64 protein-coding genes and 1 tRNA gene (1 of these 65 cut by a window edge) are annotated in these 55,863 nt (G+C 41.7%); 30 read left to right on the top strand and 35 right to left on the bottom strand.

From position 1 onward, the window contains the following. Positions 1 to 39 precede the first annotated feature (39 nt). Entirely contained in the window at positions 40 to 363 is a 324-nt protein-coding gene (locus NIES1031_RS26345; protein ID WP_407919493.1) for a hypothetical protein, read from the bottom strand. Positions 364 to 408: 45 nt separating this feature from the next. Then, positions 409 to 636: a hypothetical protein gene (locus NIES1031_RS10010; protein WP_073549260.1), complete on the bottom strand. Its 228-nt coding sequence runs from the start codon at positions 634 to 636 to the stop codon at positions 409 to 411. A gap of 104 nt (positions 637 to 740) precedes the next feature. On the opposite strand from NIES1031_RS10010, the gene NIES1031_RS10005 reads away from it, so the two are divergent. Genes NIES1031_RS10005 through NIES1031_RS09995 form a run of 3 tightly spaced genes read left to right on the top strand, consistent with a single transcriptional unit; the run spans position 741 to position 2,262 of the window. Further along, positions 741 to 1,415 (top strand): MotA/TolQ/ExbB proton channel family protein, encoded by a 675-nt coding sequence (locus NIES1031_RS10005; RefSeq protein ID WP_073549259.1) that lies wholly within the window; start codon positions 741 to 743, stop codon positions 1,413 to 1,415. Positions 1,416 to 1,442: 27 nt separating this feature from the next. Continuing rightward, entirely contained in the window at positions 1,443 to 1,859 is a 417-nt protein-coding gene (locus tag NIES1031_RS10000; protein WP_084544302.1) for an ExbD/TolR family protein, read from the top strand. A 4-nt stretch (positions 1,860 to 1,863) separates the two neighbouring features. Continuing rightward, entirely contained in the window at positions 1,864 to 2,262 is a 399-nt protein-coding gene (locus NIES1031_RS09995; RefSeq protein ID WP_073549257.1) for an ExbD/TolR family protein, read from the top strand. On the opposite strand, the gene NIES1031_RS09990 is transcribed toward NIES1031_RS09995, so the two are convergent. The 12 genes from NIES1031_RS09990 to NIES1031_RS09940 form a co-directional block, all read right to left on the bottom strand. Then, on the bottom strand, positions 2,252 to 3,007 hold the full coding sequence (locus NIES1031_RS09990) for a hypothetical protein (RefSeq protein ID WP_143167743.1): 756 nt from the start codon (positions 3,005 to 3,007) through the stop codon (positions 2,252 to 2,254). The two genes, NIES1031_RS09995 and NIES1031_RS09990, sit on opposite strands and share 11 nt — an antisense overlap. A 123-nt stretch (positions 3,008 to 3,130) precedes the next feature. After that, complete coding sequence (gene pstB / locus NIES1031_RS09985; RefSeq protein ID WP_073549255.1) at positions 3,131 to 3,910, bottom strand: phosphate ABC transporter ATP-binding protein PstB; 780 nt, start codon at positions 3,908 to 3,910, stop codon at positions 3,131 to 3,133. Then, positions 3,904 to 4,824 carry a phosphate ABC transporter permease PstA gene (gene pstA, locus NIES1031_RS09980; RefSeq protein ID WP_073549254.1) on the bottom strand — a complete coding sequence of 307 codons (921 nt, stop codon included), beginning with the start codon at positions 4,822 to 4,824 and terminating at the stop codon, positions 3,904 to 3,906. Before pstA ends, pstB begins: the two co-directional genes overlap by 7 nt. 2 nt (positions 4,825 to 4,826) lie before the next feature. Then, complete coding sequence (gene pstC, locus NIES1031_RS09975) at positions 4,827 to 5,753, bottom strand: phosphate ABC transporter permease subunit PstC (RefSeq protein ID WP_143167741.1); 927 nt, start codon at positions 5,751 to 5,753, stop codon at positions 4,827 to 4,829. Positions 5,754 to 5,899: 146 nt separating this feature from the next. Continuing rightward, positions 5,900 to 6,940, bottom strand: coding sequence for a phosphate ABC transporter substrate-binding protein PstS family protein (locus tag NIES1031_RS09970; protein WP_143167754.1), 1,041 nt, complete (start codon positions 6,938 to 6,940; stop codon positions 5,900 to 5,902). Between the two features lie 278 nt (positions 6,941 to 7,218). Next, entirely contained in the window at positions 7,219 to 7,530 is a 312-nt protein-coding gene (locus NIES1031_RS24850; protein ID WP_218596735.1) for a GNAT family N-acetyltransferase, read from the bottom strand. Between the two features lie 65 nt (positions 7,531 to 7,595). Then, positions 7,596 to 7,871 (bottom strand): hypothetical protein, encoded by a 276-nt coding sequence (locus NIES1031_RS24845; RefSeq protein WP_218596734.1) that lies wholly within the window; start codon positions 7,869 to 7,871, stop codon positions 7,596 to 7,598. A gap of 193 nt (positions 7,872 to 8,064) precedes the next feature. Beyond that, complete coding sequence (locus tag NIES1031_RS09960) at positions 8,065 to 8,544, bottom strand: hypothetical protein (protein WP_073549252.1); 480 nt, start codon at positions 8,542 to 8,544, stop codon at positions 8,065 to 8,067. 110 nt (positions 8,545 to 8,654) lie between these two features. After that, positions 8,655 to 10,103 (bottom strand): glutamate--tRNA ligase, encoded by a 1,449-nt coding sequence (gltX, locus tag NIES1031_RS09955; protein ID WP_073549251.1) that lies wholly within the window; start codon positions 10,101 to 10,103, stop codon positions 8,655 to 8,657. A gap of 108 nt (positions 10,104 to 10,211) precedes the next feature. Further along, positions 10,212 to 10,285, bottom strand: a tRNA-Asp gene (locus NIES1031_RS09950). Between the two features lie 50 nt (positions 10,286 to 10,335). After that, positions 10,336 to 11,475, bottom strand: coding sequence for an esterase-like activity of phytase family protein (locus tag NIES1031_RS09945; RefSeq protein WP_236738786.1), 1,140 nt, complete (start codon positions 11,473 to 11,475; stop codon positions 10,336 to 10,338). A gap of 81 nt (positions 11,476 to 11,556) precedes the next feature. Beyond that, positions 11,557 to 13,023, bottom strand: coding sequence for a TM0106 family RecB-like putative nuclease (locus NIES1031_RS09940; RefSeq protein ID WP_084544301.1), 1,467 nt, complete (start codon positions 13,021 to 13,023; stop codon positions 11,557 to 11,559). 126 nt (positions 13,024 to 13,149) lie between these two features. Between NIES1031_RS09940 and NIES1031_RS09935 the strand changes: the two genes are divergently transcribed. The 8 genes from NIES1031_RS09935 to NIES1031_RS09905 all read left to right on the top strand — a co-directional run bounded on the left by NIES1031_RS09935 (position 13,150) and on the right by NIES1031_RS09905 (position 19,076). Beyond that, positions 13,150 to 14,340 (top strand): aminotransferase class V-fold PLP-dependent enzyme, encoded by a 1,191-nt coding sequence (locus NIES1031_RS09935; protein WP_178378097.1) that lies wholly within the window; start codon positions 13,150 to 13,152, stop codon positions 14,338 to 14,340. A gap of 113 nt (positions 14,341 to 14,453) precedes the next feature. Then, on the top strand, positions 14,454 to 15,527 hold the full coding sequence (locus tag NIES1031_RS09930) for a glycosyl transferase (protein WP_073549248.1): 1,074 nt from the start codon (positions 14,454 to 14,456) through the stop codon (positions 15,525 to 15,527). 10 nt (positions 15,528 to 15,537) lie between these two features. Further along, the gene (locus tag NIES1031_RS09925) at positions 15,538 to 15,951 is read left to right on the top strand and encodes a secondary thiamine-phosphate synthase enzyme YjbQ (protein ID WP_073549247.1); all 414 of its coding nucleotides are present in this window, start codon (positions 15,538 to 15,540) and stop codon (positions 15,949 to 15,951) included. A 272-nt stretch (positions 15,952 to 16,223) separates the two neighbouring features. Beyond that, positions 16,224 to 16,556 (top strand): hypothetical protein, encoded by a 333-nt coding sequence (locus NIES1031_RS09920; RefSeq protein ID WP_073549246.1) that lies wholly within the window; start codon positions 16,224 to 16,226, stop codon positions 16,554 to 16,556. 192 nt (positions 16,557 to 16,748) lie between these two features. Beyond that, positions 16,749 to 17,168: a hypothetical protein gene (locus tag NIES1031_RS24840; RefSeq protein ID WP_218596732.1), complete on the top strand. Its 420-nt coding sequence runs from the start codon at positions 16,749 to 16,751 to the stop codon at positions 17,166 to 17,168. Then, positions 17,137 to 17,475, top strand: coding sequence for a hypothetical protein (locus NIES1031_RS24835; protein ID WP_218596731.1), 339 nt, complete (start codon positions 17,137 to 17,139; stop codon positions 17,473 to 17,475). The genes NIES1031_RS24840 and NIES1031_RS24835 overlap by 32 nt, the downstream gene beginning before the upstream one ends. A 17-nt stretch (positions 17,476 to 17,492) precedes the next feature. Next, on the top strand, positions 17,493 to 18,302 hold the full coding sequence (locus NIES1031_RS09910; protein ID WP_073549397.1) for a Nif3-like dinuclear metal center hexameric protein: 810 nt from the start codon (positions 17,493 to 17,495) through the stop codon (positions 18,300 to 18,302). A gap of 465 nt (positions 18,303 to 18,767) precedes the next feature. Then, complete coding sequence (locus NIES1031_RS09905; protein ID WP_015188739.1) at positions 18,768 to 19,076, top strand: DUF6679 family protein; 309 nt, start codon at positions 18,768 to 18,770, stop codon at positions 19,074 to 19,076. Between the two features lie 56 nt (positions 19,077 to 19,132). Here NIES1031_RS09905 and NIES1031_RS09900 read toward each other — a convergent pair whose 3' ends face one another. Both NIES1031_RS09900 and NIES1031_RS25985 read right to left on the bottom strand, forming a co-directional pair. Next, the gene (locus NIES1031_RS09900; protein WP_073549245.1) at positions 19,133 to 20,788 is read right to left on the bottom strand and encodes an MBL fold metallo-hydrolase; all 1,656 of its coding nucleotides are present in this window, start codon (positions 20,786 to 20,788) and stop codon (positions 19,133 to 19,135) included. Positions 20,789 to 20,884: 96 nt separating this feature from the next. Next, positions 20,885 to 21,007 (bottom strand): hypothetical protein, encoded by a 123-nt coding sequence (locus NIES1031_RS25985; protein WP_015188741.1) that lies wholly within the window; start codon positions 21,005 to 21,007, stop codon positions 20,885 to 20,887. A 68-nt stretch (positions 21,008 to 21,075) separates the two neighbouring features. Here NIES1031_RS25985 and NIES1031_RS09895 point away from each other — a divergent pair, with 68 nt between their 5' ends. The 4 genes from NIES1031_RS09895 (at position 21,076) to NIES1031_RS09880 (ending at position 24,595) form a co-directional block, all read left to right on the top strand. Further along, entirely contained in the window at positions 21,076 to 21,684 is a 609-nt protein-coding gene (locus NIES1031_RS09895) for a DNA-3-methyladenine glycosylase (RefSeq protein ID WP_073549244.1), read from the top strand. A gap of 78 nt (positions 21,685 to 21,762) precedes the next feature. Continuing rightward, positions 21,763 to 22,563 (top strand): COG4705 family protein, encoded by an 801-nt coding sequence (locus NIES1031_RS09890; protein ID WP_218596729.1) that lies wholly within the window; start codon positions 21,763 to 21,765, stop codon positions 22,561 to 22,563. Between the two features lie 104 nt (positions 22,564 to 22,667). Beyond that, positions 22,668 to 23,342, top strand: a complete 675-nt coding sequence (locus NIES1031_RS09885) for a response regulator transcription factor (protein WP_073549243.1) — start codon at positions 22,668 to 22,670, stop codon at positions 23,340 to 23,342. A gap of 11 nt (positions 23,343 to 23,353) precedes the next feature. Continuing rightward, positions 23,354 to 24,595: a sensor histidine kinase gene (locus NIES1031_RS09880; protein ID WP_073549242.1), complete on the top strand. Its 1,242-nt coding sequence runs from the start codon at positions 23,354 to 23,356 to the stop codon at positions 24,593 to 24,595. 8 nt (positions 24,596 to 24,603) lie between these two features. On the opposite strand, the gene NIES1031_RS09875 is transcribed toward NIES1031_RS09880, so the two are convergent. From NIES1031_RS09875 to NIES1031_RS09865, 3 genes are all read right to left on the bottom strand, one after another. After that, on the bottom strand, positions 24,604 to 25,053 hold the full coding sequence (locus NIES1031_RS09875) for a DUF2127 domain-containing protein (protein WP_073549241.1): 450 nt from the start codon (positions 25,051 to 25,053) through the stop codon (positions 24,604 to 24,606). Between the two features lie 20 nt (positions 25,054 to 25,073). Further along, positions 25,074 to 25,646, bottom strand: a complete 573-nt coding sequence (locus tag NIES1031_RS09870) for a DUF1345 domain-containing protein (RefSeq protein WP_218596728.1) — start codon at positions 25,644 to 25,646, stop codon at positions 25,074 to 25,076. Between the two features lie 564 nt (positions 25,647 to 26,210). Then, positions 26,211 to 26,795, bottom strand: coding sequence for a PepSY domain-containing protein (locus tag NIES1031_RS09865; protein WP_073549239.1), 585 nt, complete (start codon positions 26,793 to 26,795; stop codon positions 26,211 to 26,213). 167 nt (positions 26,796 to 26,962) lie between these two features. Between NIES1031_RS09865 and NIES1031_RS09860 the strand changes: the two genes are divergently transcribed. The 8 genes from NIES1031_RS09860 to NIES1031_RS09825 all read left to right on the top strand — a co-directional run bounded on the left by NIES1031_RS09860 (position 26,963) and on the right by NIES1031_RS09825 (position 33,288). Further along, positions 26,963 to 27,280: an ArsR/SmtB family transcription factor gene (locus NIES1031_RS09860; RefSeq protein WP_073549238.1), complete on the top strand. Its 318-nt coding sequence runs from the start codon at positions 26,963 to 26,965 to the stop codon at positions 27,278 to 27,280. Next, positions 27,265 to 27,804, top strand: coding sequence for an SRPBCC family protein (locus NIES1031_RS09855; protein WP_073549237.1), 540 nt, complete (start codon positions 27,265 to 27,267; stop codon positions 27,802 to 27,804). The genes NIES1031_RS09860 and NIES1031_RS09855 overlap by 16 nt, the downstream gene beginning before the upstream one ends. Before the next feature lie 94 nt (positions 27,805 to 27,898). Then, complete coding sequence (locus NIES1031_RS09850; RefSeq protein WP_073549236.1) at positions 27,899 to 28,495, top strand: ATP-dependent Clp protease proteolytic subunit; 597 nt, start codon at positions 27,899 to 27,901, stop codon at positions 28,493 to 28,495. Then, positions 28,492 to 29,517 carry an NAD-dependent epimerase/dehydratase family protein gene (locus tag NIES1031_RS09845; RefSeq protein ID WP_073549235.1) on the top strand — a complete coding sequence of 342 codons (1,026 nt, stop codon included), beginning with the start codon at positions 28,492 to 28,494 and terminating at the stop codon, positions 29,515 to 29,517. Before NIES1031_RS09850 ends, NIES1031_RS09845 begins: the two co-directional genes overlap by 4 nt. Before the next feature lie 83 nt (positions 29,518 to 29,600). Next, positions 29,601 to 31,055 carry a site-specific integrase gene (locus tag NIES1031_RS09840; protein ID WP_073549234.1) on the top strand — a complete coding sequence of 485 codons (1,455 nt, stop codon included), beginning with the start codon at positions 29,601 to 29,603 and terminating at the stop codon, positions 31,053 to 31,055. A gap of 127 nt (positions 31,056 to 31,182) precedes the next feature. After that, the gene (gene rsmA / locus NIES1031_RS09835; RefSeq protein WP_073549233.1) at positions 31,183 to 32,004 is read left to right on the top strand and encodes a 16S rRNA (adenine(1518)-N(6)/adenine(1519)-N(6))-dimethyltransferase RsmA; all 822 of its coding nucleotides are present in this window, start codon (positions 31,183 to 31,185) and stop codon (positions 32,002 to 32,004) included. A 9-nt stretch (positions 32,005 to 32,013) separates the two neighbouring features. After that, positions 32,014 to 32,967: a 4-(cytidine 5'-diphospho)-2-C-methyl-D-erythritol kinase gene (ispE, locus tag NIES1031_RS09830; protein WP_073549232.1), complete on the top strand. Its 954-nt coding sequence runs from the start codon at positions 32,014 to 32,016 to the stop codon at positions 32,965 to 32,967. Positions 32,968 to 32,973: 6 nt separating this feature from the next. Continuing rightward, positions 32,974 to 33,288 carry a DUF3082 domain-containing protein gene (locus NIES1031_RS09825; RefSeq protein WP_073549231.1) on the top strand — a complete coding sequence of 105 codons (315 nt, stop codon included), beginning with the start codon at positions 32,974 to 32,976 and terminating at the stop codon, positions 33,286 to 33,288. A 182-nt stretch (positions 33,289 to 33,470) separates the two neighbouring features. Here the strand turns inward: NIES1031_RS09825 and NIES1031_RS23735 are convergent, their stop codons facing one another. Beyond that, entirely contained in the window at positions 33,471 to 33,671 is a 201-nt protein-coding gene (locus NIES1031_RS23735; RefSeq protein WP_143167740.1) for a hypothetical protein, read from the bottom strand. A 201-nt stretch (positions 33,672 to 33,872) separates the two neighbouring features. Between NIES1031_RS23735 and NIES1031_RS09820 the strand changes: the two genes are divergently transcribed. Next, on the top strand, positions 33,873 to 34,073 hold the full coding sequence (locus NIES1031_RS09820; protein ID WP_015188751.1) for a DUF2811 domain-containing protein: 201 nt from the start codon (positions 33,873 to 33,875) through the stop codon (positions 34,071 to 34,073). Between the two features lie 141 nt (positions 34,074 to 34,214). Here the strand turns inward: NIES1031_RS09820 and NIES1031_RS09815 are convergent, their stop codons facing one another. Next, positions 34,215 to 34,928, bottom strand: a complete 714-nt coding sequence (locus tag NIES1031_RS09815) for a response regulator transcription factor (protein WP_073549230.1) — start codon at positions 34,926 to 34,928, stop codon at positions 34,215 to 34,217. 310 nt (positions 34,929 to 35,238) lie between these two features. Here NIES1031_RS09815 and NIES1031_RS09810 point away from each other — a divergent pair, with 310 nt between their 5' ends. Beyond that, positions 35,239 to 35,865: a CPP1-like family protein gene (locus tag NIES1031_RS09810; protein ID WP_073549229.1), complete on the top strand. Its 627-nt coding sequence runs from the start codon at positions 35,239 to 35,241 to the stop codon at positions 35,863 to 35,865. Between the two features lie 44 nt (positions 35,866 to 35,909). Here the strand turns inward: NIES1031_RS09810 and NIES1031_RS09805 are convergent, their stop codons facing one another. The 3 genes from NIES1031_RS09805 to NIES1031_RS09795 form a co-directional block, all read right to left on the bottom strand. Next, positions 35,910 to 36,608, bottom strand: coding sequence for an HAD family hydrolase (locus tag NIES1031_RS09805; protein WP_073549228.1), 699 nt, complete (start codon positions 36,606 to 36,608; stop codon positions 35,910 to 35,912). Between the two features lie 105 nt (positions 36,609 to 36,713). Next, positions 36,714 to 37,745, bottom strand: coding sequence for a 4-hydroxyphenylpyruvate dioxygenase (gene hppD / locus NIES1031_RS09800; protein WP_073549227.1), 1,032 nt, complete (start codon positions 37,743 to 37,745; stop codon positions 36,714 to 36,716). Between the two features lie 100 nt (positions 37,746 to 37,845). Continuing rightward, a complete protein-coding gene (locus NIES1031_RS09795) occupies positions 37,846 to 38,559 on the bottom strand; it encodes an SDR family oxidoreductase (protein ID WP_073549226.1) in 714 nt (237 codons plus the stop codon). 277 nt (positions 38,560 to 38,836) lie between these two features. On the opposite strand from NIES1031_RS09795, the gene ftsH2 reads away from it, so the two are divergent. The 3 genes from ftsH2 to NIES1031_RS09780 all read left to right on the top strand — a co-directional run bounded on the left by ftsH2 (position 38,837) and on the right by NIES1031_RS09780 (position 43,184). Next, positions 38,837 to 40,717, top strand: a complete 1,881-nt coding sequence (ftsH2, locus tag NIES1031_RS09790) for an ATP-dependent zinc metalloprotease FtsH2 (protein ID WP_073549225.1) — start codon at positions 38,837 to 38,839, stop codon at positions 40,715 to 40,717. 478 nt (positions 40,718 to 41,195) lie between these two features. Continuing rightward, complete coding sequence (gene sigC / locus NIES1031_RS09785) at positions 41,196 to 42,437, top strand: RNA polymerase sigma factor SigC (protein WP_015188758.1); 1,242 nt, start codon at positions 41,196 to 41,198, stop codon at positions 42,435 to 42,437. 291 nt (positions 42,438 to 42,728) lie between these two features. After that, entirely contained in the window at positions 42,729 to 43,184 is a 456-nt protein-coding gene (locus tag NIES1031_RS09780; RefSeq protein WP_015188759.1) for a Fur family transcriptional regulator, read from the top strand. A 51-nt stretch (positions 43,185 to 43,235) separates the two neighbouring features. On the opposite strand, the gene NIES1031_RS09775 is transcribed toward NIES1031_RS09780, so the two are convergent. The 6 genes from NIES1031_RS09775 to NIES1031_RS09750 all read right to left on the bottom strand — a co-directional run bounded on the left by NIES1031_RS09775 (position 43,236) and on the right by NIES1031_RS09750 (position 47,277). Continuing rightward, on the bottom strand, positions 43,236 to 43,709 hold the full coding sequence (locus tag NIES1031_RS09775) for an SH3 domain-containing protein (RefSeq protein WP_073549395.1): 474 nt from the start codon (positions 43,707 to 43,709) through the stop codon (positions 43,236 to 43,238). 51 nt (positions 43,710 to 43,760) lie between these two features. Next, positions 43,761 to 44,492, bottom strand: coding sequence for a TIGR04283 family arsenosugar biosynthesis glycosyltransferase (locus NIES1031_RS09770; protein WP_073549224.1), 732 nt, complete (start codon positions 44,490 to 44,492; stop codon positions 43,761 to 43,763). 46 nt (positions 44,493 to 44,538) lie between these two features. Further along, positions 44,539 to 44,853 (bottom strand): carbon dioxide-concentrating mechanism protein CcmK, encoded by a 315-nt coding sequence (locus tag NIES1031_RS09765; RefSeq protein WP_015188762.1) that lies wholly within the window; start codon positions 44,851 to 44,853, stop codon positions 44,539 to 44,541. A gap of 313 nt (positions 44,854 to 45,166) precedes the next feature. Beyond that, positions 45,167 to 45,547 (bottom strand): rhodanese-like domain-containing protein, encoded by a 381-nt coding sequence (locus tag NIES1031_RS09760; RefSeq protein WP_073549223.1) that lies wholly within the window; start codon positions 45,545 to 45,547, stop codon positions 45,167 to 45,169. A 379-nt stretch (positions 45,548 to 45,926) separates the two neighbouring features. Next, on the bottom strand, positions 45,927 to 46,349 hold the full coding sequence (locus NIES1031_RS09755) for a hypothetical protein (RefSeq protein ID WP_073549222.1): 423 nt from the start codon (positions 46,347 to 46,349) through the stop codon (positions 45,927 to 45,929). Positions 46,350 to 46,392: 43 nt separating this feature from the next. Further along, on the bottom strand, positions 46,393 to 47,277 hold the full coding sequence (locus NIES1031_RS09750; RefSeq protein ID WP_073549221.1) for a M48 family metalloprotease: 885 nt from the start codon (positions 47,275 to 47,277) through the stop codon (positions 46,393 to 46,395). A gap of 460 nt (positions 47,278 to 47,737) precedes the next feature. On the opposite strand from NIES1031_RS09750, the gene NIES1031_RS09745 reads away from it, so the two are divergent. Next, a complete protein-coding gene (locus NIES1031_RS09745; RefSeq protein WP_073549220.1) occupies positions 47,738 to 47,929 on the top strand; it encodes a hypothetical protein in 192 nt (63 codons plus the stop codon). 4 nt (positions 47,930 to 47,933) lie between these two features. Here NIES1031_RS09745 and NIES1031_RS09740 read toward each other — a convergent pair whose 3' ends face one another. From NIES1031_RS09740 to NIES1031_RS09725, 4 genes are all read right to left on the bottom strand, one after another. Then, positions 47,934 to 48,932 carry a ferredoxin family protein gene (locus NIES1031_RS09740; RefSeq protein WP_073549219.1) on the bottom strand — a complete coding sequence of 333 codons (999 nt, stop codon included), beginning with the start codon at positions 48,930 to 48,932 and terminating at the stop codon, positions 47,934 to 47,936. Positions 48,933 to 48,934: 2 nt separating this feature from the next. Beyond that, entirely contained in the window at positions 48,935 to 49,819 is an 885-nt protein-coding gene (locus NIES1031_RS09735) for an iron-siderophore ABC transporter substrate-binding protein (protein WP_236738785.1), read from the bottom strand. A gap of 68 nt (positions 49,820 to 49,887) precedes the next feature. Continuing rightward, positions 49,888 to 52,365, bottom strand: coding sequence for a TonB-dependent siderophore receptor (locus NIES1031_RS09730; RefSeq protein ID WP_073549217.1), 2,478 nt, complete (start codon positions 52,363 to 52,365; stop codon positions 49,888 to 49,890). A gap of 125 nt (positions 52,366 to 52,490) precedes the next feature. After that, positions 52,491 to 53,465 (bottom strand): helix-turn-helix domain-containing protein, encoded by a 975-nt coding sequence (locus NIES1031_RS09725; protein ID WP_073549216.1) that lies wholly within the window; start codon positions 53,463 to 53,465, stop codon positions 52,491 to 52,493. 319 nt (positions 53,466 to 53,784) lie between these two features. Between NIES1031_RS09725 and NIES1031_RS09720 the strand changes: the two genes are divergently transcribed. Next, complete coding sequence (locus NIES1031_RS09720; RefSeq protein WP_073549215.1) at positions 53,785 to 54,966, top strand: homocysteine biosynthesis protein; 1,182 nt, start codon at positions 53,785 to 53,787, stop codon at positions 54,964 to 54,966. 50 nt (positions 54,967 to 55,016) lie between these two features. Here the strand turns inward: NIES1031_RS09720 and NIES1031_RS09715 are convergent, their stop codons facing one another. Beyond that, positions 55,017 to 55,863, bottom strand: the 3' portion of a protein-coding gene (locus NIES1031_RS09715) for a hypothetical protein (RefSeq protein WP_073549214.1). Its footprint extends 104 nt past the window's final position; only the last 847 of its 951 coding nucleotides appear in the window; the start codon falls outside the window, past its right edge; the stop codon is at positions 55,017 to 55,019.

Raw genomic sequence — 55,863 nt, 5'->3', positions numbered from 1 at the left:
GATTTTGTGCGCTTTTGATTTTTCAAATTCCAGATAAGGTTATTCTTGTTCGGCTATGGCGAGGCGGAGTCTAATGAAGATGAGAATTGAGCCTGCTAGCCATTTTTGGACTTTAGCTATACCGGAATTGCGCAACCACGTTTGTAGCCAAGTACCAGCTTTATTGAGGAATAGAACAACGACAGTAAGCCAAAGAATTGAGAGGATAACAAATAGCATTTCTAATGTGATTGTTTGTAGTGCTGCATCACCTTCGGGGTTGAAAATATTGGTGAGTAATCCTTGCGAGAAGGTGTTTGATAGCGTTATTGTTTGTGGAATTGTGACGGTGGGATTGCGATCGCGCTCTAAAAGTGTTTGAATTCCTAAGTAAATTAGATACCCCGCACCTACATATTTAACAATGTTTTACGCTACTGTTGATGTCATCAAAAGCGCGGAAAGTCCAGCGGCTGCGGTTAATACATGAACAAGAATTCCTACACTTAATCCAATTGCAGAAATTGCACCAACGCGTTGTCCTTGTTTTAGAGTACGTGCAGTTACATATAGCATTCCTGGATCAGGCTTCACAATCAAAGGTACTGCCATTGTAATGGCAGTACCGATGAATACGACAAGACTCGAATCAAGCATGACTTGTTTTGTTGATTTGATAATCCTCTCTTAACTTTAACAGTGTATTTAAGTAGAACAGGTATCTACATACACAGCGATTTCAAGAGCCAGAGAAAATAAACATGGCTAGAGTATATGACACCTTAATTGCAGGTGGTCCGGTGATGTTGCCCTTGTTAGGGCTTTCTATTTTAACGTTTGCTTGTGCTTTGGAACGTGCTTGGTTTTGGTTTCAATTACTCAGTAAAGAAGATCGAATTGTTCATGATGTGTTAGCAGCAGCACGTTTTGATTTGATGAAAGCTGCGAATATAGCTCAAAAAGCTCAATTTTTACCAATTGGTCGTTTTTTATTTGCGCCTTTAAAGTTAACGCAGCCTACTCCTGAAACTTTTCGTTTGGCAATGGAAGCGGCGGGAGATAAAGAATTTACGCAAATGCGTAAAGGTGATAAATTATTAGAAACTGTCGTAGCGCTTGCGCCTTTATTAGGATTATTAGGCACAGTTACAGGTTTAATTGGTACGTTTAATAATTTAAATATTGGTGGCGGTGGAACAACTGCGGAAGCTACACGCGCAGCTGCGGGTATTGGTGAAGCCTTAATTACTACTGCTACGGGAATGATTGTGGCAATTATTGCGTTAATTTTTTTCCGAGTTTTCGTGACGTTACAATCTCAACAAATTGATTACTTTTCAGATGTGGGTAGTGAATTAGAACTCATCTATCGCCAAACTTGGTATGAACCGATGTTCAGTTCGATTGGACAAAATAGTACTCAGGGTAATGAGTAATTGGTAACTGGTAACTGGTGATTTATTTTGTTTAGAAATCAGCAAAGGCATTCCTCGCAGATACCGGAAGTTAATTTAATACCGATGATGGATGTGTTGATGTCTGTTCTCACGTTTTTCATCATCACTTCAATGACATTATCAGGTAGAAGAATCGCTAATGTAAGTTTACCAGCAGTAGGTAATGGTGTACGCGAACAAAGTTCTCTGCTAGAACCTCTAATTGTCGGTTTAAATCAACGTGGAGAGATTATAATTGACGATAAGTCTATTACTATAACAGCACTAGAGCCGAAAATAAAATTATATTTAGAGCAAAGTCCTCAAGCATTAGTAATACTGAAAGCTGATAAAAAACTCCAGTATAAACAAGTGGTTCAAGTGTTAAGAAAAATGCGGGATGTCGGAGGCGATCGCGTCTCTTTAGCTATCGAAAGAAATTAATACTATGCGATTTAAACATCAACAACGTAGTGTAATACCTACAATTGATTTAACGCCAATGTTGAACGTAATGATGGCAACTTTGGCTTTTTTTGTCTTAGTTTCTATGACATTGACAAACGAACAAGGCGTTAATATTCAGCTACCTGCACAAGATAATACTATATCACTAGAAAACGCACCACCACTACTTGTAGAATTCAAGGAAAAACAAATTTTACTCGATCAACAACAAGTAACTAAACAACAACTCTTACAACAAATGCGAGTTTATCTTCAGCAAAATCCTCAAGGTTCTGTTTTACTGCAACCGGATAGCAAATTACCTTATGAATTGGTTGTGCAACTATTAGGAGAGATGCGTGATGTCGGAGGCGATCGCGTTTCTTTAGCTATTGATTAGCATTCGGATCGCTATTCCATACAACAATCATTGTCCCGATACTTGTTGCTGTAGGGACTAAGTTTAAATACTTGACAAAATTGCCTTTTTGTAGCTTATAAATATTTCCCCCGCCGTATTCGCCTTGCGAGGAAACTTCCATTCCACTACTTTTTAGCTGTTGTTCAATTTCAGTAAAGACTTGTTCGGGTGTTTTGAGTGAAATCCATTTAATCCGCGCAATCTCCTGTTTTTGTTGCGGTTCATCTGTCGCTAAACTTTCTGGTGTAAAAAATAATTCTGGCTGTGCAAAATAACTTGGATCAACTCCCAATTCTTCCGGCACTTCTCCTGAAACTTCTCCGAAAAGATTTTGAAATTCTGTAACATTATCATCTGAAACGTTAGGAGATGCTTCTATTGTTGATTCAGGCGTTGGTTCTGGAGTTGGTGATGCAAGGGGTGTAGGTGTAGGACTTATTGTTGCTTGAGGTGTTGGAGAAATACTGGGAGATGGTTTTGGCTGTGATATTATTGGCGATTTTACCTGCTTTGGTGTAATTTTAGGGGTTGGCTGTGCAACTTGCTGACGCTGTAAAGGTGTTTTTTGTACAGATGGTTGAGGAGAAGGTTTCTTCGGTGGTGCGAGTAACTGGGTAATTTCTAATTTTTCTTGTTGTGGTTTTTGTTCAACTTGCGGTTTTGTTGAATGTGGTATTGGTAGCATCAAAACTATTCCATGCAAAGTCAAAGAAATAAACAGCATGGGTCGATATAAAAAATGTATTATGGGGGGTAGTTTTTTCCCTAGTAAACTAGACTGATTCATATTACTTACAAAATACCTGGATATCCCTCATTTTCTAGCTACCAAATATTAACTACTCTCCTACCCAAATCTACCGCGAATATAATCCTCAGTTTGTTTCTTATTAGGATGTGTAAACATTTGCTTTGTGTGTTCAAACTCGATAATTTCACCAAGATACATAAAAGCTGTGTAATCTGAAATGCGCGCAGCTTGCTGCATATTGTGCGTCACAATTAAGATTGTTACTTGTTCTTTTAATCGAGTAATTAATGCTTCAATGCTACTTGTAGAGATTGGATCGAGTGCTGATGTAGGTTCATCAAAAAGAATTATTTCGGGGTTTGTTGCTAAGGCGCGTGCAATACACAACCGCTGCTGTTGTCCGCCAGAAAGATTGAAAGCTAAATCGTACAAGCGATCTTTCACTTCATCCCAAAGCGCAGCATTGTGTAAAGCTTGTTCTACTTTTTCATCGATGATATTGCGTCGCGATTCGCCTCGCACGCGCAATCCATACGCTACATTTTCATAAATTGATTTTGGGAAGGGATTTGGCTTTTGAAACACCATACTAATCCGCATTCGGATTTCAATGGGATCGATGCGACGACTTAAAATATTTATTCGTTCAGAATCGAGTATAATTTCCCCTTCGTAACGATTACCAGGATAAAGATCGTGCATCCGATTAAAACAGCGTAGTAAGGTAGTTTTACCACACCCTGAAGGTCCAATTAAAGCTGTTACTTTATTTTCTGGTACAAGCAAACTGATATTTTTCAACGCCTGTACTGTGCCATAGTAAAAGTTCAGGTTGTTAACTTTAGCTTTAGTTTTAATGGATGTTGCTTCTACCATTTGATTTGCTTACGGATACGATAGCGGAGATAAATTGCCAAAGCATTCATTCCTAATGTCATACAGATTAATACGACACCAGCAGCAGCAGCATTAATTTGAAAATCTGGTTCAGGACGCGATACCCAATTAAACATTTGAATTGGCATTACTGTAAAGGGCGCTTGTAACCAACTGAAAGAAATGTAAGGAAATTCTGCTTTGATGGGTGGATCGGGTAAAAAAGCAATAAACGTTAGCGCCCCGATTGTAATTAAAGGTGCAGTCTCACCAACTGCACGTGATAAACCAATGATAACACCAGTAAGAATACTACCAATTGAGTAGGGTAACACATGATCACAAATTGTTTGCCATTTACTTGCACCCATTGCGTAAGCTGCTTCGCGGATACTGTTAGGAATTGCGCGTAATGCTTCGCGTGTCGTAACAATAACGATTGGTAAAACAAGTAACGCAAGAGTTAATCCCGCAGTAAGAACACTTTCACCTAAATTGAATTGATAGACAAATAAACCCAATGCTAAAAGTCCGTAAATAATTGAAGGAACACCTGCTAGGTTAGTTACATTGATTTCGATTAACCCTGTTAACCAATTTTTCCCAGCATATTCTTCTAAATAAATTCCCGAAGCAATTCCCACAGGTATGGAGGCGATCGCAGTGACAATCATCACAAGAATTGTTCCTACCCAAGCAGCTAAAATTCCTGCTTCTTCGGGCTTCCGGCTAGGAAAAGATATTAAAAATTGCCACGATAAACGAGGTAAGCCATCAATAAATAAATCTAGAATCAATGTAATAAGTGTTACAATTCCTACTAATATAGACAACAAGCCAACGACAGCAAACAAACCTTGCCAAAGTTTATTACGGGCAATAATTGTTTTAATTTGTTGTAAGTCTTGCTGCATAATTAGTATTTTTCGCGATAACGTCTGCTGAGAAAATAACCAAAAATATTAAGAACTAAAGTCATTAATACCAGCGTTAGCCCAGCAGCAAAGATTGTTTGGTACTCTAAACTACCATGAGGTAAATCGCCTAGACTAACTGAGACAATATAGGCGGTAATTGTTGCAGCTTCATTCATCGGATTCCAGGTGAGAGTCGGTTGTAAACCAGCAGCGATCGCCACAATCATTGTTTCACCAACTGCACGCGAAATTCCCAAAATATAAGCTGCTGTAATTCCTGAAATGGCTGCGGGAAAGACAACTTTTAACGCTGTTTGTAAGCGCGTCGCACCCATTGCGTACGAACCTTCGCGTAGTTGCACAGGGACAGATCGCATCGCATCTTCACTAACTGAACTGACATAGGGAATAATCATAATTCCCATCACAATGCCAGCACTTAACATATTAAATCCAGGAAGATCCCATAAAAAGTTTTGTAATAAAGGTGTTACAAATAAAAGCGCAAAATAACCATAAACTACTGTCGGAATACCAGCTAATAACTCTAAACACGGTTTAATCAATTCACGAAATCGAAAAGGTGCAAATTCACTTAAATAAATTGCTGCTATAGTTCCTAAAGGTACTGCGACTGACAAAGCCACAGTAGTCGTTACTAACGTACCCGAAAGTAGTGGTAAAATTCCATAATGCGCATCATCAAATAGCGGCGACCATTGTGTATCTGTGAGAAAGTTTATTAAAGAAACCTCTCTAAAAAAAGTTATTGATTCATACACCAAAATTCCAATAATGGCAATCGTTGTTGCTACGGAAGAACAAGCAGCGAGAAATAATAAAATTTCAATTGCTTTCTCCTGAATATTCCGCAGTAATCTTGATGATGAGGGTTTTATTGTAATTTGTAGTTGCCTTTCTACCATAATGTAAGTACATCTTATGCGCCTGGCGAATGAATTCGCGGCTTAAAAATCAAGTCCACGTACGTGGACTGAAGAAAAATTTTATGGTTGAGCGATTAGAAATCAGCTTTATGCTAACTACTAATCGCGAGTTTTATAACTATTATTTACAGTCTAGCTTCACGCTGTAATAATTCTTCAATACGCAGTCCAACAGCTTCTTTGCCTCCGAAGACCGTTCCTACTTTATTTTGTCGGAAATGGTTACTTGCTAAAGTGTAAGCACGGGCGGGTAAAGCTACATAACCAACTTCACTCACTAATTTAGGCGCATTGCTGATGTAGTAGTTGATGAATTGTTTTACATCCTCTCTACCTGCTGCTTTAGCGTTTACGTAAATAAATAAAGGACGCGATAAAGGTTGGTATGTACCGTTTTCTACTGCTGCTCTAGAAGGTAACACAGGTTTACCGTTACCATTATCAATTGCTAAGGCTTTTAAGCGATTTTTGTTGGCTTCGTAGTACGCATAACCAAAATAACCTAAAGCACCGCGATCGCGGCTGACTCCTTGTACAAGGACGTTATCATCTTCACTAGCTGTGTAGTCTGTGCGGCTAGACTTTGCTTTACCTACTACCGCTTCAGTAAAGTATTCAAAAGTTCCTGAATCTGCGCCAGGACCATACAATTTCATTGGAGAATTGGGAAATCCTTTACGTACTTGACTCCAATTCGTAATCTTACCTTGGGCAGCTGGTTCCCAAATGCGCTTCAACTCGGCGACAGTCATGCTGTTTACCCAGTTGTTTCTAGGATTGACAACGACTGTTAAAGCGTCGTAAGCTACGGGAATTTCGATGTATTGAATCCCAGCGCTCTTACAAGCTGCCATTTCTTCAGCTTTAATTGGTCGAGAAGCGTTAGAAATTTCGGTTTCGCCACGACAGAACTTTTTAAAGCCACCTCCAGTACCAGAAATACCAACTGTGACTCGCGTTCTCCCGCCGTTTTGTTTTTGAAAGTCTTCGGCTACAGCTTCAGTAATGGGGAAAACTGTACTAGAACCATCAACTCGGATTGTCGTTGGATTTTGAGAACGCACTGCGGGTATTGACAAACCAATTGTTGCACCCGCTACGAAAAGAGAGGTGATCGCTTTTCGAGTTGTCACATTTGCTTGCAAGTGACCAAGTTTGATACTCATTTTGTGACGCAGCATATTATCTGTGTATTGATTCTAAAAACACGTAGAAATCTCACTACAGATAGAATACTGGTCTATGGTTAAGAGGCTATAATAAATGGTTAGAAAAAAGTTAACCTTTGGTTAACTGTCGCGATCTTGCTGCTCAAAGTTTTGTATCACTACGATGAGTAAAAGTAAAAGTAATTGTTGATAGTCAGCATAAAGTTAAGTAGCTATCCACTCAAAACCAAGTTTTTCATAACACCTGATCGCGATCGCATTATCGGCTTTCACATTTAAACCGATATATTCCACGCTACAACTTTTTTACTCAACCCTTGTCCGCGAAATTGTGGATGCGTTGCAATTTTTCCTAAGGCTGCGACTTTGTACTGTGGCGAATATACATGGACTCCTGCGATACTAACAAGCGTGTTGCCGCATCGAATACCGTAGTAATATCCAGTTGCTAGCATCCGCGAATCAAAACAGTTTTCTGGATAACTCACGGGATAAAATTCTGCTATTTCATCTGCATCTTCTACTGTAAGTTGAACAACTTCAGATGTATCAAACTTAGTTGAAAACTGACTATTAGTTAAAGCCATTTTGTTATGCAAGCCGTGGGATTGTACTTGATAATCCTCAGCAAATATTTGAGCTAAGTTTCCACTTAGATGCGTATAATTCGTCTTGGAAGAAGATGTATGGTTGACTGTAGTAGACGTGTCATTAAATTTGGTTCTACTGTCAAACCCAAAAGTACAGGTAGATCAGAACCTGTATATATTAAAACAACTTGCTTCAGCGTATCTTCGTGTAAGCCGTACCAAGTTGTGTGTCGCCAGAAAAAATTGTCTAAATCTCCAACACTGTAGAGATGGAGAAAAGTATTTTGACATAGTAGTGTCTCAATTTCATTTTTATCATGCAAACAAACTGTTGTCATGAGGACTTACGCAAAAACTATTTGAAATTTAGATATATACGAGGGAATCACAGACGCCATTCGACTGAAGTCGAGGCTACACAAACGAAGTTCAAATAGTCCTTGAACTTAGTTTGTGTAGCTGTGAATTTATTTGCGATCGCATTCGTGCTTTTTATCCTTTGTGGTTATTTCTAAAAACCTACAATTTAGACTAGCGCTCTTTAGTCATTCTCAAAATATAAGGATAATAATTATCTCGATCAAACGAACCTACCCAGATATCATAGCTACCAGCTAGCCACTCTCCGCCGATACCAGGATTTTTTCCTTCTGCGTCATCGTTACACCAAGTACCACCAAAACCGCGCACAATAATAGTAGTATCTTGAGGACTTTGTATCTGAAGTCGGAGATACTCAAAAAAGTCTTTTAATACTAAAGTGTGATCGGGTTCTGCATCGACGAAACCGACACATAGTCCATTCACAGTTTCAGTTCTTCCTGCTACTTTTTGGGCTGGTACTGAACCACCACTAATTCCTCTCAGCGTCAAAGGTGAGGAGAAATTGCGATCAATTGTTACATTCTCGAATAGTGGTGCTGGCTGTGCTTGAACTTTGGGTATTCTGAGTCCAACAATAGCGATAGAAATCGCTAAAATTACGCTTAAATTTAGCACTTTGTTGGGCATTCTGGATTTATCAAAGTCATAGATGGAATAGCAGAACCTTACTCCTTCATTCATTCGACTTCTGGAAAACCAAGATAGTTCCAAAAAAGCCCGCCGCAGCAGGCTTTGTTTTAGTGAACAGTTGCGATCGCACTTTCTAATCTTGGTTTATCGAACTGGCGTTGATGTAAAATAACCCAAGATTGAATTAAGTCTGGACCTTGCATATCTCCAGTTAAGGCTGCACGCAGCGATCGCATGACCAATCCTTTCTTGACATTCTTTTCTTTGACAACGTGTTTAATAATTTCCTGACTACTTGCTTCGGTTAATTCCGTTCTATTATTGAGTGCAGCTAAAACACCTTCAAGTACTGCTTTAGAACCTTCTTGCTGTAATTGATGCATTGCATCGTCGCTGTAGGTCAACGAATTAGTAAAATATAGCCAACTCATTTCTACCGCATCTTTGAGACGAGTTAAACTAGGACCAATGACACTGGCGATCTTTTCTAACCAAACGCGATCGCCGATCGGGTCAAATTCATACCCTGCAGCTTGCCAATATGGTATCAATAAATCTGTCAGTTTCTTGGCAGGCATTGCGTGCAGATACTGACTATTAATCCAATCTAACTTTGCCCAGTCAAATTTTGCCCCAGCTTTATTAACGCGTTCAAAACCGAATTGCTGCGCCGCTTCTTCCAAAGTAAACAATTCCTGTGTTGAATCTGGCGGCGACCAACCGAGTAAAGTCATATAATTGACCATCGCTTCGGCGACAAAGCCCATTTCTTTAAAGTCAAAAATCGATGTTACTCCGTCGCGTTTGGAAAGCTTGCGTCCCTCTGCGTTTAAAATCAGGGGTGTATGCGCGAACTCTGGAACAGTTGCCCCAAAAGCTTCATAAAGTAGAATTTGCTTAGCAGTATTGGCAATGTGGTCTTCTCCGCGGATCACATGGGTAATTTGCATATCGATGTCATCGACAACCACGGCAAAATTATACAACGGTTGACCGATGTCCCCAGCTTGCGCCGCACGGGCGATTACCATATCGCCTCCCAAGTCACTACCGCACCAACTCATGTGTCCGCGCACCATGTCATTCCAGACAATTTCGCGATCGTCTTCTATCTTGAAACGAATCACTGGACGACGCCCTTCGGCTGCAAACGCGGCTTGTTGTTCGGGTGTGAGATTGCGATGGCGGTTATCGTAACGCGGCGCTTCATTGCGGGCTTTTTGGGCTTCGCGCATGGCGTTGAGTTCTTCTTCCGAACAATAGCAGTAGTATGCTAGCCCTTGATCGAGTAGATCTTGAACTTTTTGGCGATACACATCCAAACGGTGTGACTGAAAGATTGGTCCTTCGTCCCAATTCAATCCTAACCACGTTAAACCGTCGAGGATATTTTGCGTGTATTCTTCACGCGATCGCTCTGTATCAGTATCCTCAATTCGTAGAATAAACTGACCGCCATGATGACGAGCAAATAACCAGTTAAATACCGCAGTTCTTGCAGTTCCAATGTGTAGATTCCCTGTAGGACTAGGGGCGATCCGAACTCTAACAGTCATGTTAACTTTAGATTTTAGCTGTAAGGTTTAACAGGTGTAGCAGATAACGCTTCTACTACCCTATGAGCATAGGTTTATTATCCTAACCTATGTCTTATCTACTAGGAACGGGACTGACGGGGCTCGAACCCGCAACTTCCGCCGTGACAGGGCGGTGCTCTAACCAATTGAACTACAGTCCCAATTTTTGACCGATTTCTATCATCGCATACTTTTCTAGATTTGTCAAACTTTATCTAATCTCAATGGCGAGGAATTGAGTACGCTGCGCAGGCTGAAAGTTGTTATCACTGACGAGCAGGAGTGATCGCCCATCCGTTAATGCGGGTCCTAAAGTCACGCCTTCGATGTTATCTAATGTGACGTTTTTTAAGGTTTTGAGGTCGAGCAACAATCTTTTTTTGACAGGTTTGATACTGCTAATCTCAACCTGACGTAGACTCTCGATATCACTTATATCATCGGCGTCTGTTAAGGAGACTTCGTACAAGCGAATGCTGTATCCTAAGCCTGTAAATGCACGTTCTAAGCTAATAAAATTGCCATTGTCATCGACAGCGAATAAATCAACAAGCCCAACACGCATAAATCGAGGTAAATTGATTTGTGTTGGTACAGCTTCGGTAATGTAAAGATATTCATGCGATCGCTTGCCCGAACGTAAGTCATATTGCAAAATTCGACATGGCGAACTCGTATCAGGTTGCCCTATTGGTTCATCTTGCAGCAATGCATTCTCGGTGGCGGTATAGAGATATTGCTGATTGGGTGTCACTGTCAAACTTTCAAATGCATTATTATTCCGAATACCGCGATCGCGGCTTGCTGTGGGTAAAAATCGTTCGGGTATGGGCAGTGATCGCAATTCTTTCCCACTTGTTAAGGAGAATTCTTTGATAAACGGATTGATTAATCTTTGCGCATCACCTTCAGAGGAAATAAACACCGTTTCGCGATTCGTTAACGCAATTCCCTCCGCATCGATACGATATCTTTCAAAAGGTTGATTTTCTGTGTTTAACAGAGTCGTTACGTTTAAAGGTGTCACATTACCCTGTTGCAATCCCTGATTTATGTTAATTTGCAATGTATAAAATCGCGCTAGTGCTTTTTCGCTGCGATCATCAGACACTGCGTAATAGACATCTTTTGTAGAATCATAAGTAATTCCTGATAACCCACCGAGTTCTGTACCTTGAAAAGAAAACCCAGTAGGAATTGTTGCTTCTCCTAAAAAATTAACTGCGGTGACTGGTACTGCGGGTGTGGTTTGCCGTGTAATAAAAATAACAGCAAATAATAAACTAAGGAAAATTAATATAATTGGCTGTAATAGTTTGCGGCTCAATGACATATAGGGTGTTTTAATCATTTGGAGATCAAATAGAGGATTAACTATAGCAATCGAAGGGATGCTTACATCGTCTCTTCTAGGAGGTTTTAACCCTGATCTCTATGGGCAAGGCAGTGCCTTAGTCCTCTGCTCTCTAACCTCTGCGATCGCAATAAAATCTAATAACCAATCTTTGACATGACGTGTCGCATGACAGTCGTCTTCGTTGTAGCGGACAATCGCATCTAATAACGCGCGGTCGCCTGTAGCTAACCACTGATCGTACCAATAAATACAATGCGAACCATTTGCTTGTGGATCGCGCCACTCGAACCCTAACCAACGCGCGATCGCTTTTAAAGTATAATTTTCTACTGGTAAAGCAACCGTTTGGATAACTTGCTCATACACATCTACAAACCGCGCTAGAAGTGTTTTAATTTGCGATCGTGGAGTGTGATAAAGCTTACCTAAGCGTTTGACTGTATCGACTTCATACGCACAAAAATGATAAATTGGTGCAGTCGGATACTGGTGAACTAAATCTAAAAATTGCTGCCAAACAGTTTCTTCTTGAGCGGGTGTTTCGGCTAAAAATTCATGAAATGTTTCGGTTCCTGTTTGACGATCAATGACTAATATTCCTAGCAAGTAATCTAAATTAAGATCAGGTTCGGCTTCGATATCAAAGTAAAGTTCTATCGGTGCAGGTGATACAGCTATCTCACAAGTTGTATTTAACAAAATTGGACGATTTTCAAATACGGCTTGCGCTTGTAAAACTAACTTGTGTGCGACTTGGCGATCAAATCCTGGTAGCGATTCTAATTGTGTAGGATTGACTTGAGTCAGAGATTCGAGAGTAACAACGTTTAAAGCTTGTAATTGCGTGTAGCGATTAGGAGTGACTCCAGGAATGAGCGAGAGATGTTGTTGATCTTTTGCGATCGCATAACACTGACTGTACCAACGACAAAGACTACATCGCTGTCGCGAAATAAAAACTTCGGGTGCTAATTCTGCTTCTAAGATTTCCAGACAGCGATCTAAACTACGCTGCATCTGCGATGTCCATCTTGCAACATCTACAGTATAAACTTCTGGACGACGCAGAAATAACCATGCTGTTTTTGGTGCAATTCCTTGAATTTGCTCTAATACGTGCGCGTTGTACGCCGCGATAATTTGATACTCTAACTTAGGGCGCTTTCCCAATTCGATTTGCGCAGGAATATAAACCCAATCACCGAAAGATGACTTTCCTGGTTGTTTGATCAGTAAATCTGGACGACTGAGCAGGGTATATTTTTCTAGATAGGTAGTGAGTAAGATTCCTTGACTAATACGCTCAACGCCTTGCTGCATAAGTTCGAGTGTTGCGATCGCACCTGCTTCCCAGTTTCCTTTGTAATAATCAGGTTGCTGATGATTTTGTTGCGCTAAAGCATTTTGTTGATGAATTAATTTGTCTTGTTGTAGTCGTAGTAAAAACTCACTCGGAGAATCTCGCTGGCTGCGATCGCCATGAGTATCCAAAAAAGCGCGTCTTTGACAACGTTGATATTGCAGCAGCAGTTCAGCAGTCATTAGCATGACTCTAGACTAGCAATTTTAAGAGGTTAGGGGTCAGAGGAGATATTTTAGGTTTCCTGATTCCTTTATTATGAGTGCGATCGCGTCATACTATTCACTAACAGCGAGCTACTTCTAACAATGATAAGTATTTCTGCTACTCAGACTGAACAACACCGACAACAATTTCCCGCTTTAGCAAATAAGGCTTATTTTAACTATGGTGGTCAAGGACCAATGCCGCAAGCGGCGATCGATGCTATTAATCAAGCACAAGAATATATTCAAACATATGGTCCTTTTTCGACAAAGGTGAATAGTTGGATAGTTGAGGAGGTCAGACAAACGCGAGAAGCGATCGCCTCAGAACTCAATGTCCCAACTGACACAATAACAATTACCGAAGATGTCACAGTGGGCTGTAACATTGCCTTATGGGGTATCGATTGGCAAGCAGGCGATCGCATTTTACTTACCGACTGCGAACACCCAGGAGTCATCGCGACAACGCAAGAAATTTCCCGACGTTTCAATGTCGAAGTTTCTTTTTGTCCAATTATGGCAACTCTGAATGGCGGCGATCCTGCGGAAGTGATTGCGCAAAACCTTACCCCAAATACGCGACTCGTTGTTTTAAGTCATATTCTTTGGAATACAGGTCAGGTTTTACCTGTGAACAAAATTGCGCAAGTTTGCCGCGAGTACAATAGTAGAATACAAATTTTAGTCGATGCAGCGCAGTCAGTTGGGTTATTACCGTTAAATTTAACTGAACTTGAAGCAGACTTTTATGCTTTTACAGGTCATAAATGGTGGTGTGGTCCAATGGGCGTGGGTGGATTATATATCCGTCCCGAAGCTAGGGAATCACTGCAACCAACGTTTATCGGCTGGCGTAGTATCACGATGGATAGCCGAGGTAAGCCTGTAGATTGGCAACCGGATGGACGACGCTATGAAGTCGCCACTTCTGCCTTTGGACAGTATTGCGGATTAAGAGCAGCGATCGCAACGCATCAACAATGGGGAAGCGCAAAACAACGCTACGAACAAATTCTGCAACTGAGTCACTATCTTTGGCAACGGTTAAACGAACTTTCTGATATTCTCTGTTTACGCGCTACTCCACCCGAATCGAGTCTTGTTTCTTTTCAGTTAAAACAAAAACAACCTGGTAGTCATAAACAGCTAGTACAGTACTTAGAATCACAAAACATGATGACGCGGACACTCCTCGATCCTGATTGCATTCGTGGGTGTGTTCACTACTTCACGACAACAAGTGAGATCGATCAACTCATTACCGGAATCGAAAGTTATTGTAGAAAGTGACTAGTGGTTAGTAGCTAGTTTTAAGTTTTGAATTAAAAGAATTGTCTTAAATCTCTTAAACTCATAACTCAACATTCATAACTCACAACTCCCTGACCTCTGACCCCTAATATATGTCTCCCATTATCTACGTAGCCGTTACCAGTCACGGATTTGGTCATGCAGCGCGGACTGCATCGGTTGTTGCGACGATCAAAAAACTCTGTCCAGAAACGTTGGTAATTTTCGTTACTACAACACCACGTTGGTTTCTCGAATCATACTTTCAAAATGATTTTATCTACCGTCCGCGATCGTTTGATGTTGGTGTAGTACAAAGCGATAGTCTCAAAATGGACAAAGCCGCCACACTCGAAAAAATGCAGCATATCCGCAGTCAACAAAACGCAATTGTCGCCGGAGAAGTTAACTTTATCAAGCAAAATCGCGTCGATTTAATCTTAGCGGATGTTCCCCATTTAGCTAGCGTAATTGGGAAAACCGCAAATGTTCCGTGTTGGACTATCAGCAATTTTGGTTGGGACTTTATTTATCGTGATTGGGGAAGTGAATTTCAGGAAATCGCGGATTGGATTTCCGATTGCTACAGTCAGTGCGATCGCTTACTCCGCCTACCATTCCACGAACCCATGAGTGCGTTTCAAAATATCACAGACTTTGGGCTACCTGGTGGTTCTCCATCCCACCAATCTGATGCGCTACGATCTAAATGGAAGATCACAACACCAAAAGAGCGCACAATCTTATTAACTTTCGGTGGCTTGGGCTTACAGCAAATTCCATACAATAATGTACAACGATTTCCCGATTGGCAATTTATCACGTTTGCGCGTAACGCCCCAGATTTACCTAACTTACTTAAAATCAGCGATCCGCAGTATCGTCCAGTTGATTTTATGCAGCTTTGTGGCAGAGTTGTTTCCAAACCTGGTTTTAGTACATTCGCCGAAGCAATTCACCAACAGGTGCCTATTATTACTCTGACCCGTGATGATTTTGCGGAAGCAGCTTTGTTGATTGAAGGAATTACAGATTATGCGCATCACCAAGTTATTAGCCCAGACGAATTTTTCCACAGTGGTTGGGAATTTCTCGAACAAGCACCTTTGACACCAAGAAAGTCGCAAGGAATTGCCCTCGATGGTAATGAAGCGATCGCCCATGCTGTTTTAGACTATTTTCAGTAATTCACTAACGATGCATTACCAAAAAATCTTAAGAATTCCCACGCAAGGCAAGTCTCTTAATAATGTGACTACCAAAATTGAATCAATTGTTGCTGAATCAGTTATAGAAACAGGAATTTGTCATCTCTTTTTACGTCATACTTCGGCTAGTCTTGTGATTCAAGAAAATGCCGATCCTGACGTACTAAAAGATTTAGAAAACTTCTTAGCGAAACTCGTTCCTGAAGATGCTTATTACATCCACAGCGCTGAAGGATCTGATGATATGCCAGCACATATTCGTACAGTACTTACGCATACATCAGAACAAATTCCGATTGCTAAAGGTGAGTTATTGTTAGGTACTTGGCAAGGTATATATATTTGGGAGCATCGACGGCGTAGCCATAATAGAGAACTTGTTGTTCACATTACGGGAATGTAAGAAGCGTTTGGCTGATTGCTTTCATGCATTTGATTGTTGCTGCGGGTTCAATCGTTAAGCGTTTTTCTATTAACCTGTGCCTTAATAATTAAGCATTATTACTGTAAATAAGTAACTTAACTTCTATAGTACGGATAACCTGTAACAAAGAATACGGTTTTTTCGACAGATATAGCCTGACAAGTTTCTCTCTAATGAGAGAGCAAACTAATTTTTAAATTTTCTACATTGAATTTAGTAAGTTCATGAGGTTCAACTTACTAAAAAGTATTATGGCTAAGCAACTCGAAAAGAAACCAATCGAACAGCCTGTAAGTCGAGATTGGCATACACGCAAGGAACCAACTGCTAAAGAAAGAAATTTAACCGTTAACCCTGGTGATATTGTCACGGATGAATCAAAATCTGTTGAAGAAAAAGCGCAGCAAGTTGCTGTAGATACGCCAGATATCACAGGTGACTGGATTTTAGTTCCAACGTACTTTATTGTCGAATACCCAGACGGTGAAAAACAAGCTCTACACCATGTAAGAGATGCCAAAAAAATTTCTGATGTCATTCGTCTAGCACGAGTCGATGACAAAGGAAATCGTATTTGGTGGTAAAGATTGACGCCAGATTCTTGCTTGATTCAGTGAGATTTAGTAGTAGGTAATAGAGAGTAGAAAATTGTGTTGAGTTAAGTAAAACCTGCTCTAAATTATACGTAGGCTACTTCTCTATAAACCTACTCTTTTAACATGGTTTTTATCTTTATAGGCAGTGAAATTCCTTGAGATTTCAGGGTGCAAATTTTAATGGTTAATGTATTTAATCCAAATCAATTAAGTTCTCAAAGTACATCAGAACTTAAAGCTGAACTATTAGAGCGAGTTACAGGACGAGATACTGATTCTTTAAATACTAAAGTTCAGTATCATAAAAATATACTGACACCATATATTGAGGAGTTGACGCAACGAAATCCCTATCCAGTAGCAGCAGAACAAATTCCCCTTGTTCTTGGCGTTTGGACACCTATATGGTCAACGATACCTTTTCACGATACTCTACCAGGGCGCAGTAGAGAACAATCGTATCAAATTTTTCATGATGACAGCTACTACGCTAACATTGCTCGATATACTCCAGGACAAAATACTTTCTGGCAAAAAACTGTCTACGAAATTACCAGCAATCGATTTAATGGTACTGCAAAAGTATGCCGTACGAGATAACAAATGGTACATCCAAAATGTAGGTATTGAGCAGGCTTTTCGGAATCGAGAAGTTCCTTTAACGATTGAAGATGCAGACAACTGGTTTAGTAGTGTAGTTAATAATAAATTTCAATCGGTACAAGAAGAACTTCCGCAAGCGCTTGATTTAAAATTAGACCGCAAGACTGTGAAGAAATTGGAGAAAACTTACTTAGCGACTCCCCAGTTGGAGCATCTTTATGTAGATCGCGATCTCCGAATTGTGAGAAAGCAACGTGAAGCATCGCAGCGACCAAGTTATACAATTGCTGTACGCAGACAGTGAATCAAGTTAGACAGCATATGAAAATTGCGGAACTAATCGCTTGGTTTGAAGCATGGGCAAATCCGGCTTGGCAAGAAAGCTGGGATAATTGTGGCTGGCAGATTGAACCTGGAGTTTTAGAAGAATCAGCACAGGTGCTTGTTTGCTTGACTCCCACTCTAGCAGTGATGGAAGAAGCGATCGCCCTCCAAAATGTAGGTACTCCTGTCAATTTGATTTTTGCCCACCATCCTTTGATTTTTAAGCCAGTTAAATCTTTACAAACTGGAGATGCGATCACCGAAATAACACGATTGTCATTTCATCATCAAATTGGCATTTACACAGCGCATACGAATTTCGATCAAGTTGCTGATGGTACGGCTGATGTCCTAGCGCAGGTGTTAGAACTCAAGCACGCTACACCCATTGTAGAAACGCAAGCAGGCTTAGGATACGGTCGTGTAGGGGTTCTAGAGCCTACTTTAACTTTACAGGAACTTCTTACCAAAATTTACACTCAGTTACACCCACCTGATCTCATCTTCTCTCCTGAAGCAAATCGAAAGCAAACAATTGAACGTCTTGCCGTATTAGGTGGTTCAGGAGCTAGTTTTATCTCAGATGTTGTTAAAACTGGTGCACAAGCCTATTTAACGTCTGATTGTAAATTCCATCAATTTCAGGAAAGTCGCGATCGCGGTTTAATTCTCATCGACGCCGGACATTATGCGACTGAACGCCCTGCTTGCGCCCAACTCGTTGCAAAATTGCAAAATTTAAGCCTTGAGTGGGTACAATTAAGCCAAAAAGATGAAGATTTTAGGCAATTTTACGGTAAATATTAACTAATAATTTTGCTAGAAAAAAGATGAAGTATCGCAAAACAATGAGTTAAGATCATTTACATTAGGATCAAGCTACGCGAGTCCCTCGACTCGAACTGATATCACTTAAATACAAAGTGGTAACAAAGATTACCGAATTTACGGTAGAAATGTGTATGTTTCGCTCATGAGAAACAAAGTTCTAGTCAATGGCAAACATCGGCTTGATCGAGGCAAACGCCTAATTGCTGTACACTAAAACCTAATCTTTAAACAATGCTGCGAAGCAAACATTCCAAGCTCAGTAGCAACCATCTAGCTAGCGACTCAGGAGGCACATGAAACTAAAAACAATAAAAGTTGCTGGCAAGATTGCCGCACATAACTAAAAGTGGAAATTGTTCACTCTGAGCAGTATTTAACTGGGATTACACCCCAGAACTATGTACAGATTTAACTTACGTTGTAAAAGGGCAGAAGCGATAGATGCTACACCGCAAGATTTATCAACTGTGTGGCGACGGGCGTGAAGTATGCGTTTTCTTGCGGGACCAGCAACGCTGGATAGAACGCGCCCGCATCATCGACATTGAAGGTGATTTAGTTACCCTGCGTTATGAAACAGAAGAAGAAGACGAAGTTTGCTCTTGGGAAGAAATGGTTCGTCTCGAAAGCATTGGTGCTGTGACACAAAAGTTAGCTTCAGTACCACGCGGTAACGCTGAACCTTTAGTTTCCGAGGATTGTCCCGAAGCAGAACGCATTCGTCGTTACACCGACTCGAATCCCGATTAAAACAGTTAGAGAGAAAGTAGGAAGCCTTAAAACTTCTTACTTTCTCAACTTACAAATTATTCTTCATTACTACTACGTTCATATACAGGACAGTAACCTTCGGGTGTCACCTTAAACCCGAATAAAGGAGATGATTGATTCCAGCATCGCTGTCCGCGTTGAAATTTACAAGTAGCGCAGCAACTGACTTCGCTAGCGATGAGGCGATCGCTGGTTTGATTCAGCAACTCCCGCTGTGACAAACCGCGAATAACTAATTCTTCACCTTGCCAACGGGCTTCAACTAATCCTGTATCCGCAAAAACACGCCAACGAGGATCGGCAATGATGGCTTCCGGTAGTGTGATTGTAATTACTGTACCCAACTCATTTAGTTCACCTTCATAGTTAGTTTCTGGCGCTGCTGGTTGAATAAAAGTATCGCCAACGGGTAAATCTACTGCTGTCCCACTCGCCGGCGAATGCAAATGGTAGCGATTTTGTAACTCATCTAAGCTGGTGAGATCTGCTAAATAAGCAGGCGAACCATGAACAAAAATAACGTGCTGTGGTCGTAGATTGTGAATCAGTTGCGTAATTCCAGGACCATCGCTATGTTGTGCTAGTAAATACGTTTCTACGGTAGTTGAGGGTTGCGGTGCTAATTCTGGCAAAGACTGAGGATGAGGAAGTAAACGCCCTGGTTTTTCTGGAAAGAGAATCAGCCAAGGACCAGTTTCGGGCTGGCAATATTGTTGTAAATCTGCGTTTTCGTCAGTAATCACAATACACGGCAATTTGCCAACATCAGTGCGCTGTTGTGGTGTTAACCTACGCATTCGCGGACGTACGCGTTCATCCCAAAATAATGGTTGATGGCGAGCAAAGTTTTGTACTGCTGCAGGTAGTTGAGGTAGCATTTCTAGGTAAGCATCGCAGCCAGTAGCGACCATCCCATCAACCCAAATATCTAAATCGCGACCAGTAAAACTGTGATGACTCCGCAGTAACATGAGAATTTCTTGTCCAATTCCCAGCGTTGGAGTTGGCATTAAAACACAGTAACCTTGAGCGATCGCGCGATTGATGCGTTCAGCAAGTTGATTTTCTTGCGATCGCCGATGCGGATGGCGTGCAGTTCCGTAGCTTCCTTCAATTATTAAGACATCAGGCTTCAATCCGCGCAATTCCTCCAACGGCATTCCTTCAACTAAGCGCGAATTCGATAAAAAGAAGTCTCCTGTATAGAGTAACGTATACGTCCGCTGTGGTGTAGTGTACGTCAATAAAATTGCGGCTGCACCTGGTAAATGTCCCGCCGGAAACAACTCCGCACTCAAACCATCTTGAAACTCCACAGGCGATCGCCACGGTAATGCTTGACAAAACTGCGGAATGTTCTGTGTCCCTAACCAGTTGAGGGGTAATAATTGCGTTGTCGCTTCGCTAGCGTAGATGGGTAACGAAGGAAAAGCCTGATGTAGTGCAAGTAAGCCTTGGGCGTGATCGGGATGCGCGTGACTGCATAAAACTAAATCGGCTGGTGGCGATCGCTTCCCTTTTTTCAAGATAGAAATATCGTCAATGCCACAGTCGAGTAAAATGCGATAAGGTCCCATCCGTACTAATAAACACACGCCTTCATCAGCATGATGAACGCTGTACGGGAAACATTCTAGTTCGGAACTTGTTTCTCCAGCAGGACGGGAGGCTGTAGGTATACGATCACTCATGTAGACCTCTACCTAAACCCAGTGCAAGCTAAAAGCTAGAAAATAGACGATCTGATTAATGAATCTCACCCCTGATTTAACCAAGCGATCGCTGTTTTAGTGAGCAGAACCATTACCATGATAATTATCTGTGTCATAAAAGCCGTTTTTAGTACCAAAGAATAAGCACGATACTGTAAAAATGACTGTCAATCCCACGAGAATCAGCTTTACATCCATTTTTTCACTTCCTCAACCTTCACTTCAGGATAAAATTACCAAAGTCAACTTTGACTTATGTAAATTGCGTGAATTCAACTACACTCAATCAGATTGTAGAACCTTCTTGGTTAGAGCGTCCATCTCCTGAAGTTGCACCAGACTTACTCGGGTGTACACTTGTACGTAAAGTTCCTGACGGACAACTTCTGCGGGGGTTAATTGTGGAAACTGAAGCTTATGCAGTTGGAGATCCGGCGTTTCATGCGTACCGCCGTCGCACTGAACGTAATGCGGTACTGTTTGGACCTGCTGGTAGAAGTTATGTTTATCTCATCTATGGAATTTATCACTGTTTCAATGTCGTTACCGATGCGGATGGCGTGCCGAGTGCAGTTTTAATTCGTGCTTTACAACTAGAATCTTTCCCTGCGGAAATACCAGCTAAAAAACCGCACCGCATTGCGGCTGGACCTGGCAAGTTGTGTTTAGCTTTACAGATTGATCGCAGCTTAAATGCATTAATGCTCCAACCTGGTGAACCATTGTGGTTAGAACATCGTTCATTAGAATTTCAACAACAGCTTGAAAATCAAGCTACTAATTTGGTGCAAACTACCCGCATTGGACTTACTCAAGGCGTCGATCTCCCGTGGCGGTGGTACATCAAAGATTGTCCTGCGGTTTCCAAACTTTAATAGTACTCAATTACGAATTAGTACTGAATTTTCAATCCCTCTGAACTCTTTCCAAGTTCTTGACTTTTGCTCTCTACGATGAAGCTGCAATACATACAGCAAGTAGAAGCAACCATGAGCAAACTTCCACAAATCACTGCATTCTTCTGGATCATGAAAATCTGCGCTACCACATTGGGAGAAACAGCAGGAGACCTTTTATCGATGACGCTAAATGTGGGCTACGCAGTCAGTTCTACTATATTGATTGGAGTGTTTTTAGCTACTCTTGCAACTCAACTAGTATCGAAAACTTATAATCCATTACTTTATTGGACTGTTATTCTTTCAACTAGTACCGCTGGAACAACGATGTCTGATTACATGGATCGCACTTTAGGGCTTGGCTATGCTAAGGGTTCTGTAATTTTGGTTACCATTCTCTTAGCTATTTTGGTATTTTGGCGATTTAGTGTTGGCTCGTTATCTGTTACTCATGTTAGAACAGCAAAAGTTGAACTGCTTTATTGGATAGCAATTTTATTTTCAAATACTTTAGGTACTGCTCTGGGCGATTTCCTTGCGGATAGTTCTGGACTTGGGTTTGTAGGAGGAGCGTCTCTAATTGCTAGTTTACTTGCCTTAGTTTTAGCAGCATATTGTTTTACCCAAATTTCTGACGTTGTTTTGTTTTGGGTTGCATTTGTTCTTACCCGACCATTTGGTGCAACCCTGGGGGACTTTCTGACAAAAGCGCACCAAAAAGGTGGTCTTGGTTATGGTACGGTCGGTTCATCTATAGTTCTTTTGTCAATACTTGGAGTCTGCATCCTAGTCACAACTCTACAGCAGAAAAGGCTAATCCTACTAGCTAAACCTTCTCACACTGAACGACATTAGTTCATTAGGTGTTTTTTGTCTATCTAGTAAGGGTGCGTTTCCTCTGTAACTTCTATACTTAGTTTTGAAAAAAACTTGCAACTCAAATAAATGCGCTATTAACTATGAAAATATTAATAATTGAAGACGACGATCGCATTGCCGATCCCCTAGCTGAAGATTTAAAACGTCAACATCATGTTATAGATATTGCTACTAATGGATTTGAGGGATGGGAATATGCTAGTGCTACGCAATATGATCTAATTTTGCTCGATTTAATGCTACCTCAATTGGATGGAATTACTTTATGTAAACGTTTACGTACAGTCAAATATAATGCTTTAATTTTAGTGTTGACAGCGAGAGATACTACTATTGACAAAGTTGTGGGACTTGACGCTGGTGCAGATGATTATTTAGTTAAGCCGTTTGAATTAGAAGAACTATCAGCACGAATTCGTGCCTTATCTCGGAGAACTCCCGAAATTCGTTTGCCGATTTTGGTTCATGGAGATTTACAACTTGATTCTCATACCTGTCAAGTGACTTATCAGGGGAAGATAGTGTCTTTAACACCAAAGGAATTTACAATAATTGAATATTTTCTACGTTACCCTACTCAAGTTTTTACTAAAGCAGCCATTTTAGAAAAATTATGGGATTTTGATAAATTGTCAAGTGAAGAAACAATAAAAACGCATATTACAAACATACGTCGAAAACTTAAAGCCGCAGGTAGTTGCGACAATTTAATTGAAACTGTTTACGGTATTGGTTATCGTCTAAGTGCTGAATAATTTAAGCGATTGTGTTTACAAATATTAAGTATCGTTTACTATTATCTTATTTAGGTATTCTAGCATCAATATTAGCTGGATTTGCAATCGCCGTTCGAGTTGTCTTTACGCGCAGTCTTTCTCAACAATTTACAGATAGATTAACGACTTTAGCTCAAGGAGCAGCGGCTAATGCAGAATTAGAAAATGGTCAGATCAAAATTGAAAGTGACTTTTCTATAAGTAACCTAAAATTGCAAAATCAAGCATTACAATGGTTCAATCCTCAAGGCAAATTGGTTAGTCAACAAGGAACAGATGTTCTGACTCTACCATTTTCTCCTGATAACTCTGTACAAATTCAAACACAAGCAAATATTCGAGCGGTTACACTTCCAATCATAGGAAGCGACGATCACCAGTTGGTTGGCTATGTGCGGGCAAGTCAATCGTTAGAAGATTTTAAGGAAACATTACATAGATTAGATTTGGGGCTAGGCGGAGGAATTGCGATCGCATTAATTTTTAGCGGTATTGGTGGTATTGTTTTAACTCGTCAAGCAATGCAACCGATAGAAGAAAGTTTTCAAAGATTGCAACAGTTTACAGCCGATGCATCGCACGAATTGCGTAGTCCTTTAATGGCAATTAAAAGCAATGCAGCAGTAGCATTAAAATATTCTGAAGGAATACGAGAAACTGATGTACAGAAATTTCAAGCAATTACTAGTGCTACTAACCAAATGACTCGTCTAACTGAAGATTTACTATTTCTAGCACGTTATGATAAAATTCCTCAACACTATGAAAAGGTTAATTTAACTTTATTATTACAAGATTTGGTAGAACTTTATCAGCCGCAAGCAATTGCTAAAAAAATTACTTTAAGAACTCAATTAAATCAAATCTTATATCTATCAGGCGACGTAGTTCAACTAACACGTTTATTTACAAACTTGATTCAAAATGCTATATACTATACTGCGCCCTTGGGTACAGTTGATATTATCGGTATTGCTATTAATTCTGACATACTTATTGAAGTAAAAGATACAGGTATTGGTATTGCAAAAGAGAATATCAATAAAGTTTTTGAGCGATTTTGGCGTGCAGATGAGTCGCGTTCGTATTGGAATGGTGGGTCGGGTTTGGGATTAGCGATCGCCCAAGCTATTGCTCATAATCACGGTGGCATAATTACTGTCAGCAGCCAATTAAAAGTTGGTAGTTGTTTTAGCGTGCGCTTCTCTAAGAATATGCAGCAATTTCAATAAAACCTATATTAGCTTTTGGATTTCGGGAAATGGCGAATCAAGTACCACAATATAGCTATATTTCCTAAAAATACTCCTAATTTAAGAATGGTTAATCCCTTTATTAACTCAACTACTTCTAGAGGAATACTAACACCGACTAGTGCCAAAACTAATAATCCTGCCCACTTTTTTCTATACCATAAACCAAGTGCTTCAATTGCTGTTAAAATTCCATAGATACCAGCAGCAAGGCCACTAAAAAGTAAAGTTTGCCGCTTGAGGCGAATAATTTGTTCGAGAATAAATTCAATAATATGTAGTTTACCTTCTAAAAGATAAGACTCAGAAAAGACTGCAAGACTTTGATAGTTTTTTAAAGCTAAAAGTAAGAATATAGCTGTAATTGCCAGTAGTAAAGCTACAAAAGCTTTATACATGACGATTACAATTAATCCAAGTGGACGCTGGTTTTGCATAAAGTTTTCGCCGAATTCTGTTAGAGTAACGCAGCAATAATATTAATGCTAAGCGCTAGAATCACAGTATTAAAGAAAAACGTCACAATTCCATGTACTAAAGCGAGTCGGCGCATTAAGCTTGATGTTATTTGCACATCACTAACTTGACACGTCATGCCGACGACAAACGAGAAATAAAGAAAGTCCCAATAATCCGGCTGTTTGTCTTGCGGAAAGTCTAAACCTTCAGCGTTGCTTATTGTGGTATCTTCACGGCGATCGCGATAATAATAATGTGCGTATTGTAATGCAAACATTGTATGTATCAGTAACCAAGAACTAACAATTGTGATAACTGCAAAAATTACGTGCAGTGCTAATATCCTTGCAGGTAAACTTTTGCCACCTTGCAGCATAAAAGTAATTGCTAGCAAACTCATACATGCAGCTGCAACAACGAGTATTAAAACGGTTAAACGGCTACTATCTTCACGTTGGGCGCTACGACGCATTCCTTGTGGAGTCGCGTTGTTTATCATCACCCAAGCTAAAATCAAAAAACAAATCGTGCCTATATTCCATGTAACAACGATCCGAGTTGGTAGTAACATCCATGACGGGAGTAGGATGCACGCTAAGACAGAAACCAAAACAGAAATTAGTAGTCGGGGTCGTGCGTCGAGATGCTTAAGCAACTTGGTAACACAATCGGGCGTGATGTGGATGTATATCATCGCATATTTGCGCGATCGCCGCTATATCGTATCACCTGAGAGATTTTTCTTTCTAAGTTTTTAATAACAGCGACATATGCTGGAGGAATATTAGTTTAAATATAATCCGCAAAATTTAAATTTACTGGCAACATCAGAGTTCGTTCTTTAATCTTGTATCGGTTAATTGCTGACTTGCTTACCACACATTATCCTAAGTTTTCCAAAGTTATTTATATTCTGGCAGTTATTTTAATTAGCGCAATTGGTTTCAGCCGCTTGTATTTAGGCGTACACAGATGTAATTGCCGGTTATGGAGTAGGATTTTTGTGGTTGATGCTGTGTATTACAATGCTGAAATTACAAAAGATGTCAAGATTTTAATATGCAATTAGGGTGATAAGGAACCACCCTAAACAACTAACTAAGAATGTAGAACTCGAATTATTTATTCAACTTTGCTACTGTCCTCCATTGTCGTTAGTTTCAGCATTACGTTCATTGCTGTCGGATACTTGAATACTACTCTTAGGTCGCGAAGTTTCGTTGTGTTCGTCTTCTTGATTAATATTCTCAGTGTATAGTACGTTGCCGTTACCAGCGTCTACCATAACTTCCTGTTGTCCGATAACTACTTCATAGACTAAGTTGCCATTTTCATTTTCAAGCTTGACGCTGCTGGCTGTACCTGCTACTGCGGTTTGGGCAGCTTGCTTGGCTTCTTGGATGGTAATTTTAGCTAATGGTTGGAGTTTTGCGGCTTCTTGCTGATCTTCTCGATCGTCATCCATTTCTTTGTGTGTGCGAGAATGACGATTGTTGCTCGTGGCTTGGGCTTGCAATTGATTAGTATTTGCATTCACTTCGGTGGCGTCATTAACTTCGCCATCGCCGTCGCTAGTTTCAGCTATTTGCGTACTGCTATATTGCGGCGTAATTGCTGCTTGAGATTGTACTTGTCTAGCATTAACCGCTTTAGCTACTCCTCCAAGACCTAAAGTACCGATAAAAGCTGTTGCTAGGATAATTTTGGTTGTCGTTTTCATTGTGTGAAATTCCCTTAATTTGGGTTTGCCATTTCACTGTAGGAAACCAAAGTCAAGAACTCGAAAAGATTTATGACAGATCCGAAATAGCTTGCTCCTTGACATTTAAGTAATTACTTATATATTCTAGAAAACAGTTAAGCATTTACTTAAGTATTTGCTGTTTTATGCGAGGAGATATTTTTCAAGCGATCGCCGATCCAACACGTCGGGCAATTTTAGATCGCCTGCGGGATGGAGAACAACCCGTAAAACAACTTGCAGAACCTTTTGCAATGTCTTTACCTGCAATTTCGCAGCATTTACAGATTTTGTGTGAGGCGGGTTTAGTTACTCAACGGCGCTTAGGGCGTCAGCGGATATATCAACTCAATCCCGAACCATTGCAACAAGTGAAAAATTGGGTTTCGCACTACGAACAGTTTTGGCAAGCGAAACTCGATAACCTGGGTGAATATCTGGAGGAGTCATGTTCCGAGTCGTAAAGATGGAAGTTTTCTATCCTTATCCGCCAGAAAAAGTATGGAAGGCGATCGCAAATCGTTCTTCATTAGCAAAATGGTTAATGGAAAATGACTTTGAACCCTGTTTAGGACACAAGTTTTGTTTTCAATCGCAATTACCAGGGTTAAACGAGATTATTTATTGCGAAGTCCTAAAACTTAGAGAACCACACGAACTTGCTTATTCTTGGCAAGATAACTTGATGGAATCTCCCTCAATTGTGACTTGGAAGCTTACGCCTGTTGATGGCGGTACGCAACTACATTTAGAACATCGCGGCTATCAACAAGATGCGATCGCTATTAATCAACCTACACGTCCTACTCAATCTTGGCAAGCACAGCTAACGCATCAAGTCTTGCTAAGCGATCGCATTTCGGAATCCCAACAATTTGGCAGTATTCTCCTCAATTCCTACTTTAGTGGTAAATGGGAATATCTAATCAATCACAAACTTGCGGAAGTTTTAGCACAGGAAACACAAGACAATTTCGCACTTTCTTAAGGAAGCGAAGCTACTTAGAACTGCTATCACTCTAAATATTAACTGTGGAGTAGGCATCTTGCCTGCTCACTAAGACATCTTTTTAGTAACTACAATGAATACTCCCATCCCACTCAGCATTCCAGTCATTCAACCTTTTCTTCATAAAGACCAAACGTTCGATATTTATTCGCGATTACTTGCTGAGCGAATTGTCTTTTTAAAGGGTGAATTAACTGAGGAAGTAGCTAACTTAATTGTTGCACAACTACTATTTCTTGATGCTGAAGATCCAGAAAAAGATATTTCTTTATTCATCAACTCTGATGGTGGTTTAGCAACCGCAGCAATAACTGTTTACGATGCGATGAAACAAATTCGCACAGATGTTACTACAGTTTGTGTTGGTACTGCTGCTGCAATGGGCGCTTTCTTACTTGCTTCTGGAACTAAGGGCAAAAGATATGCTTCACCACACGCCCGAATTAAATTACAGCAACCGTCAGGAAATACTGAAGGAAACGCAACTGATATTGAGGTAGCTGCTCAGGAGATTTTATATCTTAAAGAGACACTGAATCAAATTCTTGCTGAAAATACTGGAAGAACACGCAAGCAAATTGAAATCGATTTAAGTAGAAACTTGTTTTTGAGTGCTGAAGAAGCGAAAAAATACGGCTTAATCGACAGCCTTATCACAAAAATACCATGAAAATTTTAATTATAGGGGGAACCAATTTTATTGGTCCTTCGGTAGTACATCGAATTCATGCAATGGGTCATGAGGTTACTATATTTCATCGAGGAAAAACTTTAGCTGAATTACCGTTAGGAGTAAAGGAAATTAAAGGCGATCGTGCTCAACTTCTTGAACTAAAAAGTGAGTTTCAGCAACTTTCACCTGATGTCGTTTTAGACATGATTCTTTATACTGAGCAAGATGCGCTGATAAGCATGAAAACGTTTAAAGACATCGCTCAGCGTGTTGTTGCGATTAGTAGTATGGATGTGTATCGTGCTTACGACGTGCTTTTAGGGAAGGAATCGGGTATTATCCCTGTACCACTTACCGAAGATTCGCCACTACGTCAGCAACTCTATCCTTTTCAAGATATGCCACAAAGAGCGCTCAATGCTCCTGCGGATTACGACAAAATCTTAGTTGAACGAGTCGTAATGAGTGATGCTGAGTTACCTGGTACAATCATTCGTTTACCAATGGTGTACGGACCAAAAGATCCTCTACATCGTCTGTTTCCTTATCTAAAAAGAATGGATGAAAATCGTCCAGTAATTTTGTTACCAGAAAATTTTGCGCAATGGCGTGGCTGTTATGGATATGTTGACAATGTCGCACATGCGATCGCACTTGCAGTAACTAATCCCCAAGCCACGGGGCGCATCTATCATCTGGCAGATTTACAAGTTTCCGAAGCTGAACGCCTAAATCAAGTGGGGAAAGCGGCTGGATGGCAAGGTGAAGTAATATCTGTTCCTAGACACTATTTACCAGCAGGTTGGAACTTACCTTTTAATACTGAACAACATTGGTTTGCTGATACAACACGCATTCGTCAAGAACTTGGTTACAGCGAGGTTGTATCCCAAGCGGAAGCACTGAAACAAACGATTGAATGGGAACGTAGCAACCCGCCGCCAGAAATGCCTAAATGGACAGGATTGGAGTTATTCGACTATGCTACTGAGGATGAAATTTTAACTCGATTGGTGTAGCACACAAGCGACTCAAATAGGGCAAAATAACATAATCTTGATGCAGTCGGGTAAAACATAAGATAACTGCACTCAATCGATTCATGCCAAGCCAGCAATTTAATTCTTACGATCCGCGTCAAGCCGAATGGAATGGTACTTCTATTGATAAATGGAAACCATCTGACTGGAAGCAGTGGAAACCAAATTCCCCAAAGGATGAGATAGCGAAAATAGAACGCGAGTATCTGAGAATTAAGTATGCGATCGCTCAAGCAAACACTGCATTAAGTATCGATCGAGTCAAAGTCAAACTCAAGCTAACGACAGCTAAATCAATTGGCTTGCAAGGGACTTTTCCTTGTAAGCCTGGCGACGTAGGTAAAAACGGAACTTCTAATAAGCAATACACAATTTCACTGGGGTTTCCTGCGAGTGATGCTGGTGTAAAAACGGCTGTCGCTAAAGCACGAGAATTAGACTTACTGTTAATGACAAAGCAATTTCAGTGGACACCGGAACTTTTAGGTAAGCAAGCTCAAAAAAATGTGTTACCAGACATAATAAAGCCGATCAGCGTACTGATTCAAGAGTACGAGCGAGAATTTTGGAAAACTCATGAGAAAAATCGCCAAGGAATCCGTACGTGGGAAACGCATTATCTGCGACATCTCAAAAAACTTCCTCAAGATGTTCCCTTAACTCAAAAAGCCTTGGAAAAAGCTTTAGAATCAGTTCCACCCAATACCTCAACAAGATTTTATTTAGCTTGGCAACTCAAAAAGTTTTGTGATTTTTGTGGTGTTGATGCTAATAAAATTATTGATTCGTATACGACTCCTCAACCATTACCAAGTCTTCGCAAAATTCCTACTGATGAAGAGATTATTCAAGGTTTTGATACCATAGGAACTTCTCTATCACCCTATGCTAGTAAAGAAAATCTAACACAACCTGAACAGTGGCAATGGGTATATGGAATGTTAGCTACCTATGGTTTAAGACCTCATGAATTATTTGCTGTAGATCTCAAGGCTTTCACTACTCCATCAAATATATTTCATTTAGTTACGCTTAATCCGAGTCTTACAGGTGGTACAAAAACAGGCGAACGTACGTGTGGAATTCCACCATTGCATCCTCAATGGGTTGAGTTATTTGATTTAAAAAACGTTAAGTTTCCCAATACAGGAGGAACTTTAAATAATCAAACTGCTAAAATTCACATTCGGTTTAGAACGACTCATATAAATTTTAAGCCTTATGATTTGCGCCACGCTTATGCTATACGCGGACATCGCTTGCGTATTCCCATAAAAACGATGGCTGATTATATGGGTCATACTGTACAAGAGCATACGAAGACGTACCAACGATGGATGAATGAAGATACGAACTTAGAAATTTATAAAGAAATCGTGATTCAAAAAGCGAATACTCAAGAAGTACTCAAAGCAAGAGTAGATGAGTTAGAAGTAGAAAATGCTGTTCTCAAAGCCGAAGTGAAATCTTTGAGGGAATTACTGATCAAACACCAACTAGGTAAACTGCTAAGCTAGATACCCAACATACATCTATCATAAAGTCAATATAAGCTTAAGCAAATAGCAAGACAAAAAAGTAAGCAAAAACTAAGAAACAATATTAACAAAAAGGCTTGAAAGTTAAGCACAAAGAGAAGTATAGATGGTAAAACCGCGCAGGGTCTTTGCGCAGCATTGGCTCAAAAATGAAAAAGCCCTTAACCAAATTGTCACCGCCGCCGAAATCACACCACGCGATCGCATCCTCGAAATTGGTCCTGGAACCGGAATATTAACTCGTCGCCTATTAGCTTTAGCTGAATCAGTAGTTGCTGTAGAAATTGATCCTGATTTGTGTGAATTGTTAGCTAAAAAGTTAGGAAACACCAAAAACTTCTTACTACTACAAGGTGATTTCCTAGAAATAGATTTACCCTATTTATTAACTCCTTTCCCTAACTTTCAAAATCCCAATAAAGTCGTCGCAAATATTCCCTACAACATCACTGGACCAATTCTTGAAAAACTACTCGGAACGATCGCCAACCCCAATCCTCACCCCTTTGACTCGATCGTACTGCTCGTTCAAAAAGAAGTTGCGGATCGCTTGTACGCTAAACCAGGGTCAAAAACCTTCGGCGCACTCTCCGTCCGCGTTCAATACTTAGCCGAATGCGAATTCATCTATCACGTCAGCGCAAAAAGCTTTTATCCACCACCCAAAGTTGATTCTGCTGTCGTTAGATTACGTCCGCGACAATTACAATCTTTACCACTAAATCCACACCATCTAGAAACTCTCATCCAACTCGGTTTCGGTGCCAAACGCAAAATGTTACGAAATAATTTGAAAGGCATCGTCGAACGCGATCACTTAACCGAATTGCTAGAAAATTTAGAAATTAACCCCCAAGCCCGCGCTGAAGACCTCAGCGTTAATCAATGGATATCCTTAAGTAATCAGCTAGAAGTTTCTAGCCACTAACCACCAAAAATGCATTCCTATTCACTCATTGCACCCGCCAAAATTAACTTGTATTTAGAGATCATCGGCGATCGCCCTGATGGGTATCACGAATTGGCAATGATTCTTCAAAGTATCAACTTAGCCGATCAAATCGATATCCGCGCCGCAAGTACCGACACAATCCGCGTCCGCTGCGAACATCCTCAAGTCCCTACCGATAAAAGTAACTTGGCGTACAAAGCAGCAGCATTGATGGCAAACCAATTCCCCGATGCTTTTGCCCAGTATGGTGGTGTAGAAATCACAATCAACAAGCAAATTCCTGTCGCTGCTGGATTAGCCGGAGGATCGACAAACGCCGCTGCTGTGTTAGTAGGAATCGATTTATTGTGGGAACTAGGACTCACGCAATCTGAACTCGAAGAACTTGCAGGAAAACTAGGTTCGGATGTTCCCTTCTGTATTGCAGGTGGAACCGCGATCGCCACAGGTAGAGGTAACGAACTTTCGCCATTACCAAACCTAGATCATTTACATTTAGTCTTAGGAAAATATCGCAGTCTTGCCGTTTCTACAGCCTGGGCTTACCAAACTTATCGACAGCAATTTGGTGATTCTTATTTAACCGACACCCACAGCCTAACTTCACGCGCCACTGCTGTCCACTCAGGACCAATTGTTAAAGCGATCATCCGTAAAGATAGCGTGCAAATCGCAGAAAAACTCCACAATGATTTAGAGCGTGTCGTGTTACCAGAATACCCCCAAGTCGCACAGCTACGTCAAGTGTTTCAAGAAGCTGGAGGTAATGGTACTCTGATGTCCGGTTCAGGCCCTACGGTATTTGCTTTATGCGAGTCGTACGAGCAAGCACAACAAGTACAGCAGTATGTCAGAAAGGCAATTCCCGACCCAGATTTGGAACTCTGGCTAGCACAAACGTCTAGTACAGGTGTTCAAATAGCTGCTAGTGCTAAGTAAAAAACGATGAATAACCAAGATAAGACTGAAACTGCAAACACCACTCCAACCCCACTACGTTGTTTAACAGGATCTCTCATTTCTGGAGGACTCGCGATCGCGCTTTACTCGCTAACAAGTGCGATCGCCCAAACTTTTGCCACCAAACCAATTCATTCTGATAATCCAGCAGTTATTAATATCGCCTCCGCTGTTCGTACTTTAGTAGTCGGAATCACTGCGTTAGGAACTGGAATCTTTGGTCTAGTCGCTTTAGGCTTAATCTGTTTAGCAATTCAACTCCTAATTCAACAAGCTACAAAAAAAAGTTCACCTAGTTAACTATAGGTACACCGCATCAGTTGGGATTTTACTCAAGAGAGGTATAGGGGCAGGAGGCTGTTATTTGCCAGAAAATCCTCGTGTCTTGATAGTTGGCTGTCTCTAAATCATGTATAAACAAACGCCATGCATCTCTAAATACAAAGCTGTCTGTCTTCATAACTCTAAATTCTTTGCAATTCTTATTTTTGTCGCAACTTTTCCCCACGCATTCCCCACCATTTCCACAGGTTAATCGCAGTTTTTCCACAGATGTACGCAAGTTTTCCACAGGTAATGACGTTAAATAATCGTTTGATAGATGATCTGTGGATTTTGTGTGCGGTTGCGGTATCCTCAAACAACACGGATATCATGTAAAGATATGTAATAAAAAATCGCATCAAAAGCTGATTCTTACGTAAATATTTTTTTTACATAAAGTCTCTTGTAATATTTCGCAGCATTGACGGGACAGTGATTCTTGCCGGACAATAATGCACCTGACCCAACAAAATTAAAGCGGTGGGGAAAACCGAAGTTGCACCGTATCCCCGCCACTACAAGTCATTTTCACTCTTTACCTTTACTTAGGGAGATCCTCGATGAACGCTACAGTTAGCATCCTGACCGAAATTCCTGAAGAACTACACGAATCACTCAAAAGCTACTTAGAAAGTCATCCCACCTGGGATCAAGACCGTGTATTCACGGCTGCGCTATCGCTGTTTTTGCTCCAAAATGGCAACGGCGATCGCCGTGCGGCTAGAGTATACCTCGAAAGCTTATTTCACCACTGTGGCTAGAGTAAGAGTAAGTGCATCGTAGTAACTAACTGACTTAAGCATTGCGAATTTCAAGCAACAACTGCATACAATAAATCGCGGCTGCCTTCCCTGAAAATAAGAATACGGCAGCCGCTAGATATGTAAATATATCGCAAGATATTAAGAATTACTCTGCTCTGGTAGATTCGGAGCCTCGAACTTATAACCTACACCACGAACAGTCTGAATCAAAATTGGTTGAGTCGCATCAATTTCAATCTTCTTGCGAATTTGACCAATATGCACATCAACAACTCTTTGATCGCCTACGTAGTCGTAATCCCAAACTTCTTGAATCAGTTCCGCACGCCGCCAAACTCGCCCTGGATGGCTCGCTAAAAAACGCAACAAGTCGAACTCTAGCGCAGTTAACGGAATGAGTTGGTTATTGAGCGTCACTTCTCTTCGTTCGGGATCGATCACCAGCTTTTCAAACGTCAAGCGCTGTTTTTCTGCCGCTGTGACAACTCGCTGACGCTTCAAAATAGCAGCAACTCTCACTTCTAATTCACCCAAACTAAAGGGCTTAGTAAGATAATCATCCGCACCTTGAGCAAATCCCCGAATTTTATCGGCTTCATCCGCTCGACTCGTCAGCATCAAGACAAAAACCTTAGTGCGATTTTGCATATCTTGGCAAAGTGTATAGCCAAGGACATCCGGTAAATTGACGTCGAGAATCACTAAGTCAGGATTAAATTGCTCAAAAGCCGTAAGTGCAGTCTTACCATCTTCGGCAGACTCCACCTGATAGTTCTTGCTTGATAAAAAGCGTTGGATTAAATTACGGATGGCAGGATCGTCATCAACGACAAGAATCTTGGCAAGAGCCATAGTCATCACTTTGTACAACAAACAAAAGGATCTTCAGGTACGCAAAGAACGCGATCGCGCGATTCGGCAACAAGAACTACAATGCTTAAACAATTATCAGCTTATAAGCCACTAATGCCAAGCGTCTTCCGCAATTCTACTATTGCTTCTTAATGTAAATGACGCATTGATAAATTATTCATCGTTTCCCTAACTCGGATTCAGGTTGTGCTAAATTGAGTATTGGTAATCGTTTGTTGGTAGTTAACTCGACCGACACGAATTAAATTAAATGTTCTCCTCCACTGGCTGCTCCTGCGATTAAGTCAACATGGGCGATCAAAATTACTACGAAAAGCTTGGGGTAACCGAAGACGCTACGTTCGATGAAATTCAAGAGGCTCGCAATCGCCTTCTGCAACAGTACAGTGGCGACTCTAAGCATCTAGAAGTAGTCGAAGCTGCTTACGACGCAATTCTGATGGAACGGCTGCGGATGCGTCAAGAAGGTAAAATTAAAGTGCCTGAAGGCATTCGGTTTGCCGAACGACTTTCACAAGCACCCCCTCAAGAAAAACCAGCGCCTACTAAGAAGTCACCTGAGTGGGTACAACGGCTGCTCGACCAACCAAGCCCAACAGACATCATAGTACCTGGCACTATATTTCTAGGATTAAGTGCTTTAAGTATTCTTTCTACAGCAGCAAGCATTCAAGCCCTACAACTCGCCTTGATAGCTGGTGTGGGAGCGAGTTTCTTCTTTTTATACCGTAAAGAGAAAAAGTTCGGCAGAGCCGTGCTGCTAACTGCGATGGGTCTCATTATCGGACTTATTGCAGGCGGAATACTCAGTAGCATACTCTTGCCCCAGGTGAGCATTATAGGAGTATCAGTAGAACAATTTTCTACAGTGCTGACTTTCGTTCTGCTATGGATAATCAGTAGCTTCCTCCGCTAAAAATAGTGGGGTTCAAGGAATTTGATTCCTTAACCCCATTGTGATTAACCAACCTGTGGCAAAAACTCATACAACAAGATATCTACGGCTTCTTGCAAGTTATTAACAATTAAGTCTGGCTCGTACTTTTCCAATTGCGTGCGATCGCGAATACCGCACAATACTGCCATAACTTTGACTCCATGCTTTTTAGCAGTCACAATATCAGCTTCGGTATCTCCCACCATCCATGTCTCATAAGCAGGTGGTAACTCAACAAGTGCGCGCTCCATTAGTAATGGTTTATCATCAACATCGCGCGTCTTAACGTAATCGTTACTTAAGCAATAACACCGATTTCTTGGGAAAAATCGACCGAGATCGTGCTGCTCAAACGCGAATTCTAGTTCGCGGACGCGTCGCATTGTCATTACTGCCAAATCTATCCCAGCGCGTTGTACTTCTTCTAAAGCGGTGATAGCACCAGAAGCAAGGTGATCGTACTCAAAGTAAGGCTGAGTATGGACAGTTTCGCGTCGTAACTGCGCGAATTCTTGCGCCTGTAATTCATTTAAACCGGAAATCATCCCGATTTTCTTCTCTGAAATCCGCGCTCGTTTTAACTTCCAAAATTCGGCTTTAGTAAGTTGTTTTACTTGCTGATCTCGACGTCGCGTCTTCTCCAAGCAGAGTTTGTAAACTTGATAGTATCTTTCTGATACATCAATAATAGGACCATCAAAATCGGTAATAAGTCTTAACATTTAGCAAATAATGTAAACTTTATTTACACGTTAGCTAATATTTGGTACCACTGTGTTTTAAATATTTAATCTCTATGTTTAAGATTACTAATCTAATAGCACTTTTTACATACTGCCGCGTTTGATTTGTTCGCGTTCAATTGCTTCAAACAACGCTCGAAAGTTACCCTCACCGAATCCAGGCGCTTGCAGTCGGCGCTCGATTAACTCAAAGAAAAAAGTGGGTTCGCTAAAAATTGGTTGCGTAAAAATTTGCAAAAGCAAGGCATCAGGACTAGTATCTTGCCAATCAACCAAAATTTGTTGCTGCGCAATTTCCTGAAGTTCCTCGATTGATAAAGGAAGTTTATAGCGTTCTTGAAGCTGAGTGTAATAACTCGGAGGCACCGGAAGAAACGACAGTCCCCACTCGCGAAATTTTGCCACACTCGGCACAATGTTGGCTGTTTGTAAAGCAATATGTTGAATTCCAGGTCCGCGATTGACATCCAAAAATTCTTGAATTTGAGAATTAGCGGATGCAGGTTCGTTGATAGGTAGTTGCACTTGGCGATCGCGCGACACTAAAACTTGGCTATACAAACCAGATCGCTCAGTTTGAATGTTAAATGACTGCTTCGTTTGAAAACCCAAAGTATTTTGATACCACGTTACCGCCTGCTCTAAATCGCCTGCCGCTACATTAAGAACAATGTGATCGATACCCGTAAAGCTCAAAGGCGATCGCAATTCTTCAGTTGATAACAAAAAGTCATCGTACCCTGAATGCTCAATCAAAGTATGTGATAGCGATCCCCAACCCGCAATTTTGGCAGTTCTAATTTTATTGTCGTGTTGAATAGGCTGTAAAACTTTCGCACCGTAGGCGATCGCTTGCTGCAATACAGCTTCAAGATCTTCAACCCCAAACGTCACATCAGCAACACCAGGCGGATGCTGCTGTAAATACGATGCGACAGGGCTGTGGGGCGTCAGTGGCGAAGATAGTACAAAATACACGGAGCCACTTTTGACGACTTCCGTGCGAGTGTGTTCGCTGACGCCGCGTGCGACTGATTGAAAGCCTAAATGTTGAACAAACCAGTTACACGATGCTGGGGCATCTTGTACGTAAAAATGAACGCGATCGATCCTCATATCCTCCAACAATCCAGCACAACAGCTTACCTGTGTGTAAATTTTGCCTAATTTCGCTGGATTTGCAGGTCACTCTTAAGCAAGAATCCTCCTTCATTGATTAGAAGAACAAATGACTATCGGGCTGAATGTTAATTTCCATGGGGACAGCTTGCGGCTGGGCTGATAATGCGTACAAAATCGCCTCTGCAGCCGTTTCCGTACTTAGCATTTTTTTGCGATCTACCTTCAACTGTACGTTATCCCAAAATGGAGAGTTTACACCACCAAAGTAGAATAACGTGAATTTTACGCCAAATCGCTTTAACTCTTCCGCCATACACTTACTAAACCCAACAACGGCATACTTAGAAGCACAATACGCCGCCGCCATCGGCATCGAATGCTTGCCTAAAATGCCGACAACATTACAAATATGCCCTGATTTCCGCTCTTGCATCAATTCAGCAGCAGCTTGACTTGTATAAAAGCTTCCCTTGAGGTTGACATCAAGCATCGCTTCTAAATCAGCAGGTTCCAAGTTACCATACGGCTTCATCACCCCCGCACCCGCAGCATTAACCAAAACATCGATTTGACCAAACTGCGCAATCGTTTTCTCCATTAAGATATCGACTTGTTGTCGATCAGTAATATCTGTAGGCACCGCTAAAGTTTGCCCTGCGCTTGCATCAAGTTGACTCACGAGATGCGATAGTTTGTGACTATCTCTTGCTGCTAGTACTAACTGTGCTCCTTGACGCGCTAGTTTATGGCTTAAGGCTGAACCAATACCCCCAGTCGCACCAACAACGACAACAACTTTATTTTGCATACACGCCTTTACATTTCTTTACACCTGTTTTTATCATACTGGGGTAAAACGGCGATCTCCAGCGCAAGCGAAGCATTATACTTCCGCAGTCTAGTCCAAAGAATTAAAATTACGTTACATTTAATTAAGATTGCAATTGGCTTTAACCGCATCTCAGAACTGGGGATCAGCGGTAAAAAAGTTAAAAATATCACTTAAAAGCTCTATTTTTAAAGGGTACAGCACCCGATAGTAGAAAAGCTGAACTGTTGTATATGCATCAAAAGGCAACTAACTGATGAAACTTTCTTGGAGAGTACTCTTACTGTGGACATTGCCTGCGCTGGTAATTGGCTTCTTCTTTTGGCAAGGAGCGTTTGCTTCCGCGCCTACAGACATGAGCAAGAACACAGCCAGTACCCGCATGACCTACGGTCGCTTCTTAGATTACCTAGATTCTGGTCGTGTCACGAGTGTAGATCTATATGAAGGTGGTCGCACCGCCATTGTCGAAGCTGTTGACCCAGAATTAGACAACCGCATCCAACGTCTACGGGTAGATTTACCTTATAACGCTCCTGAACTGATTTCTAAGCTCAGAGATGCCAACATCAGCTTCGATTCGCATCCACTTCGTAATGATGGAGCAATTTGGGGGCTACTCGGTAACTTAATCTTTCCCATTTTGTTGATTGGTGGTTTGTTCTTCTTGTTCCGACGTTCGAGCAATATTCCTGGTGGACCAGGACAAGCAATGAACTTTGGTAAATCCCGCGCCCGCTTTCAGATGGAAGCTAAAACGGGTGTGAAGTTTGATGATGTTGCTGGAATCGAAGAAGCAAAAGAAGAACTTCAAGAAGTTGTCACGTTCCTTAAGCAACCCGAACGCTTTACCGCTGTAGGTGCCAGGATTCCTAAAGGTGTTTTATTAGTCGGACCTCCAGGAACTGGAAAAACTCTTTTGGCAAAAGCGATCGCAGGTGAGGCTGGAGTTCCATTCTTTAGTATCTCTGGTAGCGAATTCGTCGAAATGTTCGTTGGTGTTGGTGCTTCGCGCGTCCGCGACTTATTCAAAAAAGCCAAAGACAACGCGCCCTGCTTGATCTTCATCGATGAAATCGACGCGGTAGGAAGACAACGCGGTACGGGAATCGGTGGTGGTAATGATGAACGCGAACAAACACTCAATCAGCTACTCACCGAGATGGACGGCTTTGAAGGCAACACAGGAATCATTATTATCGCCGCGACGAACCGCCCTGATGTGCTCGATGCAGCATTACTGCGCCCTGGCAGATTTGACCGCCAAGTCATTGTCGATGCGCCCGATGTTAAAGGACGTCAAGAAATTCTCAAAGTTCATGCACGAAATAAAAAGCTTGACCCGAATGTGTCGTTAGATGCAGTCGCACGGCGGACGCCAGGATTTACCGGAGCCGATTTAGCCAACTTGCTCAACGAAGCGGCAATTTTGACCGCACGGCGACGCAAAGAAGCGATTACATTGTTAGAAATAGATGATGCGATCGACCGCGTTGTCGCAGGAATGGAAGGGACACCACTTGTCGATAGCAAGAGCAAGCGCTTAATTGCTTATCATGAAATCGGTCACGCTTTAATCGGTACTGTACTTAAAGACCACGACCCCGTGCAAAAAGTCACGCTGATTCCGCGCGGACAAGCACAAGGACTAACATGGTTTACTCCGAGTGAAGACCAAGGATTAATTTCACGCGCGCAGCTAAAAGCAAGAATCACTGGTGCATTGGGTGGTAGAGCAGCTGAAGATATTATCTTTGGCGCGGCAGAAATTACCACGGGTGCAGGTGGCGATTTACAGCAAATTAGTGCAATGGCACGTCAGATGGTCACTCGCTTTGGGATGTCTGAGCTAGGACCACTGTCGTTAGAAAGCCAAAGTGGAGAAGTCTTTTTAGGTCGTGATTGGATGACTCGCTCCGAATACTCCGAAGCGATCGCCTCAAGAATCGATGCTCAAGTCCGCACCATTGTGGAAGAGTGTTACGAAAACGCCAAAAAGATCATCCGCGAGAATCGTGTCGTTGTCGATCGCTTAGTCGATCTACTCATCGAGAAAGAAACGATCGATGGCGAAGAGTTCCGCCAGATTGTTGCTGAGTATACTGATGTGCCTGACAAGCAATCTGTTACAGCATAGTAGGTAGTTCGCTCACAATTAAATAATCAACAGGGACGACGTTGTTGTATATGTTGTCCTTTTTTTTTGTTTAGTGTACAAAACTCTTATCAACCATGCTTTGCTGCACAAGAACTGAGCGCGATCCTCAGGAAATCGACATAGCACAGTTGTAGATTAATTTATCCTTTGACTGAGGTCACAGCTATTTTGCCTGCAATACTTTTATAATTCATTGTCTAAAATAGCTACAAATTTGCTAATTTTACGTATACAATTGTTGCTTTTTATACTAGAAACAAGGTTAATTAACCACGTTTTCTTGGTTATACAAGTTTAAACACATATTACTAGTAACAAAAAGAACACAAAATAACTACTTAAAGATTTAGTTAATGGAACTCTCAAACCTGTTATTCCATCTTAGATAGCGGGAACAATAGCAACAGGAAGTAGCTACGCACCCTAATAATCACCTGGAGCGATTGAAACGACCCCTATGCCAGCAACATCTTTTTACGCCTACACAGCTTACGAAGAGCAATCCTCTCAAGATTTTCAGCATGAGCCTAATGAAGCTGATCTAATTGAGGGAGATCTAATCGACTTCGATATGGAGTCTAACGATGCTGCTAACTCGCAGCCAAACGTTAATCGTCGCACGACCGATTTAGTACGTTTATATCTACAAGAAATTGGTCGAGTGCATCTTTTAGGGCGAGACGAAGAAGTTTCCGAAGCTCAAAAAGTGCAACGCTACATACGCTTGGTAGAACTGCGCGCAAAAGCAGCAAAAAACGGGGACGAAATTATGGTTCCCTACGAACAACTTATGGCGGTTCAAGAGCGCTTAACATCTGAACTAGGACATCGCCCTTCTTTGGAGCGTTGGGCGACTAGCGCTGGCATAGAGGTCGCAGAACTCAAACCCTTGCTTATTAAAGGTAAACGGCGTTGGGCTGAAATTACCGGCTTAACTGTACAAGAGTTAGAGCAAATTCAAAGCGAAGGAAACCGCGCGAAAGAACACATGATCAAGGCGAATTTACGCCTAGTTGTGTCAGTTGCGAAAAAGTATCAAAATCGCGGTTTAGAGCTACTCGATCTCGTACAAGAAGGAACGCTTGGTTTAGAAAGAGCCGTAGATAAGTTTGATCCTACTAAAGGTTATCGATTTAGCACTTATGCGTATTGGTGGATTCGCCAGGGTATTACACGCGCGATCGCTACCCAAAGCCGAACAATTCGCCTCCCTGTCCACATAACAGAAAAACTCAATAAAATCAAGAAGGCACAACGTAAAATTTCGCAAGAAAAAGGTCGTACACCAACCATTGACGATATTGCTGCGGAGTTAGAAATGACACCACCGCAAGTTAGAGAAGTTCTCTTGCGTGTCCCACGCTCGGTATCTTTAGAAACCAAAGTTGGTAAGGAGAAAGATACAGAACTTGGAGAATTACTTGAGACAGACAGTATTTCACCAGAAGAAGTCTTAATGCGAGAAGCTCTACAGCGCGATTTACAGCATTTACTTGCGGATTTAACCGATCGCGAACGTGATGTGATTTTGATGCGCTTTGGCTTAGGAGATGGTCATTCCTACTCGCTAGCTGAGATTGGCCGCGCCTTAGATTTGTCTCGCGAACGCGTACGTCAGATTGAATCTAAAGCTTTACAGAAGTTGCGCCAACCCAAGCGCCGCAACCAAGTCCGTGACTATCTAGAGACTTTAAGCTAACGCGTTCCTCGTTGGGGCATTGTTGGGGCATGACATGTCATCCCCCAACAAATCTTCTAATTTTATAAAGGTCTAGTTGAGTTTAAAGTATTCGCAACTTTCTATTGGAAATCATTTGCAATAGTCTAGTCTTGTTGACAATTACTGCGAATAATTTTATAAAGGTCTAGTTGAGTTTAAAGTATTCGCAACTTTCTATTGGAAATCATTTGCAATAGTCTAGTCTTGTTGACAATTACTGCGAATCTTTCTTATAATTATCAATAAATATGCTTTGTTGAGAAGGTTGCCATGACTGTTTACACAGCTACCTCGCTCAAGGCGGAACTCAACGATCGTGGTTGGCGTTTAACTCCCCAGCGAGAAATTATTCTACACGTTTTTCAAGAGCTTCCCAAGGGCGAACATCTCAGTGCTGAAGATTTGTATCATCACTTAGATGCTCAAGGAGAAGGTATTAGTTTATCTACAATCTATCGGACGCTAAAACTAATGGCGCGGATGGGCATTCTCCGTGAATTAGAATTAGGCGAAGGACACAAGCACTATGAGCTAAACCAGCCATACCCCTATCACCATCATCACCTAATTTGCGTTCGTTGCAACAAAACAATCGAGTTTAAGAACGATTCCATTTTAAAAATAGGGACAAAAACTGCTCAAAAGGAAGGATATCACCTACTAGACTGTCAATTGACAATTCATGCGGTATGTCCTTCTTGCCAAAGGGCTTTGTTACCTTTGTAAATTCGTAAAGTGAACAAGAAGAAACACTTTACTCAAATACTTGCCAACTCACTATTCTGCAATTCTTTCTACGTTACCTGCTTTAACCCAACCTTCTTGTTCGCTATTTGCCAAGCGGATTCTTTGCCAACTGTTATCAGAACTTGTTTCCAAAACGGTAATCTCTTCGTTATAACCTACTCCAGCAATGCGTTCCGCATCGGCATTGGGTTCCGAGCGTACGCTCAAACCTTGCACCCAAGTCACTCGCGCCCTGTATGTTCCTGGGGCTAGTGTTGCGGAAGAGTCTTTGCTTGTATTTGTCGTGGTATTCGACTGAGTATTTGAGGACGTTGTAGTTGTAGGTGCCGTAGGAGCAGAGCCTCGTGCTTTGACTTCTGCGGTATCATTGGCAAAAATTGGTTTAGGTGGAGGTGTTGTTACTCGATGCAGAAAGTACAAAGCTGCTGCTACGCCACCACTAATCAAAATAAGTGCAGCTAAACTGATACCGAGTAAAAATTTAATGACATTCTTCCAGCGCATGACAACTACCCCGTATAAACCTTTAATATTAGATTTTACGCTTGCGTACAACTAACGAACATCTTCATAAAACTGCTTTAAGTAAGCTGCGGAAACACCAAAGCCCCACAAAAAACCAATATAAACATAAATTGCTGTTGCCTGGAGCGAACCCCAACGCGCTACTCGTCGATCTGAACTTTGAACAACACGATTTACTTGACACAATCGCCCACAGCGCACAAGTTTCAAGCATAAATCAGCTTCTTCTAAAATAGGAAGTTCGCTATCAAAACCGCCACAAGTCCAAAAATCAGCGCGACGACAAAACATAACCTGATCGCCAAAAAGTAACCGCAGTCCTCTAAAAAAAAGATGCGGTCGAAAGACTAGAGGAGCGTAGTAAGTTTTGAGATAGTTATGTAAGGAAATTCCCCAACGTGTTGTTTGTTCTCCTACCATCAAAGAAATAAAACCACCGCCAGCAATACTCTGATCTTTTAGAGTTTGCTCAATCACGGCGATCCCATCATCAGGCAATAAAGTATCAGCATGTAAAAAACACAAGATTTCTCCTGTTGCTGCGGCTGCACCTTGATTCATTTGCAGCGATCGCCCCCGCCCCTGCGAGTGAATAACTTTTACACCAGCTTGTTGTGCAATCGTAATTGTTTGATCTTTGCTTCCACCATCAACAACGAACACTTCCTGCGCCGGAGGTTCTAACAGCCTAAGGTTGCGTAAGGTACGTTCTAAACAACTTCCTTCATTCAAAGTAGGGATGATGATTGATACACCAGGCATCGTAGTTGTCAGGTTCGAGACAAGAGTGAAGTGTAATTTTTAAGCACTAAACGCGGAACTGCTCTACGGATTGTCTGTAGTCAATCGGCAATACAGTCTCGACATTTTCGTGAGGACGAGCAATAACATGATAGGAAAGTAATAACTCTTCTTCAGTGTTAACTTGCCTAACTGAATCAACTCCCGCCGAAACCGAGGTTTGTACTTCCGCAACATCCCCTCTGACAATAATCGTATATCGAGCACTGCTAACTTTTTCATAACCAACTAAGGTTACACGAGCAGCTTTCACCATGGCATCTGCTACTGCTAAAGCAGGGGGAAGTCCCTTAACTTCAACCATACCAACTGCTGCTGGCATTTTTTGTCTCCTAAACTGCGCAAACCAACGACACTCATTGTAAGCAGCAACTTGCACCATAAAGCGCCCGCTGCTACCTAATACACTGCCAGCATACCGAAATTAAGCTAGAGCGCTTCTAGCGTAACTGTTTTATGTCTTGTAGTAAAGAGTACAAATTGCTTTTGTGAAAATTCTTGCTTATTCTTAGTATTTGATTGCAGCAAGTACGTCGAATTAATTTCTTAGGGATTGCTTCATCAAGCAACTGTCAACTTACAGCAAACAAAATAACAGCTAACAGCTTGACTTGCAAAATCTCTAACTAAAGTCACTAAATTGATAATATCTGTACGATAGATTCAACAGGATAGCCAACTGCTTTCCAAGCCGCAACACCACCGCGTATTTGTGAGACATTGTGATATCCCACGGCGCGCAACTTATCCGCTGCTAGTGCAGTTTCCTCGTCAGTTTCGCCGTAGATATAAATATCGCGTGTGAGTTCTAGAGTAGATAAAGTCCGGTCTGTCAACTCTGCGAGTGGTACGGGAATGGCTCCTAAAATGTGACTATAGTTATACTCATTGCGATCGCGCACGTCGATAATTGTTAATGCTGGATCTCCCCAATCTAACCTTGTTTTCAAGTCATAAACAAGTGATTGAGCTTTTAAGGGTGGTGGCATGGGAATAATTCCCAGAAATTTATGCATAGGTTTATCACTTCTGATCCCTTCTCTTGCAATTTAACAAGTATTTTTACAATTCGCAATATTTTGTATAAATGTGTTTAAGGTTAGATATAAAAGATGCAGAATTTGCATCACTCTTTGGTATGAATTTCCAGAATGATATAGCAAGACGCATTCAGGTTAAATACTAGTAGATTGAGTAAATGTATTGCGCTGGTAAGCTTTTAAAAAGCTAAGAGTTAACAGAAGAAATTGCTAGCCGCTATATTTTTGAAGCGAGTGATTTTGCAAATTGTAATTAAGATTACGTAGTTTCTCAAATTAGTAATATTACTAACAGAAATAAAAAAGTGCTGGAAATAAGTGTTTCCAGCACTCTCGAAAGAGAAAATATTGTAAATTAACGTGGGCGAGGAGCCGTCAGCACCTCCCAAGCAGCTTTGGCAGCATCCGCTAAGCGATCGCCTAATTCAGCAACTTCTTTAACAACGGAGTTCCAATTCTTTTCTGCTTCCTTCTGAATCAAAGAAAAAGAGTATTCAATGCGATCGCGTTCAATCAGTTGATTGCCTTCAATTGTTTCCCGCGCTCGACGTACGGCGTTGAGATACGCCTCACGTGTCAGTGTTCCTGCGGATTGAGCTTCGGCTTGGGCGCGTTTTTTGAGCGCATCAATCAAAGCTTTTGTTTCGTTTTTGAGATCGTCACTCTCCCCAGCCATTTCAGTTTCAACGAGATCATTAGTTTGGGGAGATATCTGTGTTGTTTGCGGAATAATTTGAACTTCTACAGAAGTATCGGTGTTGTTAGGTTCAGCAGTCATCGTTGTTGCTCCTAAATTTTAAAGTTAACTGAAAAATTTTGCATTATCGCCCAAAGGAAAGTTCAGAAGGCGATTGCGGAAGTTCTTGTTCTAACTTCAATAGCTGTTGAATTCGTGTTTCGGTTGGTGGATGGCTAGAAAATAAATTGCCTAAGAATTGACCAGAGATAGAATTTACAATCAACAATGGTTCAAACGCTGGGTTGGCATTCATTGGTAACTGACGCGCAGTACTTTCCAAGCGTTGCAAAGCACGCGCCAATGCTCTAGGATTGCGTGTAATTCTAGCAGCCCCTGCATCTGCTTCAAACTCCCGCGTGCGCGAGATGGCTAGTTGAATAACCGTCGCAGCCATTGGGGCTAAAAAAATCGTCAAGAGTAAGCCGAGTGGATTTGCACCTCGATTACCATCGCGTGAAGAAGGAAACCATAAGCTATAGCTCACGATTTGCGCTAACATCGAAATCGCGCCACCAATCGTAGCCGCGACAGCTTGAGTTAAAGTGTCACGATTGGCAATGTGGGTAAGTTCGTGCGCAATAACACCTTCAAGTTCATCTTTTGGCAATATCTGTAAAATACCTTCTGTCACTGCAACTGCGGCGTGTTCTGGATCGCGCCCCGTCGCAAAAGCATTCGCAGCAGGGCTAGGAACAATATAAATTCCTGGCATTGGTAAGTTAGCGCGATCGCACAATCGTTGCACCATTTGGTATAACTCTGGCGCTTGATTGAAGCTAACAGGTTGTGCGCGATATGCTGCCAAAGCAATCTTATCAGATTGATACCATGACATTAAATTTGTTACCGCCGCTAGCGCGATTCCAATAATGACGCCTCCTAACCCGCCGATTACCCAATAGCTAATCGCAATGAGTAAACCACTTAGCAATCCCAATAAAGCGACAGTTCTTAATTGATTTTTCATATTCTGTTTGCTCTCCTGATAATGCTGTAACTGCATTGCAACCTGTATTTAGATACAGCATTACTTAAGTCGCACTTTGATTGTATCGACCTAAACTCAGATTCCTTGGGAAGAAAACGCTAATCAGAAAGTACGGTTTTGCCTACTAATCGCGCACTTGTTGGCGTTAGTTTTGGTTTTTAGTATTTTTTGTAACAGATATTGATTCAATGCAGAGATTTTTTTATTGCGGTGACGGCGCTTTAGATTGTCAATTTTACTTGATTATGGGGTAGGCAAAATTTTAAACTTGAATTGCAATTAACTGCTATCCTCGAATCAATCGAGAGCTTACACGAAGTAAAAAAAATAACTGTGTGTTGGCATTTTAGTAATTTAAGCGTTAATTGCTTACACAAGTCATTTCTGCACAAGTACACCTTCAATTGTTATTGAAGACTTGAAATCATAACGCTGATTCATGAATCAAACTGGATTTATTTTTAAAGTACTGCTGTTATCTGCTGTCATATCAGTTTTGATCAAGTATGGTGGTTCGTACGTGCTAATCGTTCCAACGACAATTAATGCGTTGATTGTTGTTTTATTGCCGAGTATAGTTATGGCGATCGCCTTATTCCAACGTTTCCAACAACAATCTTCTAAGTCATAAACACTTATATAACTTTAACTAAACGACTGACGCGATATTGCTTCACTTCTACCAACGGTTCATCGTCGTCATAGCTTGATGTCCACCAAGCAGTTGTCACCCGACTGCTTAACTCGATTCGTGCTTGATAGGTTCCCGAAATACTACCATCGGGGGATGCAAAATAAATTTGAACTTCTACCCAGTCAGGCTCAATATTGGTTTCATCCACTGCCAATACTTTTCCTTGCTTGAAATAATCTAACCATGCCCAACCTTCAAGCATCAAAATCTCGCGTTCGGCAATTTGTTCAAACTTTGTCAATCCAGTCCACCCTTGATAATAGGGACGTAATCCTGTCACTGAACTACTACGATGCACGAGAAGTTCCAACACGCTTGGCTCAAGCTTTCCCCAGCAGCGTCCCTCTGGCATATCAAGTAAAGTGGGTGCAAATTGGTGGTAACCAAAATGACTACATCGCCATACACGTAAGGATTGTGAAGCATACTGCTGGCGTAATTGTCGATAAATTGGATAGCCAAACCGAGCGCAAGCAGCATCAACATTACCATGAGTACACACGAGTAAATCACGGATGTGTTGCGTATCTTGTTGATAGGCAGCAAACGTAGCAAGTTGTTCCGGTTGTTTAAATAAGGCGAGGACAAGTGATGCTACAGCATCAAGAGGTAAAAGATACTCATACTTAGTTAACCGTGCAAACGCTCCCGCAGGTCTAGCGTAGTACAACACACGCATACGATCTGGCTGAGAATATTCACGATCAGGAGCGATCGCTAAAGGTCTTAATCGAACATTTTCTTGCCAAACGATCGCTAGTGCTTCATGGATGTGTTGCGGTACGGGATTCGGTTCCATCCAAATTGTTTTTGCCCAAGGTAGCGGTAATTCAAAGATTAACCAGTGATCGTAAGTCTCTGTTGTGCCAATCGGATCTTCACCATTTTGTTTCGCAACCTCGGTACAAAAGCGGCAATTGCGTAGTGTAAGTTTAGTCATATTCACTTCTTGAGTGCGAGTAAGTAGGTAAACAAGTCATCAATCACTAAATTCGCAGCAATCGCACCTGTACCAATCCAGTAGTGCGGCACTTCATAAACTTTGCCTTGCTTGACAGCATTCAACTGTTGCCATAAGGGATCTGCTTTGAGTTTTGCTGTAGCTTGGATTTGTGCAACTTGTTCGTCAGGGCTACTGTAATTCCACAAAAAAATGACATCGCCATCAGCATTGCTCAAGCGTTCGCGTGATAGTCGCAGCGACGTTATAGCGGCATTTTGTTGTGCTGCTGGGCGACGTAAACCTGCATCAGCAAGAATGGTTCCAGAAAAGGTATCGCTACCGTAGATATAGAAGCCACCAGCCGGTGGAACGGTGATAACAGAAACCTCAAACCAATTGAGGCGATCGCCCATACGTGTCTTAAAATCTTCTAATCGGGCATAGTATCGCTCCATTACAGGACTTGTGTTGGTTCCTAATGCCTGACCAACCAATGTAAAGATTGCTTTCCAATCGCCACTATTTTCAAACTTGGCAATAACTGTTGGGGCAATTTGCGATAGTGGATTGTAGACTGATTGTTGGTAGGAATTGCCCAAAATTAAATCAGGCTTGAGCGTCAGAACTTTCTCTAGACTTGGTTCCCCAGAGAGTCCTATATTTGTTACCCCGTCGAGGCGATCGCGCAAATGCTCCCAGTCGGTTCGTGCTGCACCTATCGGTTTTGTATTGAGTGCTAGTACGGCTTCTAAGGTATAACTATCAAGCGTGACAATCCGTTGAGGATTTGTAGGGACTTGTGTTTCTCCTAAAGCGTGTTTGACAAGGCGGACGGATCGGGTAGGAACAGTTTCGACGGTATCAGTATTGTGGGTGCAAGCCACAAATACGCTAATGCAGACGCTTATGAAAAATAGGAGCAACGCTTGCCAACGTCTACAGTAATTCATATTCAAAACTCGATTGCTATTGATCCGACTACTGTAAAAGGCGCACCAGGCTTAATCGTCGTTCGCCCATATTCAACACTTTCAAAATAGGCGACATCAAATAAGTTGCGCAAATTAAGTGCTAACCTCCAGTTATCTTGTCGGTAATACACCGCTGCATCGGTACGAAGATAACTTGGTAGCTCAAAAGTATTCTCATTATCTCCTTGTCGCGCTCCAACTAAAAATAAACCAAGACCAAAGCCTAATCCTTGTAAATTACCGCGCTGAATTTCGTAGGTTGTCCATAAACTACCGCTATGTTGCGGAACGTTTGCGGGTAAATTTCCATCAGGAATCCCAAAAGTGCCTGAAGTAATAACAGCATCGGTGTAAGCATAAGATGCAATAACGTTCCAGCCAGGAAGAATTTCACCCCCGATATCGAGTTCAATACCGCGACTGCGTTGTTCGCCGATGGGAATGTAAAAATTAAACGTAGGATCGTTCGGATCTGATGTGGCAATGTTTGTTTTTGTCAGTTCGTAGAAGGCGAGATTTGAAATTAATCTGCCTTCTAGTAACTCTGCTCTCACACCAATTTCATACTGTGTCCCGCGTTCAGGTTCCAAAGGTGTACCATCGGCGGTAGTGCCAAAGTTGGGTGCAAACGACTGACTGTAGCTCGCGTAAAGTGAAATTGGGTTGATCGGTTGATACACTAACCCAAAACGGGGACTAAAAACATCATCGCGGCGTGCTGAAGGAGAATCGTTAAATACACTGTCTTGTTCAACAATGTCGAAGCGACCGCCAACAAGTAGTTTCAAGTTATCAAGAATACTGACTTGATCTTGCAGGTAAATTCCTAATGAGTCTACTTGCGATCTACTATCTCGACCTAACTCGGTTAAGTCATTGAGCGTTGGTCGTGCGATCGCATCATAAACTGGAGCAAAAATATTAATGCTAGGAGTCTCACCCTCGGGCAATAAGAAATTCGTACCTTGAGAGAAGACGCGGGCTAAATCTACACCAAACACAACTTGATGCGCAATTTCACCTGTTGTAAATTGTCCCAGCAACGCAGTTTGTAACTCATAGGTTTCCCGCAGGTCATCGTTAGAACTAAAAGTTCGCGAGAGATTCCCAGTCGTTTCGTCTAAACTATCAGGATCAGCTTTGAAGTCGAGTGTATCTGATGCTGAGAAGCGAAATGCGTTACGGATCTGCCAATTTTCGCTCAAGCGATGTTCGAGTGCGTATCCAGCACTCACCGCTTCATTGCGTCTAAAATCATCAGGTTCGCCTAAAATGCGGTCTATGGGAATATCGGCAATAGTGTCACCAATTGCAACTAAACCTCGATCAAACGGTCGCTCATCTCGGAGATATTCAAACTCAAGTAAGAGATTAGTACGATCGCTAATCGCCCAGGAAAACACGGGAGCAATAAACACGCGCTCGATATCTTGTTCAAAATCACGAAAGCCTTGCGCGCGTTCGTAGGCAACATTCAAGCGGTACAGCGATCGCTCAGCGTTTAATGGTTCAGAAACATCAATTTGCGGTCGAATTAGACCAAAATTACCCACTTGCACTTCAGCCGCGTAGAACGGATCGCGTAAGGGTCTTTTCGGAATGATATTAACAATTCCCCCTGGTTCTAAGTTGCCAAATAAAACTGACGCTGGACCTTTGAGAACTTCAATGCGTTCGATATTGGTTGTTTCTTGGAGAATATTACGACTATCGCGCACGCCATCGCGAAATGTATTGAACTGAGGAAAACCACGAATAATAAACTGATCGCGCGTTCCCGCAAAGTTGTCACCAGGAACAACACCACTAACATTACGTAGTGCTTCATCTAGGCGAATCACCTGTTGATCTTCAAGCACTTGTTGTGGAATGACTTGAATCGATTGCGGAATGTCGCGCAGTGGCGTATCGGTGCGCGTTGCTGTTGAGGCATTAGGGACGATGTAGCCCTGCACTTGTTCGCCGGTAACAAGAATTTCAATTATCTCTTCTGCTGTAGGCGGTGGTGGGGTAACGCTCAATACCAATCTTTGACGATCGCTACTTATGGTAACTGTAGGAGGCTCGTTGACTCCAGTGATCGCCACCTGAACGCGATTGTTAGGTAAATTTGTGACTGTGACTTCTGCAATTTCTGCACTTGGCTCTTGTGTCCGAAATTCTTCACCATCGGCTAAAACGAGCACTGCATTAGGAATCTCGACAATGTACGTATTGCCCAAAACCGAGGTTATGACTGGTTGCAGTTGCTGTGAAGGAGTTAAGAGCACCTCAATTTCTGCATCAGTGTTAAGTTGTACTCCTATAATTTGAGTTGGGGTGTTAGGAGTCAATGATGGCAGTGATCGCTGCTTGATTTGTTGCGGTTGCCTATCTCTAGAAATTTCCGCCCGTGCTTTTGGTGATAGTACCAACAGCAGAATACTAATAATTAATATAACTTGTCGTAGTTGCGTCATCACTTAAACAAGAGCTATTCTCAATTAGCTTACAGTGATGAACAGTTGCGATCGCGATCGCATTGTTGGCTAGACGGAATTTTTTTGTAGGGTAGACGGAATTTTTTGATAGCGCACGGATCAACTTATCGCCGTCGGTAAGCTCCTGGATTACAGCCATACTGCTTGCGAAATGCTATTGTGAAGTAGCTGCGATCGGCAAATCCTACACTACGAGCAACTTCTGCAACACTCATATCGCCTTGTGCCAATAGTTGCTTCGCTTGTTCTAAGCGGTGATGATGTAAATACGCAAATGCCGTTTTGCCAAAAACTTGGCGAAATCCCCGCTTCAACGTGCAATCATTAAGACCAACTTTACGGGCTAGCTCGATTAAAGAAGGTGGATTGCTCAGCTGCTGTAATAAAATTGCTTGTGCTTGGTAAATGCGCTCAATATCTTCAGATTTTAGACTAGTAGGAGGTTTATGCTGTTTTTGTGATTTTAGTTGGTCAAGCAGCAACACCATTAATTCCCAAACCTTACTTTCGAGATACATTCGTTTCATGAAACCGTGGTAAGGGCATTGTAAAATTTGTTGCAAAACTATATGCATTTCTGCGGTAGTTGTGCCAAAGCTAGTACTGTACTCTTGATCCAAATTGTGCATCAAATGCTGGAACTCCTGTGGCACTTCCTTGGTAGGGTTCAAAACGAATGACTGAAACAACTCAGGTGCAATGTGCGCATTAATAACAAAGCATCGCTTAGCAGAGGAGTAGCAATCTTCTTTCGGTGCAATTCCGCTACCACATAGCGTGTATTGCCCAGCGCGTAAAAAACAATCGTTACAACCCTCACCACCAGAAAGATAGAAGGTGTACTCTAAAGGGTGCTGGCGTTCGGGTGCTGCGGAAACAATGTCATCCTGTGGTTGATAGTCTGCGATCGTTAACGCTAATCCTTTACTGAGGATAATATCTCGCCAATACCCTTGACCAAGCTGCTGTGGATACTTCCAAGTAGTATCAAATTCATCAACTGAATGAACGTTTGTTTCGACTTCTACAGCTTCCTCAAATAGCTCCCAGTAACTACTTTGTGAAAGGATAATTGTCATTATTGCTGTTGGTTAAGACAATGGATATATCAGGGATGAGAGGTCATCAGAGGGCGCTTGCGCAGACCTACGGTTCAGGGTAAAAAGCTGGTTGGGGCAATAGTTTTGAGCTATACTATCAATTTTTATAGACACATTTTAAGCTAATTGAGATACCACCTTCTCGACTTATCATGAGTTTGTCGTTGTTCTATAAAGCTTCTAAATGATTTATGAACGTAACAATATGTAGGCTACTTGTTAATAGTAACTCTAACAGGATGTTCATAACTCAAATGAACTCAAAGTGTCTTAATCTCTAATTTTACTCTCAACTACCATGCGTACAATTACTGAAATTAATGAAAAAATCAATTGCCAAAGTGTTGTGGTATGGACAGTTGAAGAATTAAAAGCAAGAGTAGCACAAGTCGGTATCGCGCAAGCAGCACAAGAAGTCGATGTGATTACGACTGGCACTTTTGAACCGATGGAGTCTTCAGGGGCAATTATCAATTTAGGACACACTGACCCACCGATTAAAATTCGTCGCTGTTGGCTCGATGGTGTTCCGGCTTATTCGGGTTTTGGCGCAGTTGATTTATATTTGGGTGCAACGCAAGCGGTGGAAGCTGTTGATGGCGAGGAAACGCGAGAAAAAGGCGGGGGTCATGTTATTTCTGACTTAATCGCAGGATCTCCGATTCAGCTACGTGCTTTAGGACAAGTCACCGATTGTTATCCACGTGCGACGTTTGAAACGACAATTACCCGCGACACAATTAATCAATTTTATTTATTTAATCCTCGAAATCTATATCAAAATTTTATTGTTGGCGTCAATGGTGGCGATCGCCCCTTATACACATATCTAGGTCCACTACAACCGCGTTTAAGTAATGCAGTTTACTCTAACCCTGGTGCGCTTTCGCCATTATTCAACGACCCTAATTTACAAACAATTGGCATTGGTACGCGAATTTTCTTAGGTGGCGGAATTGGCTATGTCGCGTGGGAAGGAACACAGCACTTTCCTTTACAAAAACGGCTGCCGAACGATACTCCCATTGGTCCTGCGGCAACTTTAGCGTTAATTGGCGATGCCAAACAAATGGATGCTCGTTGGGTACGTGGTTGCTATTTTAAAAGTTATGGTCCTTCGCTTATGCTCGGTGTTGGAGTCCCCATCCCAGTTTTAAACGAAGAAGTCGTTGTCCACTGTGCAGTTCAAGACAACGACTTAGTTGCGCCTATTGTAGACTTTTCAATTCCGCGTCGCGTGCGTCCTACGTTTGGTTTAGTCAGCTACGCACAGCTTAAGTCTGGGCGAATCATGATTGAAGGAAAGCCTGTGCGCGCGGCTCCCTTAGCAAGTATGTTTTTGTCACGTCAAATTGCCATCACCCTAAAACAATGGATTGAAGCCGGAAAATTTACGCTTACTGAACCAGTTGCACCCATCTCTAAAGAACGGTCTTTTCTTCCTCAAGACATTTGGGGCGCACAAGTTGCCTTAGAGTGAGGAGAAAGTGAAAGAGAAGTTCATAACAGAACCTTACTGTGCCCCTCTACTCAATTTGGTGGCTTAGGGCGTTTGATCGGTTTAGGAACCGACGATTTTGGAATTGGTCGCGCTGTTGGCTTAGAGTCTAAAGTCTTACGCACGGGACGTGGTGTTTCGGAATTGCGTTTTGGAAAGGGATAACCGCCTTTACGTGGTGGACCACCACGCTTTAACTTGGGCTTCGCTGGCAGAATTGCGATCGCATTTGCCTGTGTTAGGACTAAATCTTTTTCCTGTCTCTTGGCGTGTAAGTCCCAAAACTGACCAACTGCTTTACTTTTTAGATCCCCGTTGAGTTTTAACTTAAAATACTTGGGCTTATCCGAATCTTTGCGTGGAGCCTGCTTGATTTTCACAATAAAGTGTTCGTCGGGAACAGACTGATAAATAATCTCACCCCGCACAGAAAAATAGCCATCTTCAACGAACGGCGCAGTCGATGTCATTTCCTCTGGTGCAGCAGGATCTGAACTACGAGTTACTTCTTGCAAAGATTTACCCTGCTCCCCGTCTGACCTCTGATCTCTTGTATTTTGCTGTTTTGCTAACTTATCTGGCTCCCAAACACCAACAACTTGTAGGTGTAAAGTCCCTTCTTTTGGTTGTGTACGCGGATAAACTACCCACAAATGGTCTTGCGATAAATCGAGGTGATTCCGCACCAAACTCATAATCCTTCCTAAAAGGACAGTTTCAATTTCTACGCCATCGCTTGTCAACAGAACACCTTTAGTGAATTGCTCGCTGCTGGGGACGTACTTGCCACGAACTAACCCAATTGCACGATATTGCATTGGTTCGCTCGGAGGTGGGATCGGTTGCTGTCGATTGACAGATTCTAAAGTAGTTTCTGGT

The sequence above is a fragment of the Chroogloeocystis siderophila 5.2 s.c.1 genome (genome assembly GCF_001904655.1).
GTDB classification, from domain to species: domain Bacteria; phylum Cyanobacteriota; class Cyanobacteriia; order Cyanobacteriales; family Chroococcidiopsidaceae; genus Chroogloeocystis; species Chroogloeocystis siderophila.
Note: the sequence above shows the minus strand (reverse complement) of the source record. Positions and strands in the feature narration are given on the sequence as shown.

Bases quoted from the DNA above. Each gene is read 5' to 3' on its own strand.
- NIES1031_RS10010 (WP_073549260.1), bottom strand. From the start codon at position 636: ATGCTTGATTCGAGTCTTGTCGTATTCATCGGTACTGCCATTACAATG.
- NIES1031_RS10005 (WP_073549259.1), top strand. From the start codon at position 741: ATGGCTAGAGTATATGACACCTTAATTGCAGGTGGTCCGGTGATGTTG.
- NIES1031_RS09995 (WP_073549257.1), top strand. From the start codon at position 1,864: ATGCGATTTAAACATCAACAACGTAGTGTAATACCTACAATTGATTTA.
- NIES1031_RS09990 (WP_143167743.1), bottom strand. From the start codon at position 3,007: ATGCTGTTTATTTCTTTGACTTTGCATGGAATAGTTTTGATGCTACCA.
- pstB (WP_073549255.1), bottom strand. From the start codon at position 3,910: ATGGTAGAAGCAACATCCATTAAAACTAAAGCTAAAGTTAACAACCTG.
- pstA (WP_073549254.1), bottom strand. From the start codon at position 4,824: ATGCAGCAAGACTTACAACAAATTAAAACAATTATTGCCCGTAATAAA.
- pstC (WP_143167741.1), bottom strand. From the start codon at position 5,753: ATGGTAGAAAGGCAACTACAAATTACAATAAAACCCTCATCATCAAGA.
- NIES1031_RS09970 (WP_143167754.1), bottom strand. From the start codon at position 6,940: ATGAGTATCAAACTTGGTCACTTGCAAGCAAATGTGACAACTCGAAAA.
- NIES1031_RS24850 (WP_218596735.1), bottom strand. From the start codon at position 7,530: ATGGCTTTAACTAATAGTCAGTTTTCAACTAAGTTTGATACATCTGAA.
- NIES1031_RS24845 (WP_218596734.1), bottom strand. From the start codon at position 7,871: ATGACAACAGTTTGTTTGCATGATAAAAATGAAATTGAGACACTACTA.
- NIES1031_RS09960 (WP_073549252.1), bottom strand. From the start codon at position 8,544: ATGCCCAACAAAGTGCTAAATTTAAGCGTAATTTTAGCGATTTCTATC.
- gltX (WP_073549251.1), bottom strand. From the start codon at position 10,103: ATGACTGTTAGAGTTCGGATCGCCCCTAGTCCTACAGGGAATCTACAC.
- NIES1031_RS09945 (WP_236738786.1), bottom strand. From the start codon at position 11,475: ATGATTAAAACACCCTATATGTCATTGAGCCGCAAACTATTACAGCCA.
- NIES1031_RS09940 (WP_084544301.1), bottom strand. From the start codon at position 13,023: ATGACTGCTGAACTGCTGCTGCAATATCAACGTTGTCAAAGACGCGCT.
- NIES1031_RS09935 (WP_178378097.1), top strand. From the start codon at position 13,150: ATGATAAGTATTTCTGCTACTCAGACTGAACAACACCGACAACAATTT.
- NIES1031_RS09930 (WP_073549248.1), top strand. From the start codon at position 14,454: ATGTCTCCCATTATCTACGTAGCCGTTACCAGTCACGGATTTGGTCAT.
- NIES1031_RS09925 (WP_073549247.1), top strand. From the start codon at position 15,538: ATGCATTACCAAAAAATCTTAAGAATTCCCACGCAAGGCAAGTCTCTT.
- NIES1031_RS09920 (WP_073549246.1), top strand. From the start codon at position 16,224: ATGGCTAAGCAACTCGAAAAGAAACCAATCGAACAGCCTGTAAGTCGA.
- NIES1031_RS24840 (WP_218596732.1), top strand. From the start codon at position 16,749: ATGGTTAATGTATTTAATCCAAATCAATTAAGTTCTCAAAGTACATCA.
- NIES1031_RS24835 (WP_218596731.1), top strand. From the start codon at position 17,137: ATGGTACTGCAAAAGTATGCCGTACGAGATAACAAATGGTACATCCAA.
- NIES1031_RS09910 (WP_073549397.1), top strand. From the start codon at position 17,493: ATGAAAATTGCGGAACTAATCGCTTGGTTTGAAGCATGGGCAAATCCG.
- NIES1031_RS09905 (WP_015188739.1), top strand. From the start codon at position 18,768: ATGCTACACCGCAAGATTTATCAACTGTGTGGCGACGGGCGTGAAGTA.
- NIES1031_RS09900 (WP_073549245.1), bottom strand. From the start codon at position 20,788: ATGAGTGATCGTATACCTACAGCCTCCCGTCCTGCTGGAGAAACAAGT.
- NIES1031_RS25985 (WP_015188741.1), bottom strand. From the start codon at position 21,007: ATGGATGTAAAGCTGATTCTCGTGGGATTGACAGTCATTTTTACAGTA.
- NIES1031_RS09890 (WP_218596729.1), top strand. From the start codon at position 21,763: ATGAAGCTGCAATACATACAGCAAGTAGAAGCAACCATGAGCAAACTT.
- NIES1031_RS09885 (WP_073549243.1), top strand. From the start codon at position 22,668: ATGAAAATATTAATAATTGAAGACGACGATCGCATTGCCGATCCCCTA.
- NIES1031_RS09875 (WP_073549241.1), bottom strand. From the start codon at position 25,053: ATGCAAAACCAGCGTCCACTTGGATTAATTGTAATCGTCATGTATAAA.
- NIES1031_RS09870 (WP_218596728.1), bottom strand. From the start codon at position 25,646: ATGTTACTACCAACTCGGATCGTTGTTACATGGAATATAGGCACGATT.
- NIES1031_RS09865 (WP_073549239.1), bottom strand. From the start codon at position 26,795: ATGAAAACGACAACCAAAATTATCCTAGCAACAGCTTTTATCGGTACT.
- NIES1031_RS09860 (WP_073549238.1), top strand. From the start codon at position 26,963: ATGCGAGGAGATATTTTTCAAGCGATCGCCGATCCAACACGTCGGGCA.
- NIES1031_RS09855 (WP_073549237.1), top strand. From the start codon at position 27,265: ATGTTCCGAGTCGTAAAGATGGAAGTTTTCTATCCTTATCCGCCAGAA.
- NIES1031_RS09850 (WP_073549236.1), top strand. From the start codon at position 27,899: ATGAATACTCCCATCCCACTCAGCATTCCAGTCATTCAACCTTTTCTT.
- NIES1031_RS09845 (WP_073549235.1), top strand. From the start codon at position 28,492: ATGAAAATTTTAATTATAGGGGGAACCAATTTTATTGGTCCTTCGGTA.
- NIES1031_RS09840 (WP_073549234.1), top strand. From the start codon at position 29,601: ATGCCAAGCCAGCAATTTAATTCTTACGATCCGCGTCAAGCCGAATGG.
- rsmA (WP_073549233.1), top strand. From the start codon at position 31,183: ATGGTAAAACCGCGCAGGGTCTTTGCGCAGCATTGGCTCAAAAATGAA.
- ispE (WP_073549232.1), top strand. From the start codon at position 32,014: ATGCATTCCTATTCACTCATTGCACCCGCCAAAATTAACTTGTATTTA.
- NIES1031_RS09825 (WP_073549231.1), top strand. From the start codon at position 32,974: ATGAATAACCAAGATAAGACTGAAACTGCAAACACCACTCCAACCCCA.
- NIES1031_RS23735 (WP_143167740.1), bottom strand. From the start codon at position 33,671: ATGCGATTTTTTATTACATATCTTTACATGATATCCGTGTTGTTTGAG.
- NIES1031_RS09820 (WP_015188751.1), top strand. From the start codon at position 33,873: ATGAACGCTACAGTTAGCATCCTGACCGAAATTCCTGAAGAACTACAC.
- NIES1031_RS09815 (WP_073549230.1), bottom strand. From the start codon at position 34,928: ATGGCTCTTGCCAAGATTCTTGTCGTTGATGACGATCCTGCCATCCGT.
- NIES1031_RS09810 (WP_073549229.1), top strand. From the start codon at position 35,239: ATGGGCGATCAAAATTACTACGAAAAGCTTGGGGTAACCGAAGACGCT.
- NIES1031_RS09805 (WP_073549228.1), bottom strand. From the start codon at position 36,608: ATGTTAAGACTTATTACCGATTTTGATGGTCCTATTATTGATGTATCA.
- hppD (WP_073549227.1), bottom strand. From the start codon at position 37,745: ATGAGGATCGATCGCGTTCATTTTTACGTACAAGATGCCCCAGCATCG.
- NIES1031_RS09795 (WP_073549226.1), bottom strand. From the start codon at position 38,559: ATGCAAAATAAAGTTGTTGTCGTTGTTGGTGCGACTGGGGGTATTGGT.
- ftsH2 (WP_073549225.1), top strand. From the start codon at position 38,837: ATGAAACTTTCTTGGAGAGTACTCTTACTGTGGACATTGCCTGCGCTG.
- sigC (WP_015188758.1), top strand. From the start codon at position 41,196: ATGCCAGCAACATCTTTTTACGCCTACACAGCTTACGAAGAGCAATCC.
- NIES1031_RS09780 (WP_015188759.1), top strand. From the start codon at position 42,729: ATGACTGTTTACACAGCTACCTCGCTCAAGGCGGAACTCAACGATCGT.
- NIES1031_RS09775 (WP_073549395.1), bottom strand. From the start codon at position 43,709: ATGCGCTGGAAGAATGTCATTAAATTTTTACTCGGTATCAGTTTAGCT.
- NIES1031_RS09770 (WP_073549224.1), bottom strand. From the start codon at position 44,492: ATGCCTGGTGTATCAATCATCATCCCTACTTTGAATGAAGGAAGTTGT.
- NIES1031_RS09765 (WP_015188762.1), bottom strand. From the start codon at position 44,853: ATGCCAGCAGCAGTTGGTATGGTTGAAGTTAAGGGACTTCCCCCTGCT.
- NIES1031_RS09760 (WP_073549223.1), bottom strand. From the start codon at position 45,547: ATGCATAAATTTCTGGGAATTATTCCCATGCCACCACCCTTAAAAGCT.
- NIES1031_RS09755 (WP_073549222.1), bottom strand. From the start codon at position 46,349: ATGACTGCTGAACCTAACAACACCGATACTTCTGTAGAAGTTCAAATT.
- NIES1031_RS09750 (WP_073549221.1), bottom strand. From the start codon at position 47,277: ATGAAAAATCAATTAAGAACTGTCGCTTTATTGGGATTGCTAAGTGGT.
- NIES1031_RS09745 (WP_073549220.1), top strand. From the start codon at position 47,738: ATGAATCAAACTGGATTTATTTTTAAAGTACTGCTGTTATCTGCTGTC.
- NIES1031_RS09740 (WP_073549219.1), bottom strand. From the start codon at position 48,932: ATGACTAAACTTACACTACGCAATTGCCGCTTTTGTACCGAGGTTGCG.
- NIES1031_RS09730 (WP_073549217.1), bottom strand. From the start codon at position 52,365: ATGACGCAACTACGACAAGTTATATTAATTATTAGTATTCTGCTGTTG.
- NIES1031_RS09725 (WP_073549216.1), bottom strand. From the start codon at position 53,465: ATGACAATTATCCTTTCACAAAGTAGTTACTGGGAGCTATTTGAGGAA.
- NIES1031_RS09720 (WP_073549215.1), top strand. From the start codon at position 53,785: ATGCGTACAATTACTGAAATTAATGAAAAAATCAATTGCCAAAGTGTT.